The sequence below is a fragment of the Acrocarpospora macrocephala genome (genome assembly GCF_009687865.1).
GTDB lineage: Bacteria > Actinomycetota > Actinomycetes > Streptosporangiales > Streptosporangiaceae > Acrocarpospora > Acrocarpospora macrocephala.
In genome coordinates this window covers 1-57,671 of the sequence record NZ_BLAE01000072.1, presented here as the reverse complement: position 1 = coordinate 57,671, position 57,671 = coordinate 1, and the positions used below count along the sequence as shown (strand labels likewise).

Here is a 57,671-nt window from a genome sequence, read left to right as displayed (position 1 = left end):
CTGGTGCCTCTGAGCTCCAGCTCCGGCTCGGCCGAGCCGCGGATGCCCGGCGGGAAGGTGCTGATCAGCATCGCTCCCGGGGCGTAGTACTTGATCGCCGCCCCGCCGTTGCTGAAGATCGCGATGCTGCCGTTCGGGTTCTTCGCGCCGACCCCGAAGATGGGCGCCCGCTCGAACGGCCGTTTCTCCTGGTCCGGGATCCCGGCCAGCCCCGACGGGTAGAAGGCCTTGGTCGCGGCGTAGTTCCCGGCCGCGGCGACCACCATCACGCCCTTCGAGCGGATCTCGTCCACCAGCCGCTCCACGGACTGCGTGTAGACCCGGTCGTCGCGGTTCTCGTTGAAGTAGCCGCACGACAGCGACACCACGTCCACGAAGAGCCCGGTGTCCGGGTCGCGCTGATTGGCCTCGACCAGCTCCAGCACGTATTCCAGCGCCAGGTGCAGGGCGTGCTCGGAGACCAGGCCGTCGGCGAACATCGCCCGCAGGTTCAGGATCCGGGCCTCCGGCGCGAGCTGGTGGATCAGCCCCGCCTCGAAGGTGGCGTGCCCCGCCTGGGCGTTGACCAGCCCGAGCAGCGGCCGCCCCGAGACGGGCCGATCCTCATGGCCGTCGATGGCCGGCACCTGCTGGGGCCGGGCGGCGTTGACGGGAGTGCCGTTGACGATCTTCTGCTGGGCCTTGGAGCTGACCAGGAACTGGTGGCCCTGCCACGGCTCGTCCCGCCAGTCGAACCAGTCGTGCTTCGCGCTGCCGCTGTCGATGAGGGCCACGACGGGCGCCCGCCCGGTGAAGGCCGGGTCGGGGACCGGTTTGGGCCACACGACCTGGACCGGGCACCGTGTCGCGTAGCCGAATCCGGCCCGTCCCGGGGTGTCGCCGGGGAGGCCGTGGCCGTCGGTGACCGGCTCGCCGCCGATCACGGCCGACCCCACCAGCAGATGGTTGAGGCCGATCCGCCCGCCGAATTCGAGGATGCGGCGGGAGATCTCATCGAGACCACGGACCGGGGAGTCCACGGGCAGCCGGGTCCGGAGATGCTGCACGACCGCCCAGGCGTCCACCTCGGCCACGCCGCGGGTCACCCGCAGCACGACCGCACGCCACTGGAGCGGCTCCGCGCCTGGATCGTTCCCGGTGTCCTCCGGCAGGTGCGGCTCCAGCCCCAGCTCGCCGAGCGCCGCCGTGAACCACTCCCGCACGCTCCGGTCGGCGAGCACCTGGGTCGGCACCAGCACCATGTCGGCGTGATACACGGTGGAATCCGGCACCACGCTGCCCGACCCGAGCGGCGCGGTGGCGGGGTTCAGCACGCGCGCGCCGTGCGCGTCGAGGATCTCGCGCGGGAAGACCAGGGCCGCGCCGGCGTCCGGAGCCTCCGGCTCCGAATCCGGCTCCCCCTGGTAGTCAATCGTCCACATAGGGACCTCCATCTCTTCTCCGCACAGAAGAGAGAGCGGCCCCCCGCGTCAAATACCCCCAACGGGTAACGAATCCATCACACCGTCAGGAGGCGAAGATCTCCTCGCGGGCCTGCTCCAGAGCGGCGATCACCGCGCCGCGCAGGACCGGGCTGCCGGTCACCTCGCTGGTGACCACCTGGGGGCGGATCGGGCAGATCCGGGCCACGGCCTGCTCCACCCGGCCGGTCAGCGACACCCCGCCCGCCTGGCCGACCTCCCCGGCCAGCACCACCAGACCGGGGTCCAGGACGACGCAGACGGAGGCGACGCCCAGGGCCAGCCGGGAGGCGATCTCGTCCAGCAGCCGGTCGCCGCCCTCGTCGGCCGCCACCGCCGCGGTGACGGCTTCGGCGGCGGTGTCGGCGGCGAAGCCGTACTCGGCGGCGAGTTCGATGACCGCCTCCGAGCTGACCAGGGACTGCAGGCCGCCCGCGAGGGACGGCAGCCGCCCGGGGGTGGCCCTGATGTCCTCGGCCAGCGGGACGCCGGGCACCGGAAGGTAGCCGATCTCGCCCGCGCTGCCGGACCGGCCGCGGTGCAGCCGCCCGCCGAGCACGACGGCGAGGCCGATGCCGCGGCCGACCCAGAGCAGCACGAAGTCGTCCGCCCGCTGGGCCGCGCCTTTGGCGCGTTCCGCGATGGCGACCAGGTTCACGTCGTTCTCGATCGTGACGTCCCGGCGCAGGTCCCGGGCGAGCGCCTCGTGGATGCCCTCGTGCCAGTCCGGCAGGTCGAAGGAGAAGCGCACGTCGCCGGTGCGCGGGTCGACCACGCCAGGCGTGCCGATGACCACGCCGCGCAGCCGGGACAGCGCCACCTTGGCCGACCTGCACGCCTTCACCACGGCGTTGTGCACCACCGAGACCGGGTCGTCGTGACCGTTCGGGGCGGCGGTCACCTCGGCGACCACGTCGCCGTTGATGTCGGCGATGGCGGCGGTGACGAACTCAGGCCCCACATCCAGGCCCGCCACGTACGCACACGAGGCGATCACCCCATAAAGCGCCGCGTTCGGCCCCCGGTTACCCGCCTGCTCGCCGACCACCTCGACCAGGCCGCGCTCCTCCAGGCGGGACAACGTCTGGGACGCGGTGACCTTGGACAGGCCTGTCAGGTCGCCGATCTGCCCCCGGGTCAGCGGTCCTGAGGCAAGCAGCAATTCCAGCGCGGCCCGGTCGTTGATCTCCCGGAGCAGCCTGGGCACGCCAGGACGTCGCTCCATGCTCCTGCTTTCTATGATCGCCCCCGGGTTAACGCAGCTTGCGAAAATATCAACAAAGTTTCCTGCCAGCTTAGCGACTCGGCGGCGGTCCGGAAATTGGCTCTTGATACCACACCTGCGGGCTACAAGGATCACTCATGTCCAACGCGGAGGAGTGCTCATGTCCCGCTGGCCGATCGCCGCCCTCACCCTGGGCCTCCTGCTGCTTCTCGACGCGCTGCGGGTCTTCCTCCCGTCCCTCATCACCCTGTACGGCCGGGCGGGCGACACCCCACCAGAACAACTCGGTTTGTTCGCGGCTATCTGGTTCGTGATCCCGTTCATCGCGATCGCGATCGCCCGGTTCGTTGGCCCCCGTACGGTCATGCTCAGCGGGGCCGCCGTACTCGCCGCCACCAGGATCGCCCTCCAGGGCACCGACGGCGGCACCCCGCAGCTCTACCTCTCCGCCGCGAGCGTCTGCGCCGGCCTCTTCTTCCTGTTCGGCTGCGCCCGCACGCTGCCCCGCGCGGCCGTACCGGTCGGGATAGCCCTGGGACTCGGCCTCAGCGGCCTGCTGCACATCGCGATCGACCACATGGACCTGATCTGGCAGGACGGCCTGTTCCCCTGGTTCCCCGCCATCGCAGTCCCAGCCGCCTTCCTGTGGTCCGCGCTCCTCGCCAAGCCGGGAGAGGACATCGCTCCGGCGGCCGTCTGGTTCCTGGTCGGCCCGGCCCTGTTCCTGACCGGTCAGTATCTGGGGCCGGGGGCGGCGATTACCGGCAGCTGGTCCGGCGGGAGCAACGAGTTCGCGGCGGCGGCCTCGGTGGCGGCGCTGGGCGTCGCCTGCCTCAGCCTGGTCCCGTTCGCGATCGCGCCGCTCCTGGCGAACGCGCCGGTCCATGTCTACCGGGTGCTGTTCCCGGCCGGGCTGCTGATCGGCGTCTTCTCGCCGGTGGTCGGCAGCGCGCAGGCCATCCTGCTGGCGGCCGGTCTGGGCGGGTGCCTGGGCCTGGCCACCCTGAGTCCCGGATGGAGACGCCCTGGGGCCGCGCTGCTCGCGGGCACGCTGGTGTTCCTGGTCGCCACGTTCGCGTTCTACGCCTCGTACGACGCCGACCTGGGCTTCCCCAACACGATCGTGCCGATGGTGATCGGCGTGGCCGCCGCCCTGATCGGCGTCGGACGGAGGCTCGACCGCGGCCTCGTGGCGACGCCCCGGATCAAGCTGCCGGTCCTGGTCTCCGGCACGCTCGCCGGGCTGCTGCTGCCGCCGCTCCTGGTCGCCGGTCTGACCTGGCGGACCATCCCCGCCACGCAGACCGTGGAAGGCGAGGAGTTCACGCTCGTCGCGTACAACATCAGGATGGGGTACGGCCTGACCGGCACCCTCGACCTGGACCGGATCGCCGCCTGGGCCAGGACGGTACGGCCCGACGTGGTGCTGCTCAGCGAGGTCGACCGGGGCTGGCTGCTCAACGGCGGCCACGACGACCTGGACCGGATCGCGCAGGGGCTAGGCATGCGCTACTACTTCGCGCCCGCCGCCGATCGGCTCTGGGGCGACGCCCTGCTCACCAACCTGCCGGTCAGGGAGGCCGTCTCGAACCGGCTCGGCAAGCACGACCATCCGACCGGCGCGCAGGCCCAGGCGATCGTGCTGACCGTGGGCGGGCGCGAGATCGGCATCGTCAACACCCATCTGCAGGCCCCGCCAGGCCAGGCCCCCGAGGTGGCCGCGCTGGCCCAGGGTCTCGCGGCCGGGAACACCGCCGTGGCGGCGGTGGCGGCGACCAGCGGCGGGACACCGCGGCCGGTGATCCTCGCGGGCGACCTCAACACCACCAAGGACGACCCGGAGATGCGGGTGCTGGAGGCCGCCGGGCTCACCGATCCGCTGATCGCCCAGGGCGATCCGCCGACCTCTCCGGCCGAGAACCCGGTGAAGCGGATCGACCACGTGCTGATCACGCCCGGCCTGCAGGTGGTCGAGGCGTCCGTGCCCCGGGTGCCGTTCTCCGACCATCTGCCGGTGGTCGTCCGGCTCCGGCTGAGCTGAGCCTCAGGAGCTGGCGCCCTCGTAGGAGCGCAGGGCGGCGCGCCACACCAGCGTGGCGAGGGCCAGGGCGAGCGCCGCGCCGGCGGCGGAGGCACCCGCGGCCGCGATCGGCAGGTCGCCCAGCAGCGCCCGGGCGGGGAAGACGGTGATCAGGGCGATCGGCACGAAGAACGTGAAGATCCACGCGGTGACGCCGCCGTAGAAGTCGACCGGGAAACGGCCCACCTCGAACGCGCCCCGTACCAGGATGTCCAGGCCCTCGGCCTGCACGGTCCTGATGACCACGGCCACGAGGAGCACGCCGAGGGCGTACACGATGATCAGCGCGGCGGCCAGCGTCACGGCGAAGAGCAGCAGGTCGGCGGGTCCTGGCACACCGTCGTGCAGGATCGCCCCCGCGAGGGCCAGGGCCAGGCCGATCACGCAGTCCACCCACAGGATCGGATTGAACCGCCGCAGGGTGACCATGAACTGCGCGCTCACCGGCTTGAGCAGGAGGTAGTCGAGCGTGCCCAGCCTGATGTGATCGGACATCTGCTGCAGGTTGGGCGTCACGATGAGCTGCCGGAACCCGTTCATCAGCAGGAACATGCCCAGCACGACGATTGCCTCGGGGAACGTCCAGCCGAGGATGTCCTCCGCGAACTGGTAGAACACCGCCAGCCCGAGCACCGCCCAGGTGTGCCAGAACAGGCTGAGCACGACACCGGCCGCGAAGTCGGCCCGATAGGCGATCTCCGCCCGGACCGAGTCGCGGTGGAAGACGCGGAGCATGCGCGCGTACTCACGGGCACGGTGCATGTCAGGACCCCACAGCGTCGAAGCGGCGCAGCCCGGCGAACCACAGGGCGCGATACAGCACGAGCAGGATCACGATCCAGATCGCCGCGACGCCGAGCAGCCGCAGGGACTCGGCGCCGGAGATCGTGCCGGTGAGCGTGTAGACGGGGGTGGCGAGCGTGGCCGCGAACGGGGACAGCTCCGCGATCGCACGGACCCCGTCGGGCAGCGTGTCCAGGGGGGCGACCCAGCCGCTGAGGAAGAAGCCGATCCCGATCCACACCCCGTACACGCGGCGGACCATGGTGAGCCAGAACGCCAGCATGCCGAAGACGCATTGCATCAGGAAGTTCAGCGCGAAGGCGGCCAGCACGGACAGCACCGCGAGCGCCGCCGCGCCGATCGAGCGCGGCTGCCCGAAATCCGGCACGGTCACCTGGATCACGATCAGCGCGGTGATCCCGATCGCGCCGGCCAGCGCGCGGCGGCACGCCTCCTGGCAGAGGAATTGGTGCACCGGGTCACGCGGGCGCAGCAGCCGGGTGCTGAGCTGCCCGGTGCGGATCTCGTCGTCCCAGGTGGCTATCACCCACACCGAGGTGAGCTGGTTGACGACCGCGGCGGCCGTGTAATACGAGATGAAATATCCGGCGTCCAGCCCGGCCGGATCGGTCTGCCGCGTGATGGTGAGCCACACGCCCATCATGAGGAACGGGAACACGGTACTGAGCAGGTAGACGACCAGGCCCGCCCGGAAGGCCATCGCCTCCCGCCAGGAGACCGTCATCAGGCCGCGATAGGTCCGCCACATCAGGCCCGGGCCGCCTTCGTGATCTTCTTCCGGAGCACGTCGTCGAGGGGCGGACCGGCGATGGAGATGTCCCTGACCGGGTAGTGGTTGAGGATGTGCGCGGCCACCGCGCTAGCCTCGGCGCGCGAGGCCCGGATCACCACCGTGGTCCCGTCCTGGCGCAGCGAGTCCACGCCCGGCACCGTCACCGGCTCGGCGGTCTCCATCTGGACGGTCAGCACCCGCTCCTCGTGCTCGAACCCGACCAGGTCGCCCAGCGCCCCGTCGTAGGCGATCCGGCCGCTGCCGATGATCAGCACCCGCGACGCGAGCGAGGTGATGTCGTCGAGGTAGTGGCTGGTCAGCAGCACCGTCGCCGCATGCCGCCGGACGTAGTCGCGGACGAAGGAGCGCACCGCGTCCTGGGCGTCGAAGTCCAGCCCCAGGGTCGGCTCGTCCAGGAAGAGCACGGCCGGGCGGTGCAGCATGGCGGCGGCGAGCTCGCACCGGGCGCGCTCGCCCAGGCTGAGCTGCCGGACGGGCTTGTGCAGCACCGAGCCGAGGGAGAGTAATTCGGTCAGCTCGTCGGTCGTCGCGCGGAACTCCGCCGCGCCGATGCTGTAGATCGCCTGGTTGGCCAGGAAGCTGTCCCAGGCCGGCAGGTCCCAGAGCAGCTGGTTGCGCTGGCCCATCACCAGGGTGATGCGCTTCAGGAAGTCACGCTGCCGCTGGTGCGGGGTGAACCCGAGCACGTCGATGGCGCCGGAGGTCGGATGCAGCACGCCGGACAGGCATTTCAGCACGGTCGTCTTGCCGGCGCCGTTCGGGCCGACGAAGCCCACGATCTCCCCGGCGTCGACGGCGAAGGAGACGTCCTGAACTGCGGGCACGGTGCTCAGCCGCGGCCGTAACAGCCGCCGCGGGCCACTCCGCTCGCCGGAGATCCGCACCCGGTAGTGGCGCGAAAGCTCCCGCACCGCGATGACTGACATCCATCCCCCTCGTCCGCTTTGACCAGTAGATCAAGCCCAAAACCCATCACGCATGTCATTTTTTGGGTGATATATCCCCATTGGCCCCCGGCATCGGTTCCGGTCCGGGCGCATGATTTGCGGGCCCTCCGTCTAACCACGGCCAACCAGGCGGGATAATCGACTACATGCGACTTTCTGCCCGTGTCGACTATGCCCTCCGGGCCGCCGCCGAACTCGCCGCGTCCGGGGAAGGCCCCACCACCGTGGGCGAACTCGCCAAGGGCCAGGAGATGCCGCCCAAGTACCTGGAGAACATCCTGCTGCAGATGCGCAGGGCCGGTCTGGTGCGCGGCCAGCGCGGCCCCGAGGGCGGCTACGTGCTGGCCCGCCCGGCCTCCCAGATCTCCTTGGCCGACGTGATCAGGGCGGTGGACGGCCCGCTGGCCAACGTGCGCGGCGAGCGGCCGGAACACGTCGGCTACACGGGCGCGGCGCAGGCGCTGCAGCAGGTGTGGATCGCGCTGCGGGCCAGCGAGCGGGCCATCCTGGAAGAGGTGACGCTGGACCAGATCGCCAGCGGCGACCTGCCCAAGCGGGTCACCGACCTGTCCAACGACCCCTCGGCCTGGGACTCCCACACCCCCGTCTGATGCCCGAGGGGGACGCGGTCTACCGCACCGCGAAGACGCTTCGCGCGGCGCTGGACGGCCGGGCGCTGACCAGATCCGACTTCCGGGTGCCCCGGCACGCCACCGCCGACCTGCGCGGCCGCCGGGTGCTGAGCACCGAGTCGCGCGGCAAACACCTGCTCACCCGGGTCGAGGGCGGCCTCACCGTGCACACCCACCTGAGGATGGACGGCAGCTGGCAGATCCACCCCACCGGGCGGCCGGTGCGCGGCGGCGACGTGATCCGCCTGATCCTGGCCAACGCGGAATGGCAGGCCGTCGGGGTACGGCTCGGCATGGTCGACCTGCTCCCGACCGCGCGCGAGGACCAGGTCGTCGGCCATCTGGGCCCCGACCTGCTGGGCGCGGACTGGGACGCCGAACGGGCCGCCGCCAACCTGGCGGGGGAACCCGGGCGCACCATCGCGGAGGCGCTACTGGACCAGCGCAACCTGGCGGGGATCGGCACGATCTGGCGGGCCGAGACGCTGTTCCTGGCGCGTCTGTCGCCGTGGCGCGAAGTCGGTGCGGTGGGATCGATGGCGGACCTGGCGGAGCTGGTCGAGCTCGCACACCGCCTGATGGAATCGAGCAAGGAAGGGCCTGGACCGGTGACGACCGGTGATCCGAGGCCGGGGCGTGCGATGTGGGTCTATGGCAGGGCACGCCGCCCCTGCCGTGTCTGCGGAAATCCAGTCAGTAGTAAAAAGATCGGCAGTAAAGAGATCGGCTCACAACCAACCGAACGGCTGGTCTACTGGTGCCGGACCTGCCAACAGGGCTAGGCCGCCACCATGTCCTTGACCTCGGGGAAGTCCCCGAACTCAGGACCGGTAGGCACGGTCTCCGAGATCGGCAGCCGCTCGTGCTCCGGCACATCGGCCAGAACCGGGGCATGCTGCAGCTCGGCGAGCGCGAACTGGTCGGACACTTCACGAAGCACCTGCGACAGCGGAACGCCCAGCGCGCCGCAGATCGAGGCAAGCAGCTCGGAGGATGCCTCCTTCTGGCCGCGTTCCACCTCGGACAGGTAGCCGAGAGAGACACGGGCCAGCGTGGAAACCTCGCGCAGCGTGCGGCTCTGACGCACTCTCAGCCGCCGCAGGACGTCACCGAGCAGCTGACGCAGCAGGACCATCTGTCGCTCCCTCCCCGGCGCGGGCGTCGGCACGACGTTCCGCGTTGTCGGTTCGTATCGCTTTCCTCGCCCTTCGTACATATTCCTCGCTGTCATCAGGGGATCGCTCGGCCCCTTCGCCGGGCGCGTCCTTGCCTTACTCCTCGCCAATGGCTCTCGGACCTCACTCACAGCTCCACCGTACCTGTATCGAGCGACACCGCGGCAGACCGAGGTGAGCATGTTCGCTGGGGACGTAACGCGGTAATCATCCTGAATGTTCCCCCGAATTGACCTGCAGCACACCTAGAAGTAGATCCAGCGCCTCCTGACAGGTGTGCGCGCGGATGTTCTCACGCGAGCCGTTGAGCAGCAGGTCCCGGTGCCAGACCTGGTTTTCCGGGCCGGCGACGGCCACGTGCACGGTGCCGACCGGCCGGCCGTCCTGGGGGTCGGGCCCGGCCACGCCGGTGACGGCCAGTCCGTAGTCGGCCCGGGCCAGCGCGCGCACCCCCGCCGCCATCGCGGCGGCCACGGCCGGATGCACGGCGCCCTCCCTGGCCAGCAGGTCCTCGGGCACGCCCAGCAGCCTGGCCTTGAGCTCCGTCGCGTACGCGATGACGCCCCCCGCGAAGGCCGCGGAGGCGCCGCTGGGCGTCGTCAGGGCCGCGCCGATCAGGCCGCCGGTCAGCGACTCGGCCACGGCCACGGTCGCCTGCCTGCCGACCAGCGCCGCGAGGATCTCCGAAGCCGTCATGCGGCCCGCGACCTCCTCGCCACCTGCCGCAACCGGATCGCGCGGAACACGTAGTCCAGGCCGGTGGCCACGGTCACCAGCAACGCCAGCGCCATCGCCGACCAGCGGGCCAGATCGGGCACGCCCGGCCAGATGTAGAGCGCGATGGCCAGGATCTGCAGCACGGTCTTGACCTTGCCGCCGTAGCTGGCCGGGATCACCCCATGCCGGATAACCGCGAACCTAAGCAAAGTCACGCCCAATTCTCTGGCGATGATCACCGCGGTCACCCACCAGGCGATCTCGCCGAGCAATGACAGGCAGACCAGCGCCGAGCCGATCAGGGCCTTGTCGGCGATCGGGTCGGCGATCTTGCCGAAGTCGGTGACCAGGCCGTAGCGCCGGGCCAGCCAGCCGTCCAGCTGGTCGGTGAGGGAGGCCACCAGGAAGACCGCCAGCGCGGCGATCCGCCAGCCCTGGCCGTCCACGAACAGGAAGACGATGAAGACCGGGACGATCGCCAGCCGCGCCACGGTGAGCGCGTTGGCGATGTTCCAGGTGCTGACCATCGGTCTCGCCTCCAGGCCGCCGGCCGCGTCAGGAACCGCCGCCGAGACCATGGGGGCCTCGGCGCCGGACTTCTGTGCGGTCTGCTCGCTGCTCTCGCTCACGAACCAGCCTTGATACGGGCGATCAGGTCAACCCCTTCCGAATCCACCGCGACGGCGCGGACGATCTGGCCGGGCAGCAGGCCGATGCCCTGGACGGTGACCGCCCCGTCGACCTCGGGGCCCTGGTGGGCGGCGCGGCCCTCGTAGCCGCCGTCGCCCAGATCCTCCTCGATCAGCACCTCCAGCTCGGTGCCGATGCGCTCCTCGGCGCGCTGGGCGGTCAGCTCCTCGGCCAGCTCGGTGAGGGCGGCCACCCGCTGCTCGACCTCGTCCGGGTCCAGCTTGCCGTCGAAGGAGGCGGCCTCGGTGCCGTCCTCGTCGGAGTAGCCGAAGACGCCGATGACGTCCAGCCTGGCCTCGGTGAGGAAGTCGGCGAGCTCGGCGAACTGCGCCTCGGTCTCGCCGGGGAAGCCGACGATGAAGTTGGAGCGCACGCCCGCCTCGGGGGCGCGCTCGCGCACCTGGGCCAGCAGGTCCAGGAACCGCTGCGGATCGCCGAACCGGCGCATCCGGCGCAGCACCGGGCCGCTGGCGTGCTGGAACGACAGGTCGAAGTAGGGGGCGACGCCCTCGGTCGCGGCGATCACGTCGAGCAGGCCGGGCCGGAGCTCGGCGGGCTGCAGGTAGCTGACCCGGACCCGGTCGATGCCGTCCACCCCGGCCAGCCGGGGCAGCAGCTTCTCCAGGGCCCTCAGATCGCCCAGATCCTTCCCGTACGACGTGGAGTTCTCGCTGACCAGGACGAGCTCCCGGACGCCCTGCTCGGCCAGCCAGGCCGCCTCGGCGACCAGATCGTCGGGCTGGCGCGACACGTAGGCCCCGCGGAAGGCCGGGATGGCGCAGAACGTGCAGCGCCGGTCGCAGCCGGAGGCCAGTTTGAGCGAGGCCACCGGGCCGCCGCTGAGCCGCTTGCGCAGCGTCCGCGGGCCGCTGGCCGGGGCCAGGCCCGCCGGCAGCGCCCCGTGGCCGGGGATGTGCGCGCTGCCGTTGACCCGTTCGACGGGGCTGATCGGCAGCAGCGTGCGCCGGTCGCGCGGGGTGTGCGGCTTGAGCGGGCGACCGGCGAGCACGTCGTCGAGTCGCCCGCCGATGTCGGTGTAGTCGTCGAAGGAGATGACGGCCGCCGCCTCGGGGAGCGCGTCGGCCAGCTCGGCCCCGTAGCGCTCCGCCATGCAGCCGGCCGCGACCACTTTGGCGCCGGAGTCGGCGGCCGCCAGCAGCGTGTCGATCGAGTCCTTCTTCGCCGACTCGATGAAGCCGCAGGTGTTCACCACGATGACGTCCGGGTCATCGTCCCCCAGTTGCCAGCCCGCGGATTCCAGGCGCGCGGCCAGCTCTTCCGAGTCGACCTCGTTACGGGCGCAACCCAGGGTGACCATCGATACGGTTCGGCGAGAAGACATGATGAAACTACGGTATCGGGAGTCGGAACCTACCGGGGACGCGGGACCCCCGGCCCGTACGTCCGGCGCACCATCTGTCCCGATCTTCCTGGAGCTCCAAGGTCCTTGCCGTTGACCACGACGCGCATCGCCCCGGCGTCCCCGAAGGTCATCTTGATCTTCTTGCGGGCCTTGAAGGTCTCCGAGTCGCCCGAGGCCATCATGCCCTGATACAGGATCTTGCCCTTGACGTCCCGCACGTTCACCCAGGCCGCGCTGGTGGCCGAGATCTTCACGGTGACCAGGTCGGCCACCGCCGTGACCGGCCGGGTCAGCGGCACCGCGGGCGCCGGTTTGGCCGGAGCCTTGGGTATCGCCGCGCCCGCCTTGGCCGCGGTCTGCGTCTGCGAGGACTGCGAGCCCATGATCCGGACCAGCCCGAACACCATCGCGATGCCCAGCGCGATCGCCATCGCCATGGTCCAGTTCGGCGTGCGCCGCTCGTACAGCTTGATGGGGGTGTCGCCCTTGAACATCTCGGATGCGCGGACCTGGACCTGGAGCCCGCCGTACGAGTCGTTGTACTGCCGGACCAGCGCGTCCGGATCCAGGTTGAGTTCTTTGGCCATCGATCGCAGATGGCCGCGCGCGTAGAAGTCGCCGCCGCAGACGGAGTAGTCATCCCGTTCCACGGCGTTGATCACGGATTCCCTGATCCGCGTCCGTTCACTCAGTTCGGCTACGGACAGTCCCGCTCGCTGCCGTGCCTCCGCCAGAATTGCCCCGATTGACATAGGTCAACGCCTCCCGCCGCCCGACGTTGCGTAGTTATCCATATTCAATCAGTCACCTTCACGGCGTTGAGCAGCGGGGTCCCCTTTGTCCAACAAAGGGGCTAGGCGTCGGTATTTGCCGGGGGTTCGCCGCCGCGCAGGTCGGCCAGCAGGCCCGGCAGCTCGTCGGGTTTCACCTTGACCTCGCGGGCCTTGGAACCCTCGCTCGGGCCCACCACGTTCCGGCTCTCCAGCAGGTCCATCAGGCGGCCCGCCTTGGCGAAGCCCACCCGGAGCTTGCGCTGGAGCATCGAGGTGGAGCCGAACTGGGTGGTGACGATCAGCTCGGCGGCCTGCACCAGCAGGTCCAGGTCGTCGCCGATCTCCTCGTCGATCTCCCGCTTGGCCACCGCCGAGGCGGCCACGTCGTCGCGGTACTCGACCTGCATCTGCGCCTTGCAGTGGGCGACGATCTCGGAGATCTCCTTCTCCGAGACGAACGCGTTCTGCAGCCGCATCGGCTTGCTCGCGCCCATCGGCAGGAACAGCGCGTCACCCTGGCCGACCAGCTTCTCGGCGCCCGGCTGGTCCAGGATGACCCGGGAGTCGGCCAGCGAGGAGGTGGCGAAGGCCAGCCGGGACGGCACGTTGGCCTTGATCAGGCCGGTCACCACGTCCACCGAGGGGCGCTGGGTGGCGATGACCAGGTGGATCCCGGCGGCGCGGGCCAGCTGGGTGATCCGGACGATGGAGTCCTCCACGTCGCGCGGGGCGACCATCATCAGGTCGGCCAGCTCGTCCACGATCACCAGCAGGTACGGGTACGGCTGGTAGACGCGCTCGCTCCCCGGCGGCGGCACGAGCTTGCCCGCGCGGACCGCCTTGTTGAAGTCGTCCACGTGCCGGAAGCCGCTGGCGGCCAGGTCGTCGTAGCGGCGGTCCATCTCGCCCACCACCCATTCGAGGGCCTCGGCGGCCTTCTTGGGGTTGGTGATGATGGGGGTGATCAGGTGGGGGATGCCCTCGTACATATTGAGTTCGACCCGTTTGGGGTCGACGAGGACCATCCGTACCTCGTCCGGGGTGGAGCGCATCAGGATCGAGGTGATCAGGCCGTTGATGCACGTGGACTTGCCCGCGCCGGTCGCGCCGGCGATCAGGATGTGCGGCATCTTGGCGAGGTTGGCCACTATTGTGCGGCCCTCGACGTCCTTGCCGAGCCCGACGATCATCGGATGGTGGTCGGCCTGGGCGACCTGCGAGCGCAGCACGTCCCCCAGCGACACCAGATCCTTATCGGTATTCGGAATCTCCACCCCAATAGCGGATTTTCCGGGAATGGGCGACAGAATCCGGACGTCGGCGGATTTAACGGCATAGGCGATGTTCTTGGCGAGGGCGGTGACCTTCTCCACCTTCACCGACGGGCCCAGCTCGATCTCGTAGCGGGTGACCGTCGGGCCCCGGGTGAAACCGATCACCTGGGCGTCGATGGCGAACTGCTCCAGCACGCTGGACAGCGCGTTCACCACGATCTTGTTCGCCTTGGTCTCCGCCTTCGGCGCGCTGCCCGGACGCAGCGCCATCGCGTCCGGCAGCGTGTACGGACCGGCCTGCGGCGACAACACCAGCTGCTCGACCTTGCGCGGCGCCGGCGTCGGCTCCGGCGGCGACAGCGGCGGTTCCGGGGCCGCGACCACGGGCTCGGGCTCCGGCTCGAACCCCGGCATGATCTCCGGCGAGTTCTCCTTGATCACCGGGGTGTCGTACGGCTTGACCCGGTCGCCCACCTCCGGCTCCGGCTTGGCCCGCTTGCGCTTGCGCGGCGGCGCCGTGGACGGCGGCGCGCTGCCCTCGGCGGGCCGCTGGAACAGCAGATGCCGGATCTCCGACAGCCGCTCCGGCACCCGGTGCACCGGCGTGGCCGTGATCACCAGCACCCCGAACCCGGACAACATCAGCAGCAGCGGGATCGTCACGAACGCGGGCAGGATGCTGGCGGGCGGCGCCGACACCACGAACCCGAGCATGCCGCCCGCCTGCGACACCTTCTCCATCCCGTCCCCCGGCCCCCCGGACGGGTACGGCGTGTCATGCGCCACGTGCACGACCCCGAGGATCCCGGCCAGCAGCGCGGCCCACCCGATGACCATGCGCCCGGTCTCGGCGTTCTGGTCCGGATGCCGGAGGAACCGCCAGGACAGCAGCGCCATCAGCACCGGCACCGACCAGGCCAGCGACCCGACCGCGCCGTGCACGATCGCGTCGACGACGGTGGCGAACTCGCCCTTCTTGTCCCGCCAGGTCAAGGCCGCGAGCGTGATCGATCCGGCCAGCACGGCGAATCCGGCGCCGTCGCGCCGGTGTACGGGGTCCAACTCCTTCGCCCCCTGTCCCAGCGACCGTACGGCGCCGCCCATGGCGTTGGCGACCAGCAGCCAGAGCCCGATGACCAGCTTGCCGATCATCATGAAGACCCAGCTGACCGGATCCTGCCCGGTGCCGACCGGCCGTTTCGGCGCGGCCTTGCGGGCTGCCGGACGCGCGGGCGCACGCCGCCCCGAGGATGATGGCGTCCGCTTCGCGGCAGCCGGACGAGAGCCGGAGCGCTGGGCAGGGCGCTTTCCGGATCCGCTTCCAGACGCACGGGTGGCCATGATGACCAACGTACGACGCGGAACCTCCGGGAGTCATGGCGGCACGCCGTCCGCCGGACGAGAAAGAGCTCCGGTCGCCCCGGCGGGCCGGGGCGACCGGAGCCGGCATCACCGGTAGGTGATGTCGGAGGCGTTGTAGATGCAGTTCACGCCATCGGCACCGCTGCCGATCTTGGTGGGCTCACCGGAGGTGGTGCCCCGGTACTTCTCGCAGACCACGACCGCCCTGCTCGGGTCGTTGACGATGGTGACGCCGGAGATGCGGGCGGTGTCGCCATAGTTGGTGTTGATCCCGGCGATCGCCGCCGCGGGCCTGGTGACGGTGATGTTCGAGATCACGACATTCCGCTGGTGCTGGGTGGAGCAGTTGCCGCACGAGCGGTAGACCTTGCCGATGTTCTGGAACTGGAAGTTCCTGATGTACATCGTGCCGGGGCCGTTGTGCTGGAAGACCTTGTCGGACGCCAGCCGCGCGCCGCCGCCGTCGATGGTCATGGTCTGGGACGCGGAGCTGCCCCGGAAGGTGGCGGCGTCCTCGCCGACGTCCTCCCACCAGACGTTCTGCAGCGTGCAGGTGCCCATGCAGTGGATGCCGTCGGCGGCCGGGGCGCCCAGGATGACGTTGCGCAGCGTGGCGCCGTTGGCCAGCTGGAAGATCGGGCCCTGGTCCTCGTCCTGGCTGCCGCTGCCCAGGTCACCGGTGCCGTAGTAACGCCTCATCCCGCCGTCCAGGGTGCCGCTGACGCTGATCGTCGTCGGCACCGCCTGCTGCCCGTTCGCGCTGGGCCAGCCCGGCAGAGGCGGGTTCGTGGTCGGGGTGACCGAGGGCGTGGGTGTCGGGGTGGGGGTGACGGTCGGGGTGGAGCCCGCGGGAGCGAAGTTCCAGTGCTTGCTCGTCACCGAGTCGCACGAGTTCTGCTGCGCGATCGCGCCGGTTGCGGTCGAGCTGTCCTTGATGTTCAGGCACTTGGCGCTGTTGACGTTGATCACCCGGTAGAGCGAGCCGACCTGGGTGAGCGTCCACGTCTGCGACGTCGCGCCGTTACAGGTCTGCTGCTGCACGGCCTTGCCCGCCGACGTGCTGGCGTCGACGACGCCGAGGCACTTGCCGCTGTGCGCCGCGGCGAGGCGGAAGCCGCTCCCCTGCGCCGCCAGGGTGAACCGCTGGTTGGTGCCGCCGGTGCAGGTGAACTGGATCACCGACGCGTTGTCGGCCGTGCTGAAGTTGAGGACGTCAAGGCACTGGCCGCTGTTGCCGTTGACCAGCGTGTACGTGCCCGGCGCCGGCGCGGCCGAGGCCGTGCCCTGGGCCACGACGGCGACGGCCGCCGCCAGCACCAGGCCGAGCGCGAGGGTGAGACTTCGTCGTAACACGATCAGTTTCCCTTCGGAGAGTTGATCTTCAAAAGCAACGCCCCGGACAGGTCAGGTGGCCGGGACATACGAGAAGGGCGTTGTGGAAGTGCGATGACCTCCCTTCCTTTAGTCGGTACGCACAACATAAGCAGGACGTTCCATGTAGCGGAACAGTGCGGGCCCAGAGATCTCGCCGAAATGCGCGAACAGCACGCCCTCCCTGAAAGTTTCAACTTGGCTTGTTCTATGTAGCGACATGCTGTTCCGTTCAATAAAATATACTCAAAGTGAGAAGGACTTCCGCTTCGGCGGGATTTTCGCGGCTTGGTGGTCTTTCGTGTTAGAGCAGGGGGAATCTAGCGCCGGGCGGGACAGAAGCTCGACAGGGATATTCGACATAGAATCGCCCTAGGCGTTGCGTGACATAACATTACATTCCGCTACATGAAACAGGTGGACATGGACGTCGTCGTGATGGGCGAACCGCTGGTCGAGTTCTCGGCGGACCGGGCACTGACCGAGGCCGAGACCTTCCGGCTGTCGTTCTCCGGCGACGCGCTCAACGTAGCGGTGGCGGCGGCCTCCGCTGGGGCGCGGACCGCGCTGGTCACCCTGCTCGGCGAGGACGAGTTCGGGGAGCGGCTGATCAGGTTCGCCGGGTCACGCGGCATCGACACCCGCTGGATGGTCTCCGGACCCGGCTCCACCGGCGCGTACGCGGTCGGCGCGGACCCGAGCGGAACCCGCGCCTTCGCCTACATGCGCCACGGCAGCGCCGCCTCCCGCCTCTCCACCGCCGACCTCACCGGCTCCCCCGTCGCCTACGCCCGCGTCCTGGTTCTCAGCGGCATCACCGCCGCTCTTTCCGACAGCTGCGACGCCGCAGTGCGAACCGCGGCCCGCGCAGCCACCGGCATGGTCGTGTACGACCCCAACTACCGCCACCGCCTGACCGGACCGGAGGCCGCGACAGCCACCCTGGCAGCCGTCGCCCCCCACACCGCACTCCTGAAGATCTCCGCCCCCGGCGACAGCCTCCCCCTCCTGGGCACCACCGACCCTGCGGAAACCGCCCACCGCGTCCGCCAACTCGGCGCCCCCGCCGTCGCGGTCACCCTGGGCGCGCGCGGCGTCCTCCTCGACACCGCCCACTTCACAGACGTGGTCCCCGCCGTCCCCGCCCCCATGATCGTCGACCAGACCGGCGCAGGCGACAACTTCACCGGCGCCCTCGCCGCCTGGCTATCCCGCGGCGCTCCCTTACTCGACGCAGTCCGAGCCGGAACAGCTGCCGCCTCAATCTCCCTCGCAGGCCAAGGCGGCACCGGAAGAGTCGCGGACACCCTAGAAATCGAAAGCCTGCTTGCAGAAACGGTCAGCGGAGCTTAGTGGCGAGACCATCCCTCTTGGCAGGAACGTGACGGTCCCCTCTTGGCACCGGATGCGGCGAGAAGCGTCACCTGTGTAAACGGCGCCGGATAACGGTGAGCAACGCGGAAGCTCAGCGAAGAGTGAGCGTCGTGGGCGCGCCGAGGGCGAGGGAGACCTCGCGGGCCGCCGAGACGATTTCCGGGGCCAGGTCGCGGAGAGCTTCGCGTTCCAGGTCCATGGCGAGAGTGGAGATCGAAATGCCGCCGAGAACCTGGCCGGTGTGGTCGAAGACGGCCGCGCCGACGCAGCGGATGCCGGGGACGTTCTCCTCGTCGTCGACCGCGTAACCGAGCGCCCGTACCCGGCTGAGATGCGCGAGTAGTTCTTCTTCGCCGGTGATGGTGTTGGGCGTGAGCCGTACCAGCTCGGTGCGGGCGCAGATGGCGCGGACCTCGTCGTCGTCGAGCTGGGCCAGCACGGCCTTGCCGATCGCGGTGCAGTAGAGCCGCAGGCTCATCCCGACGCGGGACGGCATCTGGTATGGCCGCCGCCCTTCCAGCTTCTCCACATAGACCGCTTCGTCCCCGCTACGGATGGCGAAATGGGTGGTGAATCCAGTTCTCTCATGTAATGCCCGGAGTGCCCCAGCCGCCTGCCGAGCCGGGTCGAACCGGCTCATCACGCGCCCGGCGAGCGTGAGGATGCGCGGGCCTGGCTCGTATCCCCCGTTCCCGTCAGTACGGGCGAAACCCCACTCCACGAGCGATTGCAGAATGCGGTGCACGGTCGACTTGGACACCCCGGTGGCCGCCGCGATATCGGTGATCCGGTGATGTTCGGCGATCGCCTCAAGAACCGCGAGCGCCTTGTCGATAGAACTGCCTTCCCTCACCACGCCCCGAGCCTACTAAGAGCTATCCCTGAAGTCGGGATAGTCCGGGTTGCGACTGCACCTGTCCGGCGTGGTCCCCCGTGTGGGGGTCTCATCCGGGGTCGGTGCACCGCACGTTCCGGCACTTCGCTGAGCAGAGGCCACCGGGGTGGCTGCCGCGTGATCCCGGCCCACCCGGCAGGCGGGAGAGGGACTCGCTGCGGTTGACTCAGACAGGACTTCTTGCAGCCCTTGAATGCTGTAGGTGTCGAAGAGATGGGCGGCCCGGGTGTAGTCGACGCGGGCCGTGCCCGGGTCGTCGGGGTCGGTCAGGGTGATGCAGGAGGCCAGCGCGGCCGAGACCAGGTCCCGTGGTGCGGTCAGCCCGCACGCGGGGCAGCGATGCTCGCGCTGAGCGAGGGATTTGGCGACCCGAGCGCCGCACAGGCAGTGCTGCGACAGCGCGGTTTGGGTGGTGGAGGCGCGCAGCAGCCGTCCACCGCAGGCGGCGGCCTCGTGTTTCAGGGCGGCGATGAGCATGCCGGGAGTGAACCGGGCCACGCCCCGTCCCCATAGCCGCGTCCAGGTCCGGATGTCGCAGTCCTCGATTACCAGGTTCGCGCCGTGCACAGCGACGATCCGTGCGGCGACCTGGCGGGCCCGGTTCTGCCGGGCCTCGGCGAAACTCCGCGACGCCTGCGCGTGTCTGGTCCGGATCCTGCGATAAGTGGTGGTGAGGGTGTCGGTGCGGTAGGCGTTGCTCGGCGCTCCGCGCTTGTTGGCCACGCGCGGGCCTTTCGGCAGGGCGACCTGTCGTTCGAGCAGCCCCTTGCTGGCGCGGCGTTGGGCCCGGGTCTCCTGCCGTGTGGAGGGGCGATACCGGTCACGGTTGGCGGCGCGGCGGGACCGTTCCAGTGCCCGTGCCCGGCCTTTCGCTTTACGGCGTTCGCGTTCCAGCCGGGCCTGCTCGGCCATAGTCAAGGTGACCAGGGTGGCCGCGACCCCACCGACACCGACTACACCAACCCCACCGGCGGTGCTGCCGTCCGTGCCCGAGGGAGAAGGGCAGGCGGTCCGCGACCCGCCGAGGGCAGCGGGGGCGGAGAACACCGACAGGTTGGACACGTTGCCGTCGATTCCCGCGCGCCGCTCCAACGCGGCGGCCCGCTCGCGGCGATGCCGGGAGGCCGCCGAGGCGTACCCGCGGTCCAGGATCATCAAATGCGCCTCATACGTCCAGCCGCCCGGCGCGGACGCCTTCCGCCGCCGCACCATATCGATCTTGTGCCACAGGTGCGGCCGGTCCAGGAAGTAGACGACCCGGCCCCAGCGGCCCGCCCCCGGCGGCAGCCGGACCGGGATGGCCAGATCATCGGCGTGCGCGCTGGTGTACACCACTGTCAGCGGCCCGGCGTGGTCCCACCACGAGGCGGCCCGCATCACTCGCCTGCCCGAGGCCGCGTGCTTCCCGGTCTCTACCGTCCCGGACAGCATCGCGGGTGCCGACAGGTGGCGGGGCTGGGCCAGGACCGAGGTGCCTGCGGGCATCGCGAGCGCATCGGCGACCGTGACCGACGCCGCCGTCCGCTGCCTGCCCCGCCAGGACGCACCGCGGGCGCCCGGGATGCCGGGAGCGGCATAGGCGTCCAGATGCCCCTGCAGCGTCCCGGCCAGGCGGAAGGTCTCCCACTTGCGCTCCTGGGTATGCGAGCGCGCACGGCCCGGGATCCGGGTGAACGCCCACCACGACCCGATCTTCGGCCTCCCGGCCCGTCTCCCGGTGGCATCGGGGAACAGGTGCCGGTCCACCCCCGTCCACACCTCATCGGCCAGATGCATCGCCAGGGCCTTCGACAGATGGTGCCGCAGATGGCCGGAGTTCTCCAGATGGGCGTAGGCAGCGTGCTCCAGCCCGTCCCGCGACAGGCCCAGCCCGACTCGCCAGGCTTTCGCGTCGTCCCTGCGGCGATGGACCCCGGCCCAGTAGGCGGCCACCCGATCGGAGGCGTCCCGCTGCAGCGCCCGCTTCAGCGACCACGCCGCGGAGAAGAGTTTCTCCATCCGCACTCGCGCGGCCGGGTCCGACATATCCATCGGCAGCCGGATCACCACGACCGGCGCGTCCTTAAGCCTCCGCCAAGCCGGCCGCTTGTTCCTCCCGCGGAAGCGCCGCCCGCCCGCGGCACCCTCCGCCACACTTGTCGTATCGGCGGGAGGAACCAGGACAACCCCCTCATCGGCTGCCCCTGTGTTCTCCCTGGTCACGGTCACCACACCAGCATGCCCGACGCCACCGACAATTCTCGAAGGGTCACTTCGCTCCCGGCGTCCGGCTTACCCGGAGCGGAAGCGGCAGTCCGTTCGCGCGGTGAACTCCTCGCCGGGCCGGAGCACGGTGGACGGGAAGCCGGGCTGGTTCGGCGAGTCGGGGAAGTGCTGGGTCTCCAGGCACAGCCCGGCATGCGGGCCGTACGGGGTGATCTGGGGGCTGAGCATGCCCCCGGCGTAGAACTGGACCCCCGGCTGCGTGGTGGCCACCTCAAGCGCGAGATCCTCGTGCTCGACCCGGATCTTCACCCCGTCCCCCGGGTTGAGGACGTAGTTGTGGTCGTACGCCCCCTGGATCCGCTCCCCCACCCGCCGAGGAACCCGGAAGTCGAACGGCGTCCCCTCGACCGGGGCGATGCCGGTGGGGATCTTGTGCTCGTCCACCGGCGTGTACCGGTCAGCGTCGATCATGACCACGTGATCGAGCACGTCACCCGAGCCCGCCAGGTTGAAATACGAGTGATTGGTCAGGTTGAGCACGGTCGGGGCGTCGGTGAACGCCGAGTAGGAGATGCGCAGGCCGCCTTCGCCCAGCGTGTAGGTGACCGAGACGCGAAGCGTGCCCGGGTAGCCCTCCTCGCCGTCCGCGCTGACATAGCTGAGCCGTAGCAGGGAGTCCCCGTCCGGATCGGCGATCCAGACCCGCTTGTCGAACCCCTTCAGACCGCCGTGTAAGTGCGCGGTCCCGTTGTTCTGGGCGAGTTCATACGGTTTCCCGTCCAGCTCGAACCGGCCGTTCGCGAGGCGGTTGCCGTACCGGCCGACGACCGCACCGAAATACCGGCTCCGAACGCGATAGTCGGCCAGGGTTTCGCAGCCGAGCACGACATTGCGCCCGGCCACCTCCAGCGACTGGATCACGCAACCGTAGGTGAGCACGCGCGCGGTGAGCTCGCCCGACGTGAGCGTGTACCGCTCGACGCTCTCCCCCTCGGGCGTGACGCCGAAATGTTCGGATCTCATGGAGGCACCGGTCCCGTCGAATCGCGGATGATCAGATGGGTGGCCAGGGTGGCGAGCGCGGGGGTGGCCGTCTCGCCCGCGCCGACGAGCTGGAGCAGCAGGTCCACGGCGGTCCGGCCGGCGGCCTCGGTCGGCATGGCCACAGTGGTCAGTTTGGGCCGGGTCAGGCGGCCCGGCACGATGTCGTCCACGCCGACCACGCTGATCCGCCCCGGCACCTCGACGCCGCGCTCGTCCAGTCCCTCGACCAGGCCGATCGCCATCAGGTCGTTGTAGGCGAGCACCGCGGTCACATCCGCGGCCAGCACCGCGTCGGCCGCGGCGAGGCCGCCGTGCTCGGTCGGCGAGTTGGGCCCGAGGATGGACAGCTCGATGCCGTCCATGGCGCGGGCCGCGTCCGACATCTCCCTGCTCGTCCAGGATCCGGCCGGACCGGCCAGCAGCGCGATCCTGCGGTGCCCGAGCGTCATCAGGTGCTCGATCGCCAGCCGCGCGCCGTTCCCGACGTCCATCAGCACCGTGGACATGCCCTTCAGCCGCCGGTTGACCACGACGAACGGCACGTCCTCGCCGAGCTTCTCGATGGCCCGGTTGGACAGGCGCGGGCTGCACAGCAGCACCCCGTCCACCTGCTTGGTCAGGGTCTGGATGAGCTCCTCCTCGACCTGCGGATCCTCGTCGGTGTCGGCGACGAAGACGTGGTAGTCGCGGAGCCGGGCGTGCGCCTGGGCGGCCTTGATCAGCGGCGGGAAGAAGGGGTTGGAGATGTCGGCCACGATCAGCCCCAGGTTGTGGGTCCGCCCCGTGGTCAGCGCCCGGGCCGCCCGGTTGGGGCGGTAGCCGAGATCCTCCGCGATCGCCAGCACCCGGTTCCGGGTCTCCGGATTGACCAGGTGCGGCGCCGAGAACGTCCGGGAGACGGTCGAGACGTGCACCCCGGACGCCCGAGCCACGTCACGGATCGTCGCTGCCACAGAACCCCTTTCCACCGCATTGAGCGCAGATTACTGCAAGCGGTTGCATCAATGTCAAGCGGAGCAAATCTACCTCTTGACGTTTCCTGGGGGTGAATGCCATGTTTCATGCAACCGGTTGCAGAACTTCCCCTCCGAACTGAAGGAGTTACCGGCCATGGCGGTCGCCGTGGAAGGAAGACGCCGCCGACCTCGGCGGCCAGGAAAATCACGAACCCCATACGTTCTGATCGCGCCGGCTGTCGTGGCCATGCTCGGGTTCCTCGTGTACCCGATGGCCAGCGTGCTCTACTACAGCCTGCAGCACTACAACGTGAGCAAACCCTGGGAGGACGGCTTCGCCGGCCTCGCCAACTTCCAGGCCCTGCTGGACGATCCCCTGTTCTGGCAGAGCCTGGGCTTCAGCGCCAAGTGGGTGCTGGTCGAGGTCACGCTGCAGCTGCTGTTCGGCCTGGCGCTCGCGCTGATCGTCAACGAGACGTTCGTCGGCCGCGGGCTCTCCCGCGCGCTGGTGTTCTCGCCGTGGGCGGTCTCCGGGGTGCTCACCACGGGCATCTGGATCCTGCTCTACAACCCGACCACGGGCGTCTTCCGCTACCTGGCGGACCTGGGCATCGGCTCGTACGACACCGCGCCGCTGGCCGACCCGAACACGGTGTTCACCGCGGCCGTGGTGGCCGAACTGTGGCGCGGGGTGCCGTTCTTCGCCATCCTGCTCCTGGCCGACCTGCAGACGATCAACAACGACCTGTACGAGGCCGCCGCCGTCGACGGCGCGAGCCGGATCCGCCGCTTCGTCCACATCACGCTGCCGCACCTCAAGGACGCGATCATCCTGTCCACCCTGCTCCGCGCGGTGTGGGAGTTCAACAACGTGGACCTGCTCTACACGCTGACCGGCGGCGGCCCTGCCCACCAGACCACCACGCTCCCGCTGTACGTGGCGGCCAAGGCCGTGCAGTCCCACGACTTCGGTTACGGCTCGGCGCTGACCACGGTCGCGTTCCTGATCCTGACCTTCTTCTCGATCGCCTATCTCAGGCTGAGCAAGTTCGGAGCGCGCACGTGACCACCACCCTCCCCCGCGCCCAGCTGCCCGCGCCGGTGCGCACGCCCCCGCCCAGGAGCCGATCCCAGCGGGTCAGCCGCTGGCAGATCTACCTGCCGCTCGGGCTCTACCTGCTGTTCACCCTGGTCCCGTTCTACTGGATGCTGGTGTTCGCGTTCCGCCCGCGCGGCTCCGACTCGCTGCTGCCGTGGCCGATCACGTTCGACAACTTCGCCACCGTGTGGACCGGCATGGGCTTCGGCGTGTTCTTCCAGAACAGCCTGCTGGTCGGCGTCGCCTCGCTCATCTCGACCACGGTGATCGCCCTGTCCGGGGGTTACGCGCTGGCCCGCTACGCCTTCCGGGGGCGCCAGCTGTTCCTGGTCGCGATGCTCTGCACCCAGTTCATCCCGGGCGCGATGATGCTGATCCCGCTGTTTGAGATCTTCCGCACGCTCGGCCTGGTCAACTCGCTGTGGGCGCTGGTGATCGCCGAGACGGTGTTCCAGCTGCCGCTGTCGCTGATCCTGATCAGCGGTTTCATCCGCAACATCCCGGTCGAGCTGGAGCAGGCGGCCTGGGTGGACGGCTGCAGCCGGTTGCGCGGCTTCTTCGCGGTCGTGCTGCCGATGCTGCGCCCCGCGCTGATCGCGGTGGGTTCGTTCGCGTTCATCCACAGCTGGAATAACTTCCTGTTCGCGCTCATGTTCGTCAGCGAGCAGGAGAAGTTCACGCTGCCGGTCGGGCTGGCGTTCACCATCGGCGAGTTCAGCGTGGACTTCGGCGCACTGGCCGCCGGGGGCGTGGTCGCCGCCGTGCCGGTGGTGCTGGTGTTCGCGGTCATCCAGCGGTATCTCGTGCAGGGCATGTCGGCCGGGGCGGTGAAGGGCTGATGCGCGTCCTGGTCACCGGCAGCGCCGGACGGTTCGGCCGCAGCGTGGTCGTCGCGCTGGCCCAGGCCGGGCACGAGGTGATCGGCATCGACACCGCGCCGGGCTCCCCGCCGGAGGCGGCGGTCACGCTGCCCGCCGACCTGACCGATCTGGGGGAGGCGTTCAGCGTCATGAACCGGTTCCGGCCGGAGGCGGTCGTGCATCTGGCGGCGGTGGCGACGCCGTTCAGCCGTACCGACGGGCTGACGTTCCGGGTCAACAGCGCGCTGGCCTTCAACGTCTGCGAGGCGGCGACCGCCGTCGGCGTCTCGCGGATCGTGGTGGCGAGCAGCCCGACCGTGATCGGGTACGGCGCGCCCGGCGGGTGGACGCCCGCCTACCTGCCCATCGACGAAGCCCATCCGGCCGCGCCGTGGAACGCCTACAGCGTGTCCAAGCTGGTCGCGGAGCAGGTGATGGCGACGTTCGCGCGCTCCCATCCGGAGCTGCGGCTGGCCGCGATCCGGCCGTGTTTCGTGGTCGCGCCGGAGGAGTGGGAGGGCATGCCCACCCAGTCCGGGCACACCATCAGAGAGCGGCTGGACCGGCCGGACATCGCCGGGGTGTCGCTGTTCAACTACGTGGACGCCCGGGACGCCTCCGACCTGCTGCTGGCCCTGATCGAGCGGCTCTACGAGCTGCCCAGCGGCGAGGTGTTCTTCGCCGGGGCCGCCGACGCGCTGGCCCGGGCCCCGCTGGCGGAGCTGCTGCCCCAGGTCATCCCGTCCACCGCCGGGCACGCCTCCGGGCTGACCGGCACCCTGCCGGCGTTCTCCTCGGCCAAGGCGGAACGCCTGCTCGGCTGGCAGGCCAAACGCAGCTGGCGCACCGAACTGGGAGATCTCTCGTGAACCTCACCGGCGTCCTGTTCTTTCCCGTGACCCCGTTCGGCCCGGACGGGCGGCTGGCCGGTGACGTGCTGGCCGAGCACATCGCGGCGGGCCTGCGCCACGGCCCCGGCGGGGTGTTCGTGGCCTGCGGCACCGGCGAGTTCTCCGCGCTGTCGGAGGCCGAGCACGCCCGCGCCGTACAGATCGCGACCGCGACCGTGGCCGGGCGCGTGCCGGTGGTGGCCGGGGCGGGCGGTCCCCTCGGGGCCGCGCTCGCCCAGGCCCGCGCGGCCCGCGAGGCGGGCGCCGACGGCCTGCTGCTGATGCCGCCCTACCTGGCCAAAGGCCCGCGCGGCGGCTACCTGGAGTATGTCCGCGCGGTCGCGGCCGTGGGCCTGCCGATCATCGTGTACGCCCGGGACGCGGTCGTCCTGGAACCCGAGGACGTCCAGGACCTCGCCGAGATCCCCGGCGTCGTCGGCCTCAAGGACGGCATCGGGGACATCGACCGCATCCAGCGCATCGTCCTCGCCGCCAGGCCGGGCTTCACCTTCTTCAACGGCCTGCCGACCGCCGAACTCACCATGCCCGCCTACCGCGCGATCGGCGTCACCCTCTATTCCTCCGCCGCCTTCGCCTTCGCCCCAGAGATCGCCCTGGCCTTCCTCAATGGACACGACCGCCTGCTCACCGAGTTCTACGCCCCGCTGGTACGGCTCCGCAGCCGCGTCCCCGGCTACGCCGTCTCCCTGGTCAAAGCAGGGGTACGCCTCCGGGGCCTGGACGTCGGCCCGGTCCGCCCGCCGTTGACCGACCTGTCCCCCGACCATCTGGACGAGCTCGACGGGCTCATCAAGACGGGGCTCAGCCTGCTATGACCATCACCGGGCTGCGCACCGTGTTACATCGGGCCGAGTTACCCCGCCCGTGGGGCCCCGATGTGCCCGCCAACCACGTGATCGCCTGCGAGCTCACCCTGGCCGACGGGAGCGTGGGCACCGGCTTCTCGTGGACGCCGAAGATCGGCGCCAAGGCGGCTCAGGCCCTGCTGGACGGCGAGATCGCCGAGTTGATGACCGGTCTGCCCGGTCACCCGGAGCTCGTCTGGGATCACCTGTGGTCATCGCTGCGGGAAGCCGGGGGCGGCGGGCTGATCACGATCGCGCTGGCGGCGGTGGACATCGCGCTGTGGGATCTGCGGGCGCTGCGGGCCGGGCTCGGCCTGGCCGACCTGCTCGGGCGGCGGCGCGACAGCGTCCCGGTCTATGGCAGCGGCGTGAACCGTCATTATTCGCTCCCCGAACTCGTCCAGCAGGCCCGGCGCTGGACCGGCTACCCGGCCGTGAAGATCAAGGTCGGGCGGCCCGATGACATCGAACGGGTGGCCGCCGTCCGTGCGGCGATCGGCCCGGACGTGCTCCTGATGATCGACGCCAACCAGCGGTGGAATCTCCCCCAGGCCCGGCGAGCCATCGCACTGCTGGAACCGTTCGGGCTGCACTGGGTGGAGGAACCCCTTCCCGCCGACGACATCGACGGTCTGGCCCGGCTCCGCGCCCTGGTCGACGTCCCGATCGCGGTGGGCGAGAGCAACTACACGATCTACGAGTTCCGGGACCTGCTCGCGGCGGGCGCGTGCGACATCGTGCAGCCCAACGTGGTCCGGGTCGGCGGCATCACCCCGCTCCTCCGCATCGCCGAACTCGCCAGGACCTACTCGATCCCGACATATCCGCATTTGCTGCCCGAGCTGTCGGGGCAGCTCGCGCTCGCGCTGCCGCTGCCCTGCATGGTCGAGGACGTCGAGGACGCCTCCTTCGCCGCGCTCGGGCTGATGGCTGCCTCTCCCGTCGAGCTCGGGCCCGGCGGGCTGAAAGTACGGGACCACCTGGGCCATGGGATCCGCTTCCAACCGATGGGAGGCCGCAGATGAACGGCACGGCTCGACGTGAGACCCCGGCGCCCCGCCTGACCCGCGCGCCGGTGCCGGTCGTGCTGGTCGGCGCGTACGGGCACGGGTGGTGGCATCTGGAGAACCTGCGCAGGCTCACCCAGGCCGGGATCGTCCGGCTGGCGGGGGTCTGCGATGTGCGGCCGGTGGAGCCGGAGCGGCTGCGCGGGCTCGGGCGGCCGGAGCAGTCCGAGGATCTCGGACAGCTGATCGAGCGGACCGGGGCGAAGATCACGATTCTGGTGACGCCCATCCAGACCCACGCGGAGCTGGCGGTCCGGGCGCTGGAGGCGGGGTCGCATCTGCTGCTGGAGAAGCCGCCCGCGGCCACGTTCGCCGGGTTCCAGCGGATCTCCGCGGTGGCCGCGCGGACCGGTCTCGGCTGCCAGGTGGGGTTCCAGAGTCTGGGGTCCGCGGCGATTCCGGCCATCCGGCAGCTGATCGCCGATGGGGTCGTGGGGCGGGTGAAGGGGATCGGGGTGGCAGGAGCGTGGGAGCGCGACACCGCGTACTTCACCCGCTCCGCCTGGGCCGGGCGGCGGCGGGTGGGTGGGGTCGAGGTGGTGGACGGGGCGCTGACCAACCCGTTCGCGCATGCCGTGGCGACCGCGCTGGCCGTCGCCGGGGGCGGGGACGCCGACGAGGTGACCGGGGTGGATGTGGAGCTTTATCACGCCAATGCCATCGAGGCGGATGACACCTCGTGCCTGCGCATCCGGCTGGCGGACGGGCCGCCGATCACAGTGGCGGTGAGCCTCACGGCGTCGCGGCGGCACGAGCCGTACGTGGTCGTGCACGGCACCGAGGGGCGGATCACGCTCACGTACACGCTGGATCGGGTGCGGGTGGAGCGGGTCTGCCGGGAGGTGACCACAGTGGTGCACCCGCGCGGCGACCTGCTGGAGAACCTGGTCGCGCACGTGCGGGACGGTGATCCGCTGCTGGTGCCGCTGGCCAGGACGGGCGCGTTCATGCGGGTGCTGGAGACGATCCGGCTGGCGCCCGATCCGCTGCCGATCCCGGACGAGCACCAGGAGATCGACCGGGACGAGCGTGGCGCGGTCGTACGGCGGGTGCTGCCGGGGATCGCCAACCTGACCGCGCGCAGCGCCGAGCATCTGGCGCTCTACTCCGAGCTGGACGTGCCGTGGGCCACGCCGCGCGCGGTGTTGCGGGTGCGCGAGCGGGCGGTGGCCGAATACAGCTGGCGGCCCGAGCTGGCGACCACGTTGTCGCCCCGGCCGTACCTGCATCCGGTGCGCACGCTCGGCGGGGTCACGGTGACCGAGCTGAACCCGGCCGATCACGTGCACCACCTGGGGGTGTCGGTCGCGATCGCGGATGTGGGCGGGCGTAACTTCTGGGGCGGCCGGACCTATGTCCGGGATGTCGGGCCGACCTGGCTGGACGATCATGGCGTGCAGCGGCACCTCACCTTCGTCCGCCGGGACGAGCACGGATTCACCGAGACGCTGCGCTGGGCCGGGCCCGACGGGGTCGAGATCCTCGACGAGGAGCGCACCGTGACGGCGGTGCCGCTGGGCGGGTGCTGGGCGCTGGACTTCCGGTTCACACTGAGCAACCTGACCGGCTCCCGGCTGCTGGTGCAGAGTTCGGCCACCAAAGGCCGGGCGGGCGCGGGATACGGCGGCTTCTTCTGGCGGGCACCCGGCTCCTCGACTGAACGGGCGGCTTTTACCCCGGACGGCGGCGAGCCGCACGGCAGCCGCGCGCCCTGGCTGGCCATGTCCGGCAGCGCGGCCGAGGGCGACTGGACGCTGGTCTTCGTCCAGGACGCGGATCCCTGGTTCGTCCGGGTCGAGGAGTACCCGGGCGCCGGGCCCGCCCTGGCCTGGGATCAGCCCTTGGTGGTGGAGCGCACGCTCACCCGGCGAATCGTCACGGTCGTAGCGGACGGACGGCTGAGCCGTACCCAGGCCGAGACGCTCGCCACCCAAACGTCGGGGGGACAACCGAAAAGAAAGGCAGAGGATCATGGCTAAACGCCTGTTCATCTCCGCGATCGTCGTTATGACCGCACTGTCCGGGTGCGGCGGCGAGACAACCCCTTCTGGCGACGCCAAAACGAAGATCACCTTCTGGGACGACAACGGCGGCCCGGCCCGCACCCCGGTGTGGGAGCACATCATCGCCGAGTTCGAGAAGGCCAACCCCACCGTCGACGTGCAGTATGTCGGCATCCCCATCGCCCAGGCGCAGCAGAAATACGACACCGCCATCGCCGGCGGCGGCCTGCCCGACGTGGGCGGCGTCTCCACCGCGATGCTCGGCAACATGGTGGCCCGCAAGGCGCTCGACCCGGTCGACGACAAGATCGCGGCCGGCGCCCTGAACGGCAAGCTCAACGAGCAGGTCGTCACCACGGTGAAGGCGACCGTGCCGGACGGCAAGACCTACATGGTGCCGCTGTCGACCAACATGGGCGTCTTCTGGTACCGCACCGACTGGCTCAAGGAAGCCGGGCTCGAACCCCCGCAGACCTGGGACGCCTTCTTCACCACCGTGGAGAAGCTCACCGACAAGGACAACAACCGCAACGGCTTCACCATCCGCGGCGCCGCAGGATCCATCGCCCAGATGCTCGAAGTCGTGTACGGCCAGTCCGGCATCACCGAGATCTTCGACGCCACCGGCAAGTCCACCGTGAACGACCCGAAGAACGTGGCGGCGCTGGAACGCCTGGTCAAGCTCTACAAGGCGCATACCCCCACCGCCGACGTGACCAACGACTACCCCAAGATGGTCGCCCAGTTCGACGGCGGCAGCATCGGGATCATGCAGCACAACCTGGGCTCCTACAACGACCACGTGAAAACGCTCGGCGCGGACAAGGTGGCGGCGCTGCCGGTGCCCCGCCCCGCCGAAGGCGCGGGCCGGGTCGTGCTGTCCAACCCGGTCGCCGGGATCGGCGTCTTCTCCAGCGGCAAGAACAAGGACCTCGCGTTCAAGTTCGCCGAGTTCGCGGCGTCCAAGGAGATGGACAGCTACTGGGCCGACAAGACCGGCGTGCTGCCGGCCAACACCGAGGTGAACGGGGAGGCGTGGATTGCCGAGCGGCAGCACATCGCGGCCGCCGTGGAAGTGCTCAACGACCCGGCGACCAAGATCGTGCAGATGCCGTACTACCTGCCGGAGTTCAACGCGATCACCAAGACCGACGCGGAGCCGGTGTTCCAGAAGGTGCTGCTGGGCGAGGCGCCCGCGAGCCAGCTGCTCGACCAGATCGCGAACGCGCTGACCGAGGCCCAGGCCGGGTGGAAGCAGCGCAACGGCGGGTGACCCACTCCGACCACCGCGCGTCTCCCGCCCCCTGACCTGGCGGGAGCCGCGCGGACCCCTCTTTTTACTTAGGGAGTTCTTCCAACCATGCGCAAAACCGCTCTGGCGACGGCCTTACTGGCCGTTTCCGCCCTCCTGACCGCGCCCGCCTCCGCCGTGGAACTCGGCCGCCAGACGCTCCCCGCCGGTGACGGCTGGGGTTCCGAAGGCGCCGGTACGACCGGCGGGTCGGCCGCCACGACCACCTACACGGTCTCCACCCGCGCCCAGTTCGTGGCCGCGCTCGCCGCCCCCAGCCCGAAGATCATCTACATCAAGGGCGTCATCGACGGCAACACCTCCGACACCGGCGCCCAGCTGACCTGCGCGTCGTACGCGACGGGTGGCTACACCCTGGCTGGATACCTGGCCGCCTACGACCCCGCGACCTGGGGCACCGCGGACCCGTCCGGGCCGATGGAAGACGCCCGCGCCGCCTCCGCCGCCGCGCAGACCGCGCACATCAAACGCAAGGTCGGCTCCAACACGACCATCGTCGGACTCCGCGGCGCCACCCTGCGCGGCTTCAACCTGCACGTGGACAAAGCCGACAACGTCATCATCCGGAACATCACCTTCGAGGACGCGTACGACTGCTTCCCGCAGTGGGACCCGACCGATGGAGCGACCGGCAACTGGAACTCGCTCTACGACAACATCTCCGTGACCGGCTCGACACACGTATGGGCCGACCACAACACCTTCACCGACGGAACCAACCCCGACTCCTCACAGCCGGTGTATTTCGGGCGCCCCTACCAGGTCCATGACGGCCAACTCGACATCACCAACGGCTCCAACTTCGTCACCGTGTCCTGGAACGTCTTCCGCGGCCACGACAAAACCATGCTGATCGGCTCCACCAACACCCCGACCCAGGACCTCGGCAAACTCAAGGTCACCGTCCACCACAACGCCTTCGACACCACCCTGCAGCGCCTGCCACGCGTACGGTTCGGCCAGGTCCACGTCTACAACAACTACTACGAGATCCCCGACCCAGCAGACTTCGTCTACGCCCTCGGCGTCGGCGTCCAGTCCCAAATCTTCGCCGAAAACAACTTCTTCCGCCTCGGCCGCGCCATCGACCCCGCCACCCTCCTCTTCAACTGGGGCGGCACCGCCCTAACCACCCGAGGCGACGTCCTCCGAGTCGGCGGCAAGGTAACCCCCATCAACCTGGTGGGCGTATACAACGCCAAAAACGACCCCGACTTCCTCCCAGACGCAGGCTGGACCCCAACCCTCCACACCACCATCGACCCCGCCGAAGACATCCGCCGCTCAGTCTCCCGCCACGCCGGCGCAGGCGAAATCTCGTAAACCACCCGCAGAAAATCAGAACGCAGGGTTGGCGTGATCGTCGCCAACTCGGCTCTGTGTTCTTCCGCGCGCGGCTGGCTCCCACGGCCGCGCGCGGACCATAACGCGTCCTCAGAGGCTGCCGTCCACTGTCTCAGAATCTTGCCCAGTGGTGTTTGGCCAGGCAGAGGGGCTGTATGCCCTTTGGTGCAATCCCTACCCTTTGCGCCCCGCCTCTCGCCACGCCCCACGATCTCAGCATCATCAAAGACACCCCAGACTCCCTCGAGACCCCGGCTTCGTGCGGGGGTCCTTTCTGCGTTGAAAGCCAAAGGGCCCAGCCCGGCCCGCCCCCAGGCGCACCCGGTTACCTCTCCTCCCGACGGCCTCGATGACGAGCAATCGTCTTCTGCCATTCCTGCTCGGAAGGCCACCTTTCCGCCGAGGTGACGAAGCTCCCCATGTCCGCGACGGTGTACACCCAGCCCTTCTCCCGCAGGACGGCCGTCGCTTCCCCTGCTGTGACCAGGCTGGTCTGGAATCGCTTAGCGAGCATTCTCCGGCTCGGGATCTGGCCGCCCGCCGGTATGTCACCGGCCCGGATTCGCGTGGCCAGTTCATCGGCGATCACCAGATACGCCGGCATCACCGCGGGAGCGGGTGTGGTGTCCTCCGGTCCGACGAACGTGCCCGCCCCCGCCACGGTGTGCGCCAGCTTCCGCGTCCGCAACGCCTCATGGGCCTTCCGCGAGGTCGTGATCGAGACGTTGTATTGCTGGGCCAGTTCGGTTTGGCTGCCGATCCGGTCTCCGGGAACCAGTTTCCCTTGATGGATCAGCTTCTCGATGTCGTTGGCGATTCGCACGTACAGCGGGTCTTCATCCCCCTCGGCCGCGCCGCGTGGTGGGCGTCCCGGACCTCTGCCGGTTTCCTTCACCCAGTCCTGGCCGCCCGGGACGGCTTCGTTTCTACCGGTCATCATCTATTCCCGCCCCCAGCGGGACCTGTTTGGTTGAGGGGCGACACCATTGACTTCCACTGACTTCCGCTGGGCGGGCCGTTCAACGGCCGCGAAGGTAGGTGAGGGTGACTTCGATCTCCCGCCGGGGGTGGTCGGGCCTCCTGTCAGCCAGGCAAAACGGAGAACTCGGGCATACAGGAGGCCCTCCCACGCCTTAGGGGCCCTGGGGGTGGTCGAGCCTCCCACCGGCCGGGCTCCAAACTCGGGCCGGGTAGGAGGCCCTTCCACGTCTTGGGCGGCTCGGGCCACAGGTGAGGCGCGACACCATCGACACATCGACCCATGCGTCAGCGACGGGAACCGGGCGAGAGGGCCTGCATTGACCGCAATCCGCAGCCAGAGCGACGGCACCGTTCACTGGACGGCGGTGCACGGGAAGAATCTTCATGGTCGGATTCGTCTGGGCGGGTCGTTCAACGGCCTTGCAGGTAGGTGAGCGTGATCTGGATCTCCCGCCGTAGTTTCGCCGCCGGGGGATCGGTGAAGGCGGCCAGCGCCGCCAGCGCATGCCCCCACTGTATGCGCGCCTGCGGGAGGCATTGCAGCGAGGCCATGGCCTTGCCCATCCCAATCAGACTGAGCCCCTGATGCCAGCGGTCGCCCAGGTCGCGGTGGACAGCTTCGGCCGCGCGGTGCAGGGTGACCGCCTCCTCCGCGCGGCCCTGCTCCCGATGGACCTCGGCGGCCGCGTCCAGAGCCAAGGCTTCGCCGCCGCGGTCGCCGAACTCGCGGTGGAGGTCGGCGGCACGCTGGTAGGCCTCCAGCGCCTCGGCGCTCTGCCCGGCCGCGCGCTGCACATGGCCGAGCTCCACGAGCCAAGAGCCCCGCCAGATCGGATTGCCGACGGTGGCGGCGGTCGTGGCGATGGCCAGCGCGGCATCAATGGAGGCGCGAGCGCTGATCAGGTCCCCTCGAGCCCCGCTGAGCGCGGGCCAGGAGGAACAGCGCGTGGCCTTGGGAGTGCCGGTCGTGGAAGTAATCGAAAACCTCCACGGTTCCGCTGAGGATGTGTGCCGCCTCCGCCGCCCGGTCCAGTTCGATCAGCGCTTCGGCCTCGTTGGTGCCGGTGACGGCAAGCCAGTGGGCGGTATCGTCGAGTTCGGCGAAAATGAGCGAGCTGTCCTCAAAGTGCGCGCAGGCGTCCCGCAGGTGGCGCCGGCGCGTGCAGAGCAGACCAAGCGCGTTCACCGAACGCGCCTGGCCGAAACGGTCGCCCAGACAACGGTAGAGCTCCAGCGCGTGCCGATAGTGGGATTCGGCCTCCCGCAGGCGGCAGGTCCGGGCGTAAAGGTCGCCTAGGCTCTCGGCGGCCAGCGCCTGACCGGCGAGGTCGCCGTCGGCAACGGCGGAGGCGGCGCCGATGGCGGCGACTTCCCGCCAGTCGGTGACGGCGTTGCGGTGGGTGTAGACGGCGCGCAGCACGACCGACATCCGCCAGGCCAGCCCGTGCAGCCCAGCCTGAGCAGCCATGCGGACGACGGAGACGATCGTGGCCCGCTCGGCCTCCCACCACGCCAGCGCGGCCTGCGGCTGGTCGAAGGTCTTGGGCGTGACCCCGGCCGGGACCTCCTCCTCCAGGTCGTAGGCATCGCACGGGGCCAGAACGGCCTGAACCCAATCACAGGTATGCAGATACCAGGACACCAGCCGCACCAGCGCGTGATCCGCCTGCGCGGCCGATCGCCGGGCCCGCACGGATGCGTGGGCACGCAACGGCTCATCGATCCGGTACCGGCCGGGCACTACCCGCCTGATCAGACCCACCCCGTCGAACGCCTCCAGCAGGCTCAGGACCGGCCCGACCCGTCCGCCGTCCAGCGCGGCAGCCGACTCCAGCGAGAAATCAGCCCCGGGATGCAACCCGAGCAGCCCGAACAGCCGCGCGGCATCATCGGGCAGCGCTAACAATCCTTCTTCTCGTTCAGAGCGCGTCTGGACGTCCATTGATCTCCCTACCTCTCGGTTTGGCTGATCTGGAGGAAACTGCCAGGAACCCGCATAAAAGCAGAGGCCGCGACGGCAGGCGGGAAAGGAGCGGAACACCCGCTCGTGCCACCGCGCCGGGAATCCTCCTCCTCCACACCAATAGGGATTGATCGGGAAGAAACACCCGAGAGAGGAGTAAATCCCTCACCTGTGTCCGAAGATCGGGAGTCCGCTTGAAAATCCGCTCGGCCGCATCCCGGCCAACCGGGAAATGATCTTTCCCGCCAAGCAGCCAGTCATAGACCCGTGCGATGTTCGCCACATACGGATCAATGCCGGACACCGATACGCCGCCCTTACGGCCCCCAACGGTGTCGAGCGGAATAGCGTGTGTGAGCATCGCCCGCCGACCCTTGAGAAGCTCGGGACCCATCGGAAGCCCCGGAAAACCACCTGTGCCGACATGCTCCATAGACCACACCTCGTCTCGCGCGTAGCAGGTCATTTGACCTTCGCAGCCGAGGAGCGCTCATCACACCTACGACAGAGTGTGTAGACGCTCGGATCTACGGGTGGTGTTGACCTGCGCCTTTTCGTCAATAAGCCATACTCGCCCATTAGGATGGGCAACCTTGGTACGCGGACTCACCTACAGCCGTGCGGTAGTCGCCCGCGAACCGCGCTGAAGGCGCAGAGTGGTGGAGGAGCACGCTATGCCAGCTCAGAAGCGAGTCGATGTTAGTCCGCAAGCGCGCGGGCGGGAATTGGCACGTATGGGTAAGCAGCTGTGGCAGGAATCAGGATCGGTCAAAGAAGCTGCCGTCGAGTTGATGAATCGGAATCCTGATATCTGTAGCCTTCAGGCGCACCGCTACGCCTGTGGCCTCTCGCAAGATCAGGCCGCTCTTCGTTACAACGAGGTGACCGGTCATCAGACCAGCCTCGGCGGTACTTCCGTCAATGCCTGGGAGACATGGGCACGAAGCCATGGCAGAGCAGGGTCACCGCCGACGTTCTCAAGTTTGTTGATTCTCGCCACCGCGTACGGCCACGGTCCATTGGGCGTGGCCGATGAACCTATCTCCCCCAGCGACCTAGTGGCAGAGGCGTACGAACGACTTGCCCCCGAAGATCAGCTTTCGCTCAAGAGATTTACTGCTGCAACCTTGCCGTCCACGCGCCCGGAGACGCAGGAGATGGCTTTCCCAGCCAGGGTGCCGCGATCGGAACTATCGCCCTCGGGACTGCTCATCGCAGAGGGCAACATCATCGGCAGCGATTTCAGTCTCGCGGTGCCCACCGTTGAGTACGGAAATCCTGCGATCCGTCTGTTCTCGTTACCAAACCCTCAGCCCGGTCAGTTGCTGAACTTGACATGGGCATGCTTCGGATTGGGGCTCGAACGGCTCATTCACCAAATCAAGAACCTGGGGCGGCGACTGGAAGCGGATGCCTGCTTCGGGATTAACGAAGCTGGCCTAGTTATGGCCACCTTCCTTGCGTCTGCGCAATTCGGGCGCTGCCCTATCGGTTACCTCAAGTGCATCAAGAACCGTGATGAAATCGCCCTCGATGGCGCGTCGGTCTATCCGAATCTGCGCGAGGCTCCGACGATCGTTCTGTGTGACTTCGAGGTCAAACACGCAAACGTCGTCGGCTTCATCACGCAAGAGATCCGCCAGCGCTACCCCGAGGCTGAAATCTACTTTGTTGTCTTCGGTGCGATGACGAAAGACCCTGGACTGGAGGTGGCAAGTTTCGACGACCTGACCGGCGCCGGAATCATGAGAGCTGCCGATTTTGCCGCAGTATTCATAGCCGCGACGATGAGTCCCCCCGGGATCGAACCGCCCCTAGAGCTACGCTGACCAGAAGAAAGGCAACCCATCGTGACGTCTGAATCGCTGTTGCCAGACATCGCGCAACATCTCGCCAACCTGGTTGCGACGATTATCAGCGAGATCCGCCCTCGACTGATCGAGGCCGCTCTTTCAGGCGAGAGCGCGGAGAGTGAGAATCCACGACACGCCGACAACTTCCTGTCGGCCTATGACCTATGGATGCACGAACGATACAAACAGCTAATCTCGGAGTGGCTTCCGTCGTACATCTACGCCTCCGAAGAGGCAGACCCGCAGGTAATCGGCGATGATCCCGATCCCGATCTCTGTGTCTTGGTTGATCCGCTCGACACCAGCGAACTTGCCGTTCGAGCCCTATACGGATACACGCACGTCCTGGTCTACTCGCGTGCCCTTGCGCGCCCAATCGCAGCTGTGGTTGGAGACATCTTCCACCACCTACAGATCTATGTCGCGGCCCGTTTCCATACTGGAGAAGACCAAGCCTTCCTTATCGCAGCAGACGGGAGTCGCCACCCACTTCGTCTGAGAAAGTCCGCTGCACTGTCGGATTCATTGGTCACCAATTATCTCATGAAGCCAATGGAACGCTTTCTCCCGCTGGCCGAGCAAACCCAACTCATGCAGGCGTTGAGTCAGAGGTCTCGGAACGGGGTGAACCGGGGGCGCATCGGTGTCGACTTCGGGTCGATTGGCCTATGCCATGTTGCCGCAGGCTTTTCTGACGCGATGATCGAGTTCGCTAAGGGATTCGCGATCTGGGACCTTGCCCCAGGCCATTACATCCTCAAAGCCGCTGGCGGCGTTGTCCTCGACCTTCAAGGTCGTCCCCTACCTCTCGACTTCCGGTTCGGGACGTTGGCCGATGTCGTGGAGGCCATGAACCAGCGGCAGAAATTTGTTGCCGCCACCGACCTGACGCTCGCTCAAGACGTCGTCAAAGTAATGGCAAGAACATGAGCATCGGCCGCTTGACACGGAATGACACGCACTCGAACTTGAGCGAAGGTCCGACTCCGCGATAGAGGGGCAAGGCGTCCTTGAACAGCGGCACGGCGAGTATCGGAATACCAAGCCCCATCAGTCACAGATGGCACCCCGACCGCGAACGTGTCCGCGATCCCGGTTGCCCACTTGTTGATGCTGTTGAAGGTGGCTGGGGCCACAATCACCGCAAGAAGGCAGCCCTTTCGGCTGATCTGGTGCCCGGTACGCACTCCGTACGAGATCGCCGGTGAGTTGTTCCACTTGCCCGATATCGACGAAGCCTGCCCCCATCGGGGTGGCAATCACATGTACCTATGAGGTGCCCTAGAGATTCCGGACAGCGTCTGGCTCAACCATCCGCTCAGCGCAAAAGATCGCGACCAGTATCACCTGCTGAACATGCGCGACAAACTTGGAGGCCGGGTCATTTTGCGTGATCAACTCACGCAGGTCGCCCACGGCCTCCACCGCCCTTTCCCGCGTAATCCTGGATGAGAAGCTCAATGTCTCGCCAGAATTTGTCGAAGGACGGGGCGTTCATGCGGGCTAGGTGAAGGTCGAACTGGGCGGCGAGGCTGGTCTGGTGCTTCTTCGGGCTGTACGGGCGGCCGTCCATCCGGCGCTTGGACAGCCACTCCTTGCAACCTCGGGGTTGCTCCGGGTCGGCTGGTTCCTGGAGGTCGGCCGCCAGGCCCGCACAGCCGCGCAGCGAACTGGCGGAGGCGAGGAACCAAGCTTCGAACTCGCGGTTGGCGAGCACGACGACAATTCGCAGGTCGGGCCGGGCTCCCCGGGCGCGGGCGAGGAGCCGGGGACCAAGTTGAGCGGGACAGTCGTCATCAGCGTCAAGGAGCACCAGCACACCAGTCACGTCGTCGAGACCGGCGACTGCCCGATCGAGCTCGGACTCGATGCCGCTCTCAGCGACCAGAGAGTCTCGGCTTACTCGCCAGGGCCGGGGCACGTCCACCCAGAGATCAGGGGCAATCTCAGTGGCGAGCCTGCGGAGGAGGACTGGCAGTGCCTGTACCTCGCCTTCGCCCTCAACGATCGTGACGATCCGGAGAGACGTGTCGGTCACTCTCTGTTCTCCCCATGGGCGTCGTCAGCGGGACGAAGCTGCCCGTGACGGTGATAGTCCGCCAGGTACGACGGGTTCTTCCGCAAGGCAAGCAGCATCTTGTCGCTCAGCTCACCGATCCTGCTGACCCCGTCGACCATCTCAACGATCCGCAGGCTCGACGGCTCGATTTCCTCCGCCGACAGCAAGTCGGAGCTCTGCGTAGTAGCGATCACCTGTGTCCACTGTGAGGCCTCCTCCATCGCCGCCAAAAGCCCCGACACCTTGGCCGGATGGATAGCGAGCTCAGGTTCCTCGATGGCCACCAGCGAGATACCGCCGGTTAGGGCATCCGGCTGGTTCAGAGCAGCGAGTACACCCGCTCCGCGAACGGTTCCCTCCGAGAGTTGCTCGCGCTGGAAGACCTGAACGGACGGATCGCCGGCATGAACGTCCCCGGAGTTCACCGCCTCCCAGAAGGGCACGACGGGATCGCCACTCCAGAAACGGGCCTGAATGGTGGCGTAGTCGCCCTGCATCCGACGGTCGACACCGAGCAATGACGGGATCAGCCAGCGCAGCCACCCGTCCACCGACTCCTTGACCTCGGAATGACGGTCTGACAGTAGGCCGAGGATCTGGCCCAGGTGCTCACCCCGCTCCCCGAGCTGTGTCTGGCTGACCCTGGTGTCATCCAACTCGCGGAGCACATCAGTATCGAGGTCATAGAACCTCATTGAAGCAAGCGCGCGCAGCAGGGTGTCGTACGGTGAAAGGCGACCCACGATCGGTAGGAGCAGTTCATCCGGATCCAGCCGGGCCCCTGGAAGACCGTCGCCTCGAACTTCCCGTTCCCGCGCTCCGCCAACCTGGCCAACGGAATACTGCGCGTGCACCTCCTGGACCGTCAGCTGAAGACTCTCGGCAACCACCAGGACCGAACGTTTGCTCTCCGGATTTCGGCCGATCTGGATCTCATAAGTCGCCTCACCCTGGCCAGGTCCAAACGAGAGATCAAGGCCGATCAGGAAGGAGGACGCCTCGCCGCCCGTGGACTCGGCCTTTCGCAGGAGCGACCCAAGACTGCCTCGTTTAGCCACGGCACGCGAAGGGGACAAGACGAGCGCGTCGCGCACGAAGCGGATCGCGTCCAGGAAGTTGGACTTCCCCGCCGCGTTGAAACCAGCCAGGATCGTGAGCGGCTCCAACCGGACGTCACACTCAGCGATCGACCGAAAGTCCCGCACGCGAACCCTGGTCACAAATGGCGAAGCCGGCCTTGAGATCTTCTCGCTCATGTCATATCAACCCCTCGCCCCTGCACGAGTTCTACACCAAGAGCTCGTTGACCCGAGTGACGGTGCCGAATTGCGTCGGATTGTCGCCTGAGGCGACGGCTCCAAATCGATCGCCGCGACCACGCCGTCCCGCTGGGACCCGGTAGAGCCTCTTCCAGACGACAGTCTGCCGGATGCCGGTCGCAGAATCGCCAACGCTCTCCTCACCGAGTGCCGTCCTTCGACCACACACCTGCGAAATGCTCCATCTGCCGCAGAACCAGTTCAATGACCTTGCCCTCATGGTCCAGCGGATAGTTGTAGCGAGCCAGCTTGACGGTCGCCCGCAGGAAAGCCCGGACCGGCTCACAGGAGATCCAATCCTTCTTTGCGATTCGCCTTCACCTGAACAACCAGCTCGCGCGCGATGACGGCATGCTGTTGACGATCAGCGACTCCAGCCCGTCGTCGGGGTCCTTGGCCCGGTTGATGACGGCCTTGCGCCGGGAGTCGCGGAGTGCGGAGCCTTCACGAAAGCCTCAACGGCTGCCGTCCACCCGGCGGGGGACGTTGAGCGGGTTGTCGTCACGCAGCTCCGGTGGGAGCAGGGTGTCCGGCCAGTTCTGGTACGCGACGGGGGCCAGCCAACGGCTTATCGCGGTCGCTCCTACCGAGGTGTGCGCGGCCGAGGTGGATGCGGGCCAGGGACCGCCGTGATGCATGGCCCAGCAGACGGCGACGCCGGTCGGCCAGCCGTTCCAGATCACGCGTCCGGCAAGGCGGGTCAGGACGTCGGCGATCTGCTCGGCTTCGGCCGGGTCTGTCGCGTGTACGGTCGCTGTCAACGAGCCGGGAAGCCGCTCCAGGACCTCACCAACACGCGAAATATCCCGATATTTCACGACTAGTGCCGCAGGGCCGAAGCATTCTTCCGCGAGATCCGGGAGACGGTCAGCGAAGCTTCCCAGATCGGTGACGAACACACGCGGCACGACACTTCCAGCAATTCCGGAGATGTCGCCCGAAGCGCCCTCCTGACCGATTCTGGCAATGTCGCCCGTCGGAGCGGTTTCCTGGCCGATCGCGAGTTCCGTCGCCCCGAGTGCGAGGCGCGCAACCCCCTCCTCGTACCCGTCGCGGATCTTCGGTGTGAGCATCGGGCCGCCGGTCGTTTCGGAGACCGCGTGCGCGATGGCCTTGAGGAGCGTGTCGTCGTCGGGGACGAAGAGCAGGCCCGGATTCGTGCAGAACTGGCCGACGCCGAGTGTCAGCGAGCCCGCGAAGCCGGTCGCCAGGCTCGTCACGTCGCCGTTCAGCGCGGACGGCAGCACGATGACCGGATTGACGCTTCCCAGCTCGCCGTAGAACGGGATCGGGTCCGGGCGCTCGTTGATCAGTCCCTGGATGGCTTTGCCGCCGTGAATCGAGCCGGTGAAGCCGACCGCGGCCACGGCCGGATGCTGGACGAGGTATCGCCCGGCGTCCGCGCCCTGAACCAGTCCGAGCAGTTCGGGCTCGGGCAGGGCGGCCTGGATGACGGTGGCGACCAGCCCGGAAAGTACGGGATGTCCGGGATGTGCCTTCACCACGACCGGGCAGCCCGCGGCCAGCGCCGACGCCACGTCGCCTCCGGCGACGGAGAACGCGAACGGGAAGTTGCTGGCGGCGAACACGCCGACCACGCCGGGCAGCGGTTGGTTCATCCGCCGGATGTCCGGGCGCGGGGGCGTCAGCTGAGGATCGGCGTGGTCGATGATCGCGTCGAGGTATCCGCCGTCGCGCAGAACTTCGGCGAACAGGCGGAATTGCCCGGCCGAACGGGCGATCTCCCCGCGTAGCCGTACCTCGCCGAGGGCGGTTTCCGTGTCGGCGGCGCGCCACAGGTCGTCGGCGCTCGCCATCAGCGCGTCCGCGACCGCTTCCAGCACGATCGCCCGTTCCGCGGCGGGCGTGACTCGCCAGGCCCGCCCCGCCGTGGCCGCCGCCTCAACGATCGCCACGACCTGCTCTTCCGTGCTCTCGGGAATCGGCTCACCAACCGCTCGGCCGGTCCGCGGATCCAATGCAATGATCACTACAACCACCCTTCAGTAATATGTGCCACCCTATTGGGAATAGGCGCCCCATATCACGGTGGGCTAGTACGCATGGCGTGAGACGCGCGGCCCGGATCCCATGCTGTCCCGACTAGTCCATCGGGACGTCGTATGTGAACCTGTGCCATCCCGCATCGAACAGGAAGCTGGTCGCTTCGACCGCGTGTTCTCCCGCGTAGATCGTGCGCGACAACTCCACGACTGGAGTGCCGGGGAGCAAGTTGAGGGTCTCGGTTTCCTGCGGGGTGGGCATACGCGCTACGAAGACCTCCCTGGCTTCCGTCAGTGGCCTGCCCAGCACGCTGGCCAGTTCGGCGTGGACGCCGCCGGGAATGGCCTCATGGCGCGCGATCCGCGTCCCCTGCACCTGCTCGGCGATGAAGTAGGAGTTCGCTGTTTGGGCGGGGTCGCCATCGAGGGTGATGAGGTGACGGCGGCGGACCAGCAGGGTGCCGGTGGGGACATCAAGGAGTTCGGCGATCTCGGCGGGTGCGGGAACGGTGGCGACGCCGAGGAGTTGGAGTTCGCGACGAATGTCCTGCTGTGCAGTCTCGGCCTGGGTCGGCGAGGTTCCCGCCGGGCGGTGGGACCGTAGATGGCGCTTGGACCCGTGCCGGTCGTACCGCTTGAACTTGCGGACGAAGATTCCCTTGCCTGGCCTGCTGACGATGCGCCCCTCGGTGCGAAGAATGTTCACCGTCTCCCGCACGGTGGCCTTGGTCGTGCCGTAGCGGGTGATGATCTCGCTTTCGGATGGCATGAGGCCACCTGGTGGGATCTCGCCCGAGTCGATTCGCCGTCGTAGGTCATCGGCGATTTGGCGCGCACTGGGACCAGCCACGATGCGTTTCCTCCTGTACGAGGGGTCGCTCTCCCCTCATCACCAGCCTAGGGCGGTCTCCCTAGGGGAGACGACACGCCTGGGATGAACTTCCCCTCACCCATTGACAACCTCCCTAGGGGAGCTGCAAGGTTTGACTACCTCCCTAGGGAGTTCGCCCTAGGGAAGTACCCTACATCGTTCGTCCGATTGGAGGTCGGCTTGATCGCCAACCCGAGCAAGAAACCTGCACGACAGCCGTCGATGCAACCGGCCAACGATGCGCACCCCATCCACGTCGAACCCGGCAGGGCGGCATTGGAACGGGGACAGCAGCAGTACCTGCATCTGGTGCGGCTGGCGTGGGATCTCCACCTGCTGGGGGTGGGTTCGGCTGTTGAGGTCGGTCCTGAGCGGGTGCCTGCGGTACGGATCGCGCGGGCATCTGGCCCGGTGCGGGTGATGGCATGGGTTACCGATGAGGGGGCCTGGGTCTTCACCTGGGGGCACAGCCGGGACAAGCGCATCGAGGTGTGGGATGCACGGGCGGCATCGCGGATCGCAAGGCTGGCGCAAGATGACTGAACTGTTTTCCGAATCCCTGGTCAGGGTCGAGTTGCCGCATCGGGAGCACGTCCGGGCGCTGCTTGACGACATGCTGTGGGGCAGGCTGACGCGGCGGATCGTGCTCGAGTATCCGGGGCTGTACCTGCCTGCGGCCGAACGGGTCATGAATGAGGCGCTGGGGTTTCTGCGGCTGCTGGCACAGGAGCCTCGCGCGGGCTATGCGCTTTCTCCCCGCGTCGGCGTCGGCTGGCACGTCTTCGTTCTCCACACCCGCGAGTACGCGGCGTTCTGTGCGGGGCTGGCGGGTCGTTTCCTGCATCACACGCCCCGCGATGAGGACGGCACCAGTGCTGAGGCCGGTCAGAGGGCCGGGGGCGTGGTTCGTACCCTCGCGGCGATGCGAGCGCGGGGGTTGGCGGTGGATGAGGCGCTGTGGTTCGGGATGAGCACGGGGACCTGCTGTGTGGGGTACGCGGAGGAGGTGCTGGCATGACCGATGCGCGCTGGCGGCCGTTGTTCATATCGTCTCGCCGGATCGAACTGGACAGGGAAGGACCGGACCCGCTCTATCGGCAGATCGCACACATCCTTCGGGATCAGATTCAGAGCCGGGAGTTCAAAGAGGGAGACATGCTCCCGAGCGAAGATGAGCTGATGAAACGCTTCGAAGTATCACGAAGGACCGTCAACAAGGCGGTGAAGATCCTTCGGAAGGAAGCGCTGGTTACCTTCTCGCCGGGATACGGAACCGTTGTAGGGCGATGGTTGAGCTTCCCTCCTCTGCTCCCCTCTCAAGCGAATTGCCCGTATCGGACGATCGCCGATGAGGTGATCTCGAAAATTAGGGACGGGACATATCTGCCTCTTGAGGCACTTCCCGGCATAAAGCATCTCACTCGCACGTACGGGGCGAGTCGGACCACCATCCGGCGAACCCTGGCCCTGTTACGAGATCTGGGCTGGATATACAGCGTGCAGGGGAAGGGAAGCTTCGTCGAACATGAGGACAACTGGCCGGGCCAGTAACCCTGGTATCCGGTCAACCCGGTCGTGCTGAACGGCGGATTCCAAAGAGGCGGGCATGCCAGCGGCCATACCTTCACGGTGATCACAACTCTTCCTCTAACCGGCCCACATCCGGAGTATCGGCCATACGCACAGCAACTCTCAGCTGACCTGGTCGAGCCAGCGCGTGTGTGCGCCGCCGAATGGGCCGGTGCCTTGGGCGACCGCCGTCATCAGCCAGGTGGCTGAGCGTTCTGCGTTCTCGATGACGTCGAGTGGGTACTCGAACCAGACCTGGTGTTCCGCGAACTCGTCCACGTCGTCGAGGAAGACCGTGCCGTCGGCGCGTTTGATCACGTCTAGGTCGAGGTCGATCATGGTGACCTCGCCGTCCTGCCATTCCGGCACGGTGGTGATGTCGCAATAAATCGCCATTTTGTGGCCGATGGGGTTGAAGGTTGCCGTCCACCAGGTCTCCCGGGGGAAGAGCAGGACGAACGGCAGTTTCCACACCACGGGTGGTCCTTCGCCCAGTCTGCCGACCGTTCCGGCGGGGCAGCCGGCCCAGACCCCGTGCTCGTCCTCGCCCAGCCGCCGGGCCGGATGGTTCCAGTGCAGGGTGCCGCCGTACTTGCGGTAGACCACCTCGATGCCAGACATCAGCCGACAATAACTGATCGTGGGCCAGAATTGACGTATGCGTTTTGGCGTCCTGGGCCCGACGGAGGTCCGGCGAGACAGCGGGGAGATCGTCGCCGTCGTCGGTCCGCGCCTGCGCATCCTGCTCGGGATGCTCGTCCTTGACGCGGGCCGGGTGGTCACCACCGACCACCTGATCGACGGCCTGTACGGCGAGGAGCCCCCGGCCGGGGCCGCGAACGCCCTGCAGGCCCAGGTCTCCCGACTTCGCCAGCTGCTGGACGCCCCGGTGATCGTGCGCCATCCGGCGGGATACCAGCTGGACGTCGACCCCGAGTCCGTGGACGCGCGCCGCTTCGAACGGCTGGCGGCGGCGGGTCGTGCCGCGCTGGCCACCGGGAACACCCGCCGGGCCGCGGACCTGCTTCGCGAAGGGCTGGACCTCTGGCGCGGCCCCGCGCTGGCCGACCTCGGCGAGACCCTCGCGCCCTCTGCCGTACGCCTTGAAGAACTCCGTCTCAACGCGCTCGAAGATCACGCGGAAGCCGTACTCGGCAACGAGTTCGGCGGGCACGATCTCGCCACCGAACTGGGCGACCTGGTCGCCGCGCATCCCCTGCGGGAGCGCCTGCGCGGCCTGTTCATGCGCGCGCTGGTCGCCACCGGACGGCAGGCGGAGGCACTCGCGACGTACGAGGACGGCCGGCGCTTGCTGGCCGAGGAACTGGGCGCGGACCCCTCGCCCGAACTGGCCGAGATCCACCTGGCCATCCTGCGCGCGGAGGCCCCACCCCCGAGAAAGGACCTCCCCGCCCAGCTCACCCCACTGATCGGCCGCGCCGACGAACTGGCCGTGATCGGCGGCCTGCTGTCCGAATCGCGCCTGGTCACCCTGACCGGCCCCGGTGGCACCGGCAAGACCCGCCTGGCCATCGAAGCAGCCACCCAAGCCGGACGGCCGGGGATTGAGGTCTGCTTCGTTGAGCTGTCGCCCTTGGTGGATGGTTCTGAGGTGACGCAGGCCGTGCTGGCGGCGGTGGGGCTGCGGGAGACCGGGCTGTTGCCGGCCACCACGCGGCAGGGCACCGACCCGGTCGACCGGCTGGTGACCGCGCTGGCGGATCGGGCGCTGCTGGTGGTGCTGGACAACTGCGAGCACGTGGTCGAGGCGGCTGCCGCGCTGGCGGGACGGCTGCTCGGCGCCTGCCCGAAGCTGCGGGTGCTGGCCACCAGCCGGGAGGCGCTGGGGATCACCGGGGAGCGGCTCTGCCCGGTCCCGCCGCTCGCCCTGCCCCCGGTGGACGCGACGCTGCCGGAGGCGCTCGCCTACCCGGCGATCCGGCTGTTCGCCGACCGAGCCAGCGCTGTACGCCCTGATTTCACGCTGACGGCCGACGACCTGGGCCCGGTGTCGCGGATCTGCCGGGCGCTGGACGGGCTGCCGCTGGCGATCGAGCTGGCCGCCGCCCGGCTGCGCTCGCTGACCGCGGCCGAGGTGGCGGCCCGGCTGGAGCGCACCGACAAATTCCAGCTGCTCTCCCGGGGAAGCAGGGTCGCCGAACCCCGCCATCGCACGCTGCGCGCGGTGATCGAGTGGAGCTGGGACCTGCTCGACGAGGCCGAGCGCACGCTGGCCCGGCGGCTGACGGTGTTCGCGGGCGGGGCGACGCTAGAGGCGGCCGAGCGGGTGAGCGGGCTGCCCGCCGACGAGGTCATCGACTTGCTGACCGGCCTGGCCGACAAGTCCTTCGTCGAAGTGGCGGGCGACCGTTACCGCATGCTCGACACGATCCGCGCCTTCTGCGCCGAGGAACTGGCCGAAGCCGACGAAGCCGAAGCCCTCAAAGCCGCATATGTCGGATATTTCCTGGAACTGGCGGAGACGGCGGACCCGCTGCTGCGCACCGCCGACCAGCTGGACTGGCTGCGCCTGCTCGACGCCGAGCACGACAACCTGATCTCCGCCCTGCACCGCGCCGACGAGAACAGCGCCTTCCGCATGTTCTCCGCGCTGACCTCCTACTGGTGGCTGCGCGGCCTGCGCAGCGAGAGCGCCGCGATCGCGGCCGACCTGCTGACCAAACTCGGCCCGGAGCCACCCGACCGCGAGGAGTACGCCCTGTGTGTGCTCACCCTCGCCACCGGCGGCCGCCACGGGCTGGACCTGCGCCCCCACCTGGAGCGCGCCGACCGCATCATGCAGTCCATCAACTGGCTCCCCAACCAGCCGTACGTGAACGTGCTCTGGGCCACGGTCCTCGGGCCGCCCTCCAAGGAGAAGTCCGACTCCCTCCAGGAACAGCAGCGGCACGTGCCGATGGACCCCTGGACCCATGCGCTCGCCGAGTTCGGCTGGGGACTGCTCGCCCTCTTCGAAGGGCGGGTCGAGGACGCCGAGCGCCTGCTGCGGCCCTCCTTCCGCGCCTTCCAGGCCCTCGGCGAACGCTGGGGCATGGCGATGACGCTGATCGGCCTGTCCGATGTGGCCGAATGGCGGGGGGAGCGGGCCCGCGCGCTCACCTTCATCGAGCAGGCCATGGAGCTGGTCGAACGCCTCGACGCCACGGTGGACCTGGCCGAGCTGCTGTGCCGCAGGGCGGCCCATCGCTCCGTCGTCGCCGACCAGTGGGAGGCGGCCCGCGCGGACTACGAGCGAGCCGCCGAGCTCTCCCGGCGGGCCGGCGCCCCGGAAATGCTGGCCCGCGCCCACGTCGGCCTCGGCGAGCTGGCCCGCCGCCAGGGCGACCTGCCCGCCGCCCGGCGGCTCTGCGAATCCGCCGTGACCAGCTCCAGCGAGTGGTTCAGCGCCGACGAGATCCGCCTCTTCGCGCACATCGCGCTCGGCTGGATCTCCGTCGCGGAAGGCGACGCCGACCAGGCCGAGAACTGGCACCGCGCCGCCCTCGTCTCCGGTTTCTCGCACCGCAACCTGCTCATCGCCGCCCGGGTCGCCGAGGGCCTGGCCGGGGTCGAGGTCGTCCGCGGCGACCAGGTCCGCGCCGCCTCCCTGCTCGGCATCAGTACGGCCCTGCGCAGCGGCCACGACCCCGACGACCCGGATCGCACCTGGGTGGCCGAGCAGTGCCGTACCGCCCTGGGCTCGGTGGCGTTCGAGCGGGCATACCAGAGCGGCCTCGTCAGCGGCCGTCAGCGCGCGGTGGGCAGCTGGTCAGCGGCCTCCCTCACGCTGCTTCCATGACTTCTTCAGTAACAAATGCCCGCAAGTGGGGCACGCTGGTCATCTCCTGCCTGGCCATGCTGCTGCTCGCGCTCGACCTCACCGTGCTGCACCAGGCGATGCCCAAGCTGGTGGAGGACATGGGCCCATCGGCCACCCAGCTGCTGTGGATCCTGGACATCTACGGCTTCGCGCTGGCCGGTCTGCTGATCACGATGGGCAATCTGGGCGATCGCATCGGCCGCAAGCGGCTGCTGCTGATCGGCACCGTCGCGTTCGGGGCGGCCTCCGCGCTCACCGCGTACGCACCGACGCCGGAGCTGCTGATCGCGGCGCGCGCCCTGCTGGGCGTGGCCGGGGCGACCATCATGCCGTCCACCTTGTCGATCATCAGGAATGTGTTCACCGAGCCGAAGGAGCGCACCGCCGCCGTCGGCATTTGGAGCAGCATCTCCGCCCTCGGCTTCGCCGTCGGCCCGGTGGTCGGCGGGCTGCTGCTGGACCACTTCTGGTGGGGCTCGGTGTTCCTGATCAACGTGCCGATCACGATCGCGCTGCTCATCGGCGGCTGGCTGCTGCTGCCCGAGTCGCGCAACCCGCGCTCCCGGCCGCTCGACCTGATCAGCGTGCCGCTCTCGTTCGTCGGCGTGATCGGCCTGGTGTACGCGATGAAGGTCGCCGCCCACGACGGCATCGGCGATCAGGCGGTCTGGATCTCGGCCGCGATCGGCGTGGTCGCCCTGGTGGTGTTCGTCCGGCGACAGACCCGGCTGACCGAGCCGCTCATCGACGTCAAACTGTTCCAGCACCGCGCCTTCACCGGGTCGATCGCCGCCAACGTGATCATCCTGTTCTCCATGCTGGCCATGTCGGTCGCCTTCGCCCAGTATTTCCAGCTCATCCGGGGCTGGTCGCCGCTGATGTCAGGGCTGGCCGGGATACCCGGCGGTGTCTCGGCCGCCATCGGCGGCGGACTCGCCGGCGTCCTGGTGAGCGCCATCGGCCGGGCCAAGGTGGTCACGTTCGGCCTGCTGCTCACCGCGCTCGGACTGTTTCTCTACAGCCTGATCGGGCTCGACACCCCCTACCTGCTCATGTTGCCCGCGATGCTGATCAGTGGCGTGGGCATGGGCTTCACCTTCGCGGTCACCAACGACACCATCCTCGCCTCGGTGCCCCGGGAACGGGCGGGCGCGGCCTCGGCCATCTCCGAGACCGCGACCGAGGTCGGCGGCTCGCTCGGCATCGCCGTGTTGGGCAGCGTGATCGGCGGCCTGTACACCCAGCGCCTCGTCCCGCCCGCCGGCCTGCCCGCCGAGGTCGCGGACGCGGCCAGGGAGTCGCTGGGCGGCGCCGTCCAGGCGGCCACCACCCTGCCCGCACAACTCGCCGACGCGCTGATCGGCGCGGCCCAGCGAACCTACATCGACGCCATGCACGCGAGCGCCGTCACCGGCGCCGCCCTGCTCGCCATCCTGTCCTTCGCCATCCTGTACGCGCTGCGCGGCGTGCCCAAGGAGATCCCCGAGGTCATCCTGGACGACGAGGGCCGGGTCGTCGAGGAACCGGTCCAGGTCCCGTAAGCACACAAACGGCGCGTGACCCTGGGTCACGCGCCGTTCGGGTGTCTAGATCTCCACGACCACCGGAATGATCATCGGGCGGCGGCGGTAGGAGTCGCTCACCCAGCGGCCGAGCGTGCGGCGCAGCACCCGGCGGATCTGCTGCACGTCCGCCACCCCGTCGGCCGCCGCGTCCTGCAGGGCGCGCTCGATCTGCGGGATGACCAGGTCCAGCGAATCCGGGTCGATGCCGGAGCCACGCGCGGTGATCTCCGGCCCGCCGGACAGCTTGCCGGTGGTCGAGTCGACCACGACCACCACCGAGATGAAGCCCTCGTCGCCCAGGATCCGGCGATCCTTGAGCGCCACCTCCGTGATGTCGCCCACGGAGGTGCCGTCCACGAACACGTAACCGGCCGGGACCGCGCCGACGACCTTGGCCTGGCCGTCCAGCAGGTCCACCACCACGCCGTCCTCGGCGATCACGATGTTCTCGTCCGGGACGCCGGTCAGCCGGGCCAGCTTGGCGTGCGCCCGCAGGTGCCGCCACTCGCCGTGCACCGGCATGAAGTTCGACGGCTTGGTCGCGTTCAGCACGTACAGCAGCTCACCGGCCGCCGCGTGCCCGGACACGTGCACCAGCGCGTTGCCCTTGTGCACGACGCGGGCCCCCCAGCGGGTCAGCCCGTTGATGACCTTGTTGACCGCCGTCTCGTTCCCCGGCACCAGCGAGGACGCCAGCAGCACGGTGTCGCCCTCGGCCACCCGGATCGGGTGGTCCCGGTTGGCCATCCGGGACAGCGCGGCCATCGGCTCGCCCTGGGAGCCGGTGCAGATCAGCACCACGTCCTCCGGCGGCCACTCCTCGATCTCCCGGGAGTCCACCAGCAGGCCCGGCGGCACCTTCAGATAGTTCAGGTCGCGGGCCACCCCCATGTTGCGGACCATCGAGCGGCCGATCAGGGCGACCTTTCGACCGTACTTCTCGGCCGAGTCGATCGCCTGCTGGACACGATGGATGTGCGAGGCGAAGCAGGCCACGATGATGCGCTTCTCGGCGGTCCTGATCACGTCGTCGATGATCGGCGCGATGTCCCGCTCGCTGGTGACGAAGCCGGGCACCTCCGAGTTGGTGGAATCCGACATCAGCAGATCCACACCCTCGGCGCCGAGCCTGGCGAAACCCCCCAGGTCGGTCAGCCGGCCGTCCATCGGCAGCTGATCCATCTTGAAGTCGCCGGTGTGCAGCACGATCCCCGCCGGGGTGCGCACGGCCACGGCCAGCGCGTCCGGGATGGAGTGGTTGACCGCGAAGAACTCGCACTCGAACGGCCCGAACCGGCGCCGCTCCCCCTCCACCACCTCCTGCTTGACCGGCTGGATGCGATGCTCGGTGAGCTTGGCCTCGATCAGCGCCAGCGTCAGCTTCGCGCCGACCAGCGGAAGGTCCCGCTTCTCCCGGAGCAGGTACGGCACCGCGCCGATGTGATCCTCATGGGCGTGGGTCAGCACGACCGCTTCGATGTCGTCCAGACGGTCCCGAATGTAGTCGAAATCCGGCAGGATCAGGTCGACGCCTGGCTGGTCAGGCTCCGGGAACAGCACCCCGCAGTCGACGATCAGCAGCCGCCCGTCGAACTCGAAGACCGCCATGTTGCGGCCGATCTCCCCGAGGCCGCCGAGCGCGACGATGCGCAGGCCGTGCTCGGGCAGTGGCGGCGGGGGGCCGAGTTCGGGGTGTGGATGGCTCATCCGCGACCCTCTTTACTATGTTCTCCTGAACGCACTCAGTCTCCTGTGATTTTGAGGCCGCCCGCGACTAGATCCGCGCGGAGCAGCGCGATTTGCTCGGTTGTTGCGTCGACCAGCGGGAGCCGGGCCACGCCGGCGTCCTGGCCGATAAGTCTCAGCGCGGCCTTCGCCATGATCGCGCCACCGGCGCGGTTCATGATCCCGGAAACCACGGGGAGCAGGCGCCGGTGAATCTCCAGCGCGGCCGCGACCTCCCCGGCCCGGTAATGCTCGATCATCATCGCCAGGTCCGCGCCGGCGACATGGCCGATCACGCTGACGAACCCCGCCGCCCCGACTGACAACCAGGGCAGGTTGAGGGTGTCATCGCCAGAATAGAAGGCCAGGTCGGTGTGCGCGCTGACCATGGAGCCGGCGAACAGGTCGGCCTTGGCGTCCTTGACCGCGCGGATGGCCGGGTGGTGCGCCAGCCGGAACAGCGTCTCCGTCTGGATCGGCACACCGGAACGCCCGGGGATGTCATAGAGCATCACCGGCAGCGCGGTCGCGTCGGCGACCGTGGTGAAATGCTGGTAGAGCCCCTCCTGCGGCGGCTTACTGTAATACGGCGTGACCACCAGCAGGCCATGCGCCCCCGCCCGCTGAGCCGCCCGCGCCAGCTCCACGCTGTGCGCCGTGTCGTTGGTGCCGACCCCGGCGACGACCGTCGCCCGGTCGCCCACCGCCTCCAGCACCGCCCGAAGGATACGCTCTTTCTCCCCGTCCGTGGTGGTCGGAGACTCCCCCGTCGTGCCGCTCACGACCAGGCCGTCATTGCGCTGCTCGTCCACGAGGAAGGTGGCCAGGCGTTGCACACCCGGATAGTCAACCGCGCCGTCGGCGCTGAACGGGGTCACCATGGCGGTGAGCATGCGGCCGAAGGGGGCGTCAGAGGTTCGAGTTGGCGGGGCCATAAACCGAACGGTACCCGGATCCGCCGAAACGGTGGACCTCGCCACCCCGCTAGCCTCGCCCGCCCGGGCGCGCCCAACGAGAAAGAGGCCGCCGATATGTGCTCGGGGGTACACACATCAGCGGCCTCTATCCGTTGAATCGCCGTTTCTTACACGCGCGTTACAGACTCCTGGAGAGAATTTTTCGGTCTTCTGAGGCTGGAGTAAGCCGCAGGTCAGCGGGCCTGCCCCAACAGCAGCCTCAGCCACACCCGCTCAGCCCGCGCCGCGACAAGCCGCTCGGTCTCATGCACCCGCTGCCCATCAGGCCCCCGGACGGTACGCCGGATGAACCGCAGCCCACCCGCCTGGCAGAGCTCGTAGATGGTCGCCCGGCACTCACACGTGTGCTGCCTGACCCTGGTCCGATCCGCCCGCGCCACCGGCACCAACCAGAGCAACACCTCACAACCCGCCTGCGCGGGAGCTACGTGCAGCCCATGCACCTCAAACCTATCGACGAGATTGTGGGAAGGCTGCGAGCGGAACTGGTGGTGAAGCTTGCCGGAGAGGTCGTCTGAAGGTTCGTTGGGAGGATCGTCTGCGGGGGTGCCGTGGGGATTACCCGCCGGGTTGTCTCGGACGTTGTCTGCCGCACTGTCGCGGACGTCGCCTGCCCGGCTGTTTTGGGAGTCGCCTGCTGGGTTGTCGTGGGGGTTGTCGGCGTCATCGCATCCTCCCGCGGATACTTCGGCGTTCACGCCGGAGAGGAAACGGGAGTGGGAGGGCCGCCAAGGGCCTGAGCATGCGGGGACATCAACTCTCTTCTCCTCGGACGGTGTAGGCGTAGCCGTCGGCTCGTTGGAGCAGATGGACATGCCGGTAACCGATGCCCTGACGGGTGCCGTGGGCGGTGGTGAGGTTGAAGCGGCCGCTGGTGCGGACGGCGACGCGGCCGGTATGGACGCCGGCGTTTGTTCCCGACGGCACGCGTGCGCGGACCAAATCCCCGGTGCGGAATCCGTGGACCTGCTTGAGGCGAGGCAGACGCAGCCGAGGGAAGCCGTACTTGTCGGTGCGGGTCCGGGCGTAGGAGCCGCGCCCGGTCGCGGTGACGATCAGGACCGTGCCGGGCCAGCCGGTCACCTGGTCCAGGTGGCCGACGTGCAGCGCGTCCAGGGAGTGGGACTTCGGTGCCCCGGTCCGGGACCGATTCCACTTGGTACGGCCCCCGCTGCCGGTGTGGACGGGCAGAGCGGTCGCGGTCAGGGCATGCCACAGCGCCCACCGTGTCGCGTTGACCGCGGCCGCATCCCGCAACGGAGCCTTGGCCTGCGCCTCCACCCTGGCCAGAGCGTCCGGTTTCCCGGCCAGGAACTCCTGGACCGGCAGGTTGTCCTTGGCCTGATTGCAGGGCACGCAGGCGAGCGTCAGGTTCGACACCCGGTCGCTGCCGCCCCGCGAACGCGGCCGGATGTGGTCGATGTTGAGCGGGACGCCGCCCGCGCCGCAGTAGGCGCACCTGCGGCCCCCCTTGGCGAGCAGGTATTGGCGAATCTCGTAGCCCGCCAGGGTGCCCTGCTGGTATTCCACACCCGACAGTGGCTTGCCCGCACTGAGCTGGTGGGTGTCGAACGCGACCCGTTCGACGTGTACCGCTCGCAGGGGAACCCACCGGGTCAGCCGGTCGATCCACGACAGGGTGGTGTCGAGGCGGTGCCGCAGGGATGGGGCAAGCCACCCCTGCGGCCGAGTCCGGTTGTTGAAGCGGCGCGCGCGGTAACGCAGGTTCCGTGAGCGGCGTCCTCTCCGGTAGGCGGCCCTGCGGGCCAGCTTGTCGCGGATCGCGGCGCCCCGGTGGTCGAGCTGGATGGCGTACAGGCCGCTACGGCGCCCATCGTGGCTGGTGAAGACCGCGATCCCGGTGTGTCTGCTGCCGGGGTCGATGCCGACGTGAGCTCCGCCCACGGTGGACTGATCGACGGTCCGGTCCTTCAACCGGATGATGAAGGGGGTGTGTCGTGCCACAACCGCCCGCCCGGAGGCCAGGAGCTTGCGGGCGCGAGCGGGGTGGCACGGGTCGAGCGGACGGCCCTGGGCGTCCAGGACGAACACGACCGGATGCACGATCGGATGTTGGCCCTTACGGGCCGCTCCCTCAGACGCTGGAGCGCCTGAGGGGTGACGCCGGTCAGGTGGTGCGGCCTGACCGGTCTCCCCTCGCTCATGTTCCACGCCAGGTACGGCGTAGCCGTGTCCGTGGGCCGTTTCGTCCCGACCCGGGGTGTCTGCTCCCACGGATTCCAGAGCAGCCCGCTGAGGAAGCACGGGCTGGTGGGTCTGCTGTCTTACGTGAAACGTAGCCATCAAAGATGCACCTCCTGTTCGTGATGGCTGGAGCTGGTCAATACGGGCTTGCCAGCACCTGGTGGTACCTCAAGCCCCCTAATTCAAAGGGGGTCGTTGACCGGGGGTCAGGGATCCTCTGCGGTGTTCCTGCCGCGAGGGCGGACAAAAGGCGGGCCAATCCGCACGATCGGGAGGGACGTAGGGGCGAGCACGGTCGCCGTTTCGGCCGAATTTGGATCTGGCCTGGCCTTCCAGTGCCTCTTCAAGCGGGCGCTCCAACGGATCGTGCGGGGGTCGGCGGAACCCAGGGCGAAGTCCGGATAGAGCAAAGGGGCGAGTGAGTGGGAGATCCACCAGACCTTCGAACGCGTCCTCCAGCGGAACCGACGGGGACGGGCGGAGCCCGGACAGAACAAAAGGGAGGGTGGGTGGGAGATCCACCACACCTTCGAACGCGTCCTCCAGCGGAACCGACGGGGGTGGGTGGAGTGCGGAGGGGCAGGTATTCGGTTCGGAGGGGTTGAGGACGGCCCAGGCGGTGGTGGAGTTGGTTAGGGTCTGGTGGCCCCAGGTGTTGGCTAGGGTGCGGACGATGAAGAGGCCGCGGCCGGTGTCCTCGTTCGGGGTTGCGTGTCTGACCTGGGGAAGCAACTCGGATCCCTGGTCTGTGACTTCGACGCGAATAGAACGTTCCTGGCGTATCGCGCCAACAATGACATTTCCCTCGTCTTTCGATCGGCTGTAACGCACCGCATTCGTGAAAAGCTCGGAAACGACGAGTTCGGCGTCATCGATCCGGCCGTGACCTGCGAAGAACTGCCGTACGAAGATCCGGGCGACCGCCGCCATGGGCGGGATGCCAGGCAGTTCGATGGTCCAGCGATCCGTCCATTGAGCCATGCTTTGACCCCCTAAGGTCGGTTGTTGATGCTCTGTAAAGTTGGAATCACAGATCATGTCCATTACTCTGGGTTGTCCATCGGATACGCCAAGATTGGAAAACGCTTCACAATCCGAGGGATGGATGGATGGCCAACTCCGATCCGGTTTACCTGCGCGTCGTTGAGGACCTCCGCCGACAGATCGCCGACGGCGCCCTGCCGCCGGGAGCCCCGATCCCGTCCCGGCACCAGATCACCCGCAAATACGGCGTCGGCGAGACCGCGGCCCGCCACGCGCTCCGGGTGCTGGCCCAGGAAGGGCTGATCATTGGTCGTGTCGGCTCCGGCCACCGGGTCAGAGAACGGCCGACCCTGCTTCCCTTGCACCGGGGCCAGGCCCCCTTCTCCGTCGACATGCATGCTCAAGGCCGCCGCGCCACCTGGGACTGGCAAACCGAACCCGCGGAGGCCACCCCCGACATCGCGGCCCGCCTCCGCCTCGACATCGCGGCCCCGATCACCAAAACCCGCTTCGTCTACCGCGGCGACGGCAAACCCGTACAACTGGCCACGTCGTACGAACCGGCCGGCCTCGGCGACAGCGGCGAGGACGTGAGCAACGTGACCGGCCGCCTGTCCGCACTCGGCATGAAAATCACCGAAGTGATCGAACACGTCTCCAGCCGCGTCCCCCAGCCCGCCGAGAGCGACGTCCTCGACCTCCCCGCCGGCGTACACGTCCTCCACATCGAACGCACCCACTGGTCCGGCGACCGCCCAGTCGAAACCAGCGACATCGTCATCCCCTGCGACCAGTTCCGCCTGGTCTACAGCCTCCCCGTCCCCTCCTGACCACCACGACCAACCCCCCGAACCTTCCCGCGCAGAACCCGCATACGCGAAGCCCAGTCGCCCACCAACGCGCGCAAAACCCACTCGCTCAGAACCCACGTAGACGACGCGGCCAGAGTGCGCGCAAGCCACCACCAGGCCCACGCCCCCGAACCGAAGGAGCACAGGCCCAGAGCACACGCGAACCCCCGCCACCAAGCCCTCAGGCGCAAGCCCGAGAAGCGCGAGGCCGTGGCGCAGACGAGCCCGCACCGCCAAACCGCCCCGCGCAAGCCCAAGGAACGCGAAACCGGGGTACACAGGAGCCCTCGCCACCAGGCCCTCACGCGTGAGCCCGCCATCCACGCGAACTCGCACGACCAAACC

General features: G+C 68.5%; 51 protein-coding genes (1 of these 51 running past the window's edge). 20 read left to right on the top strand and 31 right to left on the bottom strand.

The annotated features are described in order from the left end of the window. Positions 1-1,421: the 5' portion of a S8 family peptidase gene (locus Amac_RS44040; protein ID WP_155360405.1), read on the bottom strand. It extends 211 nt beyond the left edge of the window; the window shows 1,421 of its 1,632 coding nt (coding positions 1-1,421); the start codon lies at positions 1,419-1,421; the stop codon falls past the left edge of the window. Positions 1,422-1,506: 85 nt separating this feature from the next. After that, positions 1,507-2,685: an ROK family transcriptional regulator gene (locus Amac_RS44035; RefSeq protein ID WP_155360404.1), complete on the bottom strand. Its 1,179-nt coding sequence runs from the start codon at positions 2,683-2,685 to the stop codon at positions 1,507-1,509. A gap of 160 nt (positions 2,686-2,845) precedes the next feature. Here Amac_RS44035 and Amac_RS44030 point away from each other — a divergent pair, with 160 nt between their 5' ends. Then, positions 2,846-4,726, top strand: a complete 1,881-nt coding sequence (locus tag Amac_RS44030) for an endonuclease/exonuclease/phosphatase family protein (protein WP_155360403.1) — start codon at positions 2,846-2,848, stop codon at positions 4,724-4,726. A gap of 3 nt (positions 4,727-4,729) precedes the next feature. Here Amac_RS44030 and Amac_RS44025 read toward each other — a convergent pair whose 3' ends face one another. From Amac_RS44025 to Amac_RS44015, 3 genes are read right to left on the bottom strand one after another with little or no spacing between them, the layout of a single operon-like run. Next, entirely contained in the window at positions 4,730-5,527 is a 798-nt protein-coding gene (locus Amac_RS44025; RefSeq protein WP_155360402.1) for an ABC transporter permease, read from the bottom strand. Position 5,528: 1 nt separating this feature from the next. Continuing rightward, positions 5,529-6,317: an ABC transporter permease gene (locus tag Amac_RS44020; RefSeq protein ID WP_155360401.1), complete on the bottom strand. Its 789-nt coding sequence runs from the start codon at positions 6,315-6,317 to the stop codon at positions 5,529-5,531. Then, complete coding sequence (locus tag Amac_RS44015; RefSeq protein WP_155360400.1) at positions 6,317-7,288, bottom strand: ABC transporter ATP-binding protein; 972 nt, start codon at positions 7,286-7,288, stop codon at positions 6,317-6,319. Before Amac_RS44015 ends, Amac_RS44020 begins: the two co-directional genes overlap by 1 nt. A gap of 167 nt (positions 7,289-7,455) precedes the next feature. Here Amac_RS44015 and Amac_RS44010 point away from each other — a divergent pair, with 167 nt between their 5' ends. Next, entirely contained in the window at positions 7,456-7,920 is a 465-nt protein-coding gene (locus Amac_RS44010) for an RrF2 family transcriptional regulator (protein ID WP_155351781.1), read from the top strand. Beyond that, positions 7,920-8,723, top strand: a complete 804-nt coding sequence (locus Amac_RS44005; protein ID WP_155360399.1) for a DNA-formamidopyrimidine glycosylase family protein — start codon at positions 7,920-7,922, stop codon at positions 8,721-8,723. The genes Amac_RS44010 and Amac_RS44005 overlap by 1 nt, the downstream gene beginning before the upstream one ends. Here Amac_RS44005 and Amac_RS44000 read toward each other — a convergent pair. From Amac_RS44000 to Amac_RS43970, 7 genes are all read right to left on the bottom strand, one after another. Continuing rightward, the gene (locus Amac_RS44000) at positions 8,720-9,076 is read right to left on the bottom strand and encodes a helix-turn-helix domain-containing protein (protein WP_155360398.1); all 357 of its coding nucleotides are present in this window, start codon (positions 9,074-9,076) and stop codon (positions 8,720-8,722) included. The genes Amac_RS44005 and Amac_RS44000 overlap by 4 nt on opposite strands. A gap of 247 nt (positions 9,077-9,323) precedes the next feature. Continuing rightward, a complete protein-coding gene (locus Amac_RS43995) occupies positions 9,324-9,812 on the bottom strand; it encodes a CinA family protein (RefSeq protein WP_155360397.1) in 489 nt (162 codons plus the stop codon). Next, positions 9,809-10,411: a CDP-diacylglycerol--glycerol-3-phosphate 3-phosphatidyltransferase gene (pgsA, locus tag Amac_RS43990; RefSeq protein WP_155360410.1), complete on the bottom strand. Its 603-nt coding sequence runs from the start codon at positions 10,409-10,411 to the stop codon at positions 9,809-9,811. The genes Amac_RS43995 and pgsA overlap by 4 nt, the downstream gene beginning before the upstream one ends. A gap of 47 nt (positions 10,412-10,458) precedes the next feature. After that, a complete protein-coding gene (gene rimO / locus Amac_RS43985) occupies positions 10,459-11,865 on the bottom strand; it encodes a 30S ribosomal protein S12 methylthiotransferase RimO (RefSeq protein WP_155360396.1) in 1,407 nt (468 codons plus the stop codon). A gap of 29 nt (positions 11,866-11,894) precedes the next feature. Next, a complete protein-coding gene (locus tag Amac_RS43980; protein ID WP_155360395.1) occupies positions 11,895-12,638 on the bottom strand; it encodes a helix-turn-helix domain-containing protein in 744 nt (247 codons plus the stop codon). 101 nt (positions 12,639-12,739) lie between these two features. Next, on the bottom strand, positions 12,740-15,274 hold the full coding sequence (locus Amac_RS43975; RefSeq protein ID WP_155360394.1) for an FtsK/SpoIIIE family DNA translocase: 2,535 nt from the start codon (positions 15,272-15,274) through the stop codon (positions 12,740-12,742). Between the two features lie 108 nt (positions 15,275-15,382). Further along, complete coding sequence (locus Amac_RS43970; protein ID WP_246269085.1) at positions 15,383-16,648, bottom strand: pectate lyase; 1,266 nt, start codon at positions 16,646-16,648, stop codon at positions 15,383-15,385. Between the two features lie 426 nt (positions 16,649-17,074). Here Amac_RS43970 and Amac_RS43965 point away from each other — a divergent pair, with 426 nt between their 5' ends. Further along, complete coding sequence (locus tag Amac_RS43965; RefSeq protein WP_155360393.1) at positions 17,075-18,019, top strand: PfkB family carbohydrate kinase; 945 nt, start codon at positions 17,075-17,077, stop codon at positions 18,017-18,019. Between the two features lie 112 nt (positions 18,020-18,131). Here the strand turns inward: Amac_RS43965 and Amac_RS43960 are convergent, their stop codons facing one another. The 4 genes from Amac_RS43960 to Amac_RS43945 form a co-directional block, all read right to left on the bottom strand. After that, positions 18,132-18,896, bottom strand: coding sequence for an IclR family transcriptional regulator (locus Amac_RS43960; RefSeq protein WP_155360392.1), 765 nt, complete (start codon positions 18,894-18,896; stop codon positions 18,132-18,134). Between the two features lie 12 nt (positions 18,897-18,908). After that, positions 18,909-20,984, bottom strand: a complete 2,076-nt coding sequence (locus Amac_RS43955; protein WP_155360391.1) for a zinc ribbon domain-containing protein — start codon at positions 20,982-20,984, stop codon at positions 18,909-18,911. 222 nt (positions 20,985-21,206) lie between these two features. After that, positions 21,207-22,163, bottom strand: coding sequence for an aldose epimerase family protein (locus Amac_RS43950; RefSeq protein WP_155360390.1), 957 nt, complete (start codon positions 22,161-22,163; stop codon positions 21,207-21,209). After that, a complete protein-coding gene (locus Amac_RS43945) occupies positions 22,160-23,137 on the bottom strand; it encodes a LacI family DNA-binding transcriptional regulator (protein WP_155360389.1) in 978 nt (325 codons plus the stop codon). The genes Amac_RS43950 and Amac_RS43945 overlap by 4 nt, the downstream gene beginning before the upstream one ends. Before the next feature lie 157 nt (positions 23,138-23,294). Between Amac_RS43945 and Amac_RS43940 the strand changes: the two genes are divergently transcribed. From Amac_RS43940 to Amac_RS43905, 8 genes are all read left to right on the top strand, one after another. Then, positions 23,295-24,206: a carbohydrate ABC transporter permease gene (locus Amac_RS43940; RefSeq protein ID WP_155360388.1), complete on the top strand. Its 912-nt coding sequence runs from the start codon at positions 23,295-23,297 to the stop codon at positions 24,204-24,206. Next, the gene (locus Amac_RS43935; RefSeq protein WP_155360387.1) at positions 24,203-25,078 is read left to right on the top strand and encodes a carbohydrate ABC transporter permease; all 876 of its coding nucleotides are present in this window, start codon (positions 24,203-24,205) and stop codon (positions 25,076-25,078) included. Before Amac_RS43940 ends, Amac_RS43935 begins: the two co-directional genes overlap by 4 nt. Further along, positions 25,078-25,968, top strand: coding sequence for an NAD-dependent epimerase/dehydratase family protein (locus Amac_RS43930; RefSeq protein ID WP_155360386.1), 891 nt, complete (start codon positions 25,078-25,080; stop codon positions 25,966-25,968). Before Amac_RS43935 ends, Amac_RS43930 begins: the two co-directional genes overlap by 1 nt. After that, positions 25,965-26,825, top strand: coding sequence for a 5-dehydro-4-deoxyglucarate dehydratase (locus Amac_RS43925; protein WP_155360385.1), 861 nt, complete (start codon positions 25,965-25,967; stop codon positions 26,823-26,825). The genes Amac_RS43930 and Amac_RS43925 overlap by 4 nt, the downstream gene beginning before the upstream one ends. Further along, a complete protein-coding gene (locus tag Amac_RS43920; protein ID WP_155360384.1) occupies positions 26,822-27,880 on the top strand; it encodes a mandelate racemase/muconate lactonizing enzyme family protein in 1,059 nt (352 codons plus the stop codon). The genes Amac_RS43925 and Amac_RS43920 overlap by 4 nt, the downstream gene beginning before the upstream one ends. Further along, positions 27,877-29,901, top strand: a complete 2,025-nt coding sequence (locus Amac_RS57760; RefSeq protein WP_155360383.1) for a DUF6807 family protein — start codon at positions 27,877-27,879, stop codon at positions 29,899-29,901. Before Amac_RS43920 ends, Amac_RS57760 begins: the two co-directional genes overlap by 4 nt. Next, the gene (locus Amac_RS43910; protein ID WP_155360382.1) at positions 29,894-31,198 is read left to right on the top strand and encodes an ABC transporter substrate-binding protein; all 1,305 of its coding nucleotides are present in this window, start codon (positions 29,894-29,896) and stop codon (positions 31,196-31,198) included. Before Amac_RS57760 ends, Amac_RS43910 begins: the two co-directional genes overlap by 8 nt. A gap of 87 nt (positions 31,199-31,285) precedes the next feature. Further along, positions 31,286-32,560 carry a pectate lyase family protein gene (locus tag Amac_RS43905; protein WP_155360381.1) on the top strand — a complete coding sequence of 425 codons (1,275 nt, stop codon included), beginning with the start codon at positions 31,286-31,288 and terminating at the stop codon, positions 32,558-32,560. Positions 32,561-32,906: 346 nt separating this feature from the next. On the opposite strand, the gene Amac_RS43900 is transcribed toward Amac_RS43905, so the two are convergent. The 4 genes from Amac_RS43900 to Amac_RS58225 all read right to left on the bottom strand — a co-directional run bounded on the left by Amac_RS43900 (position 32,907) and on the right by Amac_RS58225 (position 35,886). Beyond that, positions 32,907-33,521: a GntR family transcriptional regulator gene (locus tag Amac_RS43900; protein WP_155360380.1), complete on the bottom strand. Its 615-nt coding sequence runs from the start codon at positions 33,519-33,521 to the stop codon at positions 32,907-32,909. 452 nt (positions 33,522-33,973) lie between these two features. Further along, on the bottom strand, positions 33,974-34,372 hold the full coding sequence (locus Amac_RS43895; RefSeq protein ID WP_170322957.1) for a tetratricopeptide repeat protein: 399 nt from the start codon (positions 34,370-34,372) through the stop codon (positions 33,974-33,976). Between the two features lie 67 nt (positions 34,373-34,439). Then, entirely contained in the window at positions 34,440-35,504 is a 1,065-nt protein-coding gene (locus Amac_RS43890) for a tetratricopeptide repeat protein (protein ID WP_155360378.1), read from the bottom strand. Further along, positions 35,482-35,886 carry an SAM-dependent methyltransferase gene (locus tag Amac_RS58225; protein ID WP_155360408.1) on the bottom strand — a complete coding sequence of 135 codons (405 nt, stop codon included), beginning with the start codon at positions 35,884-35,886 and terminating at the stop codon, positions 35,482-35,484. Before Amac_RS58225 ends, Amac_RS43890 begins: the two co-directional genes overlap by 23 nt. A 373-nt stretch (positions 35,887-36,259) precedes the next feature. On the opposite strand from Amac_RS58225, the gene Amac_RS43880 reads away from it, so the two are divergent. Together Amac_RS43880 and Amac_RS43875 are read left to right on the top strand one after the other, a co-directional pair. Beyond that, positions 36,260-37,354, top strand: coding sequence for a hypothetical protein (locus Amac_RS43880; RefSeq protein WP_155360377.1), 1,095 nt, complete (start codon positions 36,260-36,262; stop codon positions 37,352-37,354). Between the two features lie 21 nt (positions 37,355-37,375). Continuing rightward, on the top strand, positions 37,376-38,308 hold the full coding sequence (locus Amac_RS43875; RefSeq protein ID WP_246269084.1) for an inositol monophosphatase family protein: 933 nt from the start codon (positions 37,376-37,378) through the stop codon (positions 38,306-38,308). Between the two features lie 469 nt (positions 38,309-38,777). Here the strand turns inward: Amac_RS43875 and Amac_RS43870 are convergent, their stop codons facing one another. From Amac_RS43870 to Amac_RS43850, 5 genes are all read right to left on the bottom strand, one after another. Continuing rightward, positions 38,778-39,416 carry a DUF4276 family protein gene (locus Amac_RS43870; protein WP_155360375.1) on the bottom strand — a complete coding sequence of 213 codons (639 nt, stop codon included), beginning with the start codon at positions 39,414-39,416 and terminating at the stop codon, positions 38,778-38,780. Next, entirely contained in the window at positions 39,413-40,693 is a 1,281-nt protein-coding gene (locus Amac_RS43865; RefSeq protein ID WP_155360374.1) for an AAA family ATPase, read from the bottom strand. The genes Amac_RS43870 and Amac_RS43865 overlap by 4 nt, the downstream gene beginning before the upstream one ends. Positions 40,694-40,896: 203 nt before the next feature. Continuing rightward, positions 40,897-41,004, bottom strand: a complete 108-nt coding sequence (locus Amac_RS56850; protein ID WP_246269086.1) for a DUF3387 domain-containing protein — start codon at positions 41,002-41,004, stop codon at positions 40,897-40,899. A gap of 207 nt (positions 41,005-41,211) precedes the next feature. After that, positions 41,212-42,747, bottom strand: a complete 1,536-nt coding sequence (locus Amac_RS43855; protein WP_155360373.1) for an aldehyde dehydrogenase (NADP(+)) — start codon at positions 42,745-42,747, stop codon at positions 41,212-41,214. Between the two features lie 112 nt (positions 42,748-42,859). Further along, complete coding sequence (locus tag Amac_RS43850; protein WP_170322955.1) at positions 42,860-43,609, bottom strand: GntR family transcriptional regulator; 750 nt, start codon at positions 43,607-43,609, stop codon at positions 42,860-42,862. A gap of 201 nt (positions 43,610-43,810) precedes the next feature. Between Amac_RS43850 and Amac_RS43845 the strand changes: the two genes are divergently transcribed. From Amac_RS43845 to Amac_RS43835, 3 genes are read left to right on the top strand one after another with little or no spacing between them, the layout of a single operon-like run. Next, positions 43,811-44,173, top strand: coding sequence for a hypothetical protein (locus Amac_RS43845; protein ID WP_155360371.1), 363 nt, complete (start codon positions 43,811-43,813; stop codon positions 44,171-44,173). Continuing rightward, entirely contained in the window at positions 44,166-44,648 is a 483-nt protein-coding gene (locus Amac_RS43840) for a glycine-rich domain-containing protein (RefSeq protein WP_155360370.1), read from the top strand. The genes Amac_RS43845 and Amac_RS43840 overlap by 8 nt, the downstream gene beginning before the upstream one ends. Next, a complete protein-coding gene (locus Amac_RS43835) occupies positions 44,645-45,181 on the top strand; it encodes a winged helix-turn-helix domain-containing protein (protein ID WP_155360369.1) in 537 nt (178 codons plus the stop codon). The genes Amac_RS43840 and Amac_RS43835 overlap by 4 nt, the downstream gene beginning before the upstream one ends. Before the next feature lie 141 nt (positions 45,182-45,322). Here the strand turns inward: Amac_RS43835 and Amac_RS43830 are convergent, their stop codons facing one another. Then, complete coding sequence (locus tag Amac_RS43830) at positions 45,323-45,820, bottom strand: DUF402 domain-containing protein (protein ID WP_155360368.1); 498 nt, start codon at positions 45,818-45,820, stop codon at positions 45,323-45,325. Between the two features lie 37 nt (positions 45,821-45,857). Between Amac_RS43830 and Amac_RS43825 the strand changes: the two genes are divergently transcribed. After that, positions 45,858-48,998: an AfsR/SARP family transcriptional regulator gene (locus Amac_RS43825; RefSeq protein WP_155360367.1), complete on the top strand. Its 3,141-nt coding sequence runs from the start codon at positions 45,858-45,860 to the stop codon at positions 48,996-48,998. Next, positions 48,995-50,560, top strand: coding sequence for a DHA2 family efflux MFS transporter permease subunit (locus Amac_RS43820; RefSeq protein ID WP_155360366.1), 1,566 nt, complete (start codon positions 48,995-48,997; stop codon positions 50,558-50,560). The genes Amac_RS43825 and Amac_RS43820 overlap by 4 nt, the downstream gene beginning before the upstream one ends. A gap of 45 nt (positions 50,561-50,605) precedes the next feature. Here Amac_RS43820 and Amac_RS43815 read toward each other — a convergent pair whose 3' ends face one another. The 5 genes from Amac_RS43815 to Amac_RS58220 form a co-directional block, all read right to left on the bottom strand. Beyond that, on the bottom strand, positions 50,606-52,291 hold the full coding sequence (locus tag Amac_RS43815; RefSeq protein WP_155360365.1) for a ribonuclease J: 1,686 nt from the start codon (positions 52,289-52,291) through the stop codon (positions 50,606-50,608). A gap of 35 nt (positions 52,292-52,326) precedes the next feature. Then, on the bottom strand, positions 52,327-53,244 hold the full coding sequence (dapA, locus tag Amac_RS43810) for a 4-hydroxy-tetrahydrodipicolinate synthase (protein WP_155360364.1): 918 nt from the start codon (positions 53,242-53,244) through the stop codon (positions 52,327-52,329). A gap of 215 nt (positions 53,245-53,459) precedes the next feature. Beyond that, positions 53,460-53,687, bottom strand: coding sequence for a hypothetical protein (locus tag Amac_RS43805; RefSeq protein ID WP_246269083.1), 228 nt, complete (start codon positions 53,685-53,687; stop codon positions 53,460-53,462). A gap of 352 nt (positions 53,688-54,039) precedes the next feature. Continuing rightward, the gene (iscB, locus tag Amac_RS43800; protein WP_246269082.1) at positions 54,040-55,350 is read right to left on the bottom strand and encodes an RNA-guided endonuclease IscB; all 1,311 of its coding nucleotides are present in this window, start codon (positions 55,348-55,350) and stop codon (positions 54,040-54,042) included. 318 nt (positions 55,351-55,668) lie between these two features. Then, positions 55,669-56,421, bottom strand: coding sequence for an ATP-binding protein (locus Amac_RS58220; RefSeq protein ID WP_373869939.1), 753 nt, complete (start codon positions 56,419-56,421; stop codon positions 55,669-55,671). 179 nt (positions 56,422-56,600) lie between these two features. Between Amac_RS58220 and Amac_RS43790 the strand changes: the two genes are divergently transcribed. After that, positions 56,601-57,305, top strand: a complete 705-nt coding sequence (locus Amac_RS43790; protein WP_155360361.1) for a GntR family transcriptional regulator — start codon at positions 56,601-56,603, stop codon at positions 57,303-57,305. Positions 57,306-57,671: the final 366 nt, after the last annotated feature.

Bases quoted from the DNA above. Each gene is read 5' to 3' on its own strand.
- Amac_RS44035 (WP_155360404.1), bottom strand. From the start codon at position 2,685: ATGGAGCGACGTCCTGGCGTGCCCAGGCTGCTCCGGGAGATCAACGAC.
- Amac_RS44030 (WP_155360403.1), top strand. From the start codon at position 2,846: ATGTCCCGCTGGCCGATCGCCGCCCTCACCCTGGGCCTCCTGCTGCTT.
- Amac_RS44025 (WP_155360402.1), bottom strand. From the start codon at position 5,527: ATGCACCGTGCCCGTGAGTACGCGCGCATGCTCCGCGTCTTCCACCGC.
- Amac_RS44020 (WP_155360401.1), bottom strand. From the start codon at position 6,317: ATGTGGCGGACCTATCGCGGCCTGATGACGGTCTCCTGGCGGGAGGCG.
- Amac_RS44015 (WP_155360400.1), bottom strand. From the start codon at position 7,288: ATGTCAGTCATCGCGGTGCGGGAGCTTTCGCGCCACTACCGGGTGCGG.
- Amac_RS44010 (WP_155351781.1), top strand. From the start codon at position 7,456: ATGCGACTTTCTGCCCGTGTCGACTATGCCCTCCGGGCCGCCGCCGAA.
- Amac_RS44005 (WP_155360399.1), top strand. From the start codon at position 7,920: ATGCCCGAGGGGGACGCGGTCTACCGCACCGCGAAGACGCTTCGCGCG.
- Amac_RS44000 (WP_155360398.1), bottom strand. From the start codon at position 9,076: ATGGTCCTGCTGCGTCAGCTGCTCGGTGACGTCCTGCGGCGGCTGAGA.
- Amac_RS43995 (WP_155360397.1), bottom strand. From the start codon at position 9,812: ATGACGGCTTCGGAGATCCTCGCGGCGCTGGTCGGCAGGCAGGCGACC.
- pgsA (WP_155360410.1), bottom strand. From the start codon at position 10,411: ATGGTCTCGGCGGCGGTTCCTGACGCGGCCGGCGGCCTGGAGGCGAGA.
- rimO (WP_155360396.1), bottom strand. From the start codon at position 11,865: ATGTCTTCTCGCCGAACCGTATCGATGGTCACCCTGGGTTGCGCCCGT.
- Amac_RS43980 (WP_155360395.1), bottom strand. From the start codon at position 12,638: ATGTCAATCGGGGCAATTCTGGCGGAGGCACGGCAGCGAGCGGGACTG.
- Amac_RS43975 (WP_155360394.1), bottom strand. From the start codon at position 15,274: ATGGCCACCCGTGCGTCTGGAAGCGGATCCGGAAAGCGCCCTGCCCAG.
- Amac_RS43965 (WP_155360393.1), top strand. From the start codon at position 17,075: ATGAAACAGGTGGACATGGACGTCGTCGTGATGGGCGAACCGCTGGTC.
- Amac_RS43950 (WP_155360390.1), bottom strand. From the start codon at position 22,163: ATGAGATCCGAACATTTCGGCGTCACGCCCGAGGGGGAGAGCGTCGAG.
- Amac_RS43940 (WP_155360388.1), top strand. From the start codon at position 23,295: ATGGCGGTCGCCGTGGAAGGAAGACGCCGCCGACCTCGGCGGCCAGGA.
- Amac_RS43930 (WP_155360386.1), top strand. From the start codon at position 25,078: ATGCGCGTCCTGGTCACCGGCAGCGCCGGACGGTTCGGCCGCAGCGTG.
- Amac_RS43920 (WP_155360384.1), top strand. From the start codon at position 26,822: ATGACCATCACCGGGCTGCGCACCGTGTTACATCGGGCCGAGTTACCC.
- Amac_RS57760 (WP_155360383.1), top strand. From the start codon at position 27,877: ATGAACGGCACGGCTCGACGTGAGACCCCGGCGCCCCGCCTGACCCGC.
- Amac_RS43910 (WP_155360382.1), top strand. From the start codon at position 29,894: ATGGCTAAACGCCTGTTCATCTCCGCGATCGTCGTTATGACCGCACTG.
- Amac_RS43905 (WP_155360381.1), top strand. From the start codon at position 31,286: ATGCGCAAAACCGCTCTGGCGACGGCCTTACTGGCCGTTTCCGCCCTC.
- Amac_RS43900 (WP_155360380.1), bottom strand. From the start codon at position 33,521: ATGATGACCGGTAGAAACGAAGCCGTCCCGGGCGGCCAGGACTGGGTG.
- Amac_RS43890 (WP_155360378.1), bottom strand. From the start codon at position 35,504: ATGGACGTCCAGACGCGCTCTGAACGAGAAGAAGGATTGTTAGCGCTG.
- Amac_RS58225 (WP_155360408.1), bottom strand. From the start codon at position 35,886: ATGCTCACACACGCTATTCCGCTCGACACCGTTGGGGGCCGTAAGGGC.
- Amac_RS43880 (WP_155360377.1), top strand. From the start codon at position 36,260: ATGGGTAAGCAGCTGTGGCAGGAATCAGGATCGGTCAAAGAAGCTGCC.
- Amac_RS43865 (WP_155360374.1), bottom strand. From the start codon at position 40,693: ATGAGCGAGAAGATCTCAAGGCCGGCTTCGCCATTTGTGACCAGGGTT.
- Amac_RS43840 (WP_155360370.1), top strand. From the start codon at position 44,166: ATGACTGAACTGTTTTCCGAATCCCTGGTCAGGGTCGAGTTGCCGCAT.
- Amac_RS43835 (WP_155360369.1), top strand. From the start codon at position 44,645: ATGACCGATGCGCGCTGGCGGCCGTTGTTCATATCGTCTCGCCGGATC.
- Amac_RS43830 (WP_155360368.1), bottom strand. From the start codon at position 45,820: ATGTCTGGCATCGAGGTGGTCTACCGCAAGTACGGCGGCACCCTGCAC.
- Amac_RS43825 (WP_155360367.1), top strand. From the start codon at position 45,858: ATGCGTTTTGGCGTCCTGGGCCCGACGGAGGTCCGGCGAGACAGCGGG.
- Amac_RS43820 (WP_155360366.1), top strand. From the start codon at position 48,995: ATGACTTCTTCAGTAACAAATGCCCGCAAGTGGGGCACGCTGGTCATC.
- Amac_RS43815 (WP_155360365.1), bottom strand. From the start codon at position 52,291: ATGAGCCATCCACACCCCGAACTCGGCCCCCCGCCGCCACTGCCCGAG.
- dapA (WP_155360364.1), bottom strand. From the start codon at position 53,244: ATGGCCCCGCCAACTCGAACCTCTGACGCCCCCTTCGGCCGCATGCTC.
- Amac_RS58220 (WP_373869939.1), bottom strand. From the start codon at position 56,421: ATGGCGGCGGTCGCCCGGATCTTCGTACGGCAGTTCTTCGCAGGTCAC.
- Amac_RS43790 (WP_155360361.1), top strand. From the start codon at position 56,601: ATGGCCAACTCCGATCCGGTTTACCTGCGCGTCGTTGAGGACCTCCGC.